This is a genomic window from Bacillus sp. Marseille-Q3570, assembly GCF_946151055.1.
GTDB lineage: Bacteria > Bacillota > Bacilli > Bacillales > Fictibacillaceae > Pseudalkalibacillus.
This window is the reverse complement of sequence record NZ_CAMGYZ010000012.1, coordinates 1-57,671: the sequence shown is the minus strand read 5'-3', so window position 1 is coordinate 57,671 and position 57,671 is coordinate 1. Positions and strand designations below refer to the sequence as shown.

Below are 57,671 nucleotides of genomic sequence, written 5' to 3'. Positions count from 1 at the left end.
CATTGCAGAATTTCAGGAAGAAAACCGCAAAAAATGACGGGGTCCTGTTACTTTATGCGAAACTCACGAAAGGGACGATCTACCAGCACATCATTTTACATCCGAACAATACAGGGATTTATCTACCGTTCAGATTTGAAAATCCATTCTATATTCCGATCGGTGATAAGAAAATATGGATCGGTTCATCGGTTCGGCTTTTGGAAGAACTCGGCTGGCTGGAACTTTCGATGATGGAAGAGGCAGATGAATCCATCGTAAATTACTGGAACAACCTGAAGGAAGCATGCGAACTTTCGGTTGATAACACGACACCGATCATGTTGCAATCTTCATAAACATACCCAAGAAGCTGTCACTTGACGTGATGGCTTTTTCAATTCTGTATAAGTGCGAAGTCGGAAGAACCCCTGGTCTGTATGATATAATGGGTACTATTGGTATGTAGCAGGTGGTGAATGAATATGAATGCGAACCGAAATGAAATGGATGATATAAAAAATCAAATACATGAGATTCAGACTGGTAAAACGTTTTCTCCGAACGCTGAAATCGATCTGTTGAAGAAACTGCAAACCGTTGAAAAGCGTCATGCGGAATCTGACACAGAGGATACGGCTCAGATGATCGGTCAATTGAATGCATTGATCGTAAAAGTGAGGCTGGAGCGGACAGGCGTAATAGATGAAGCAATGAAACAACGGATTGAACAAGCAGAAGCACACGCTGACGAAGACCCGCTCGTCCATGAAATGATCTATAAAACAGCGTCAATCGAGCTTAAGGAATGGATTGAAGCGATCCATTTTCCACGTATCCGAGAGACGGACAATGTGCCGGCAAAGCGAAAAGCGGCCGATGATGCAATCGAGATGGTGAAAAGCGTTCAGAAAAAAGAGGAACGGATCAATAACCTGATCGAAAAAAACATCCTTTCTGCCACCGTTCTAGGGGACAGGGAAAAATTAAATTCTGCGAAGCAAAGACAAACTGAAGTTAAGGATCTATTTGAGGCATATGATCGTCTGATCCTCGTTTCAGAGGAGTATCGTTCCTCTTTATCAGGGTCATTCCATCCTTCTGCTCTTCAAAATGAGATGAAGCAGCTCATAAACGAAATCCAAGCGATTCAAGAAAAATGGCTCGAATCGAGTACATCTGAGAATGATTACAGCACGGCTCTTATGCAGCTGAATGAAATGATCGGAATGGAAGAAGTGAAGGAGAGGGTGTATAAGCTTTATCGTTTTTTACAATTTCAAAAGAACCGCCAGCAGCAAGGCTTTCATATGAAGGATGAACTCAGCTTGAACATGGTGCTCACTGGACAGCCTGGTACAGGAAAAACGACAATCGCCCGTTTACTTGCAAAACTTTATTATGACCTTGGTATGCTACCGAAGAGTGAAGTGGTCGAGGTAGACAGGTCGCAGCTAGTTGGAGCCTATGTCGGGCAAACGGAAGAGAATACGATGAAAGTCATCCAACGCGCCCTGGGTGGCGTCCTGTTCATTGATGAAGCCTACAGCCTCAAACGTGAGGGAGCATCTGGCAACGACTACGGGCAAACAGCAATTGATACACTCGTATCTGCAATGACGAGTGGTGAATATGCTGGAAAGTTTGCGGTCATCTTAGCAGGATATCCAGAAGAAATGAGGCAGTTCCTTCATTCAAACCCTGGCCTACAAAGCCGTTTTCCCGACAGCAACCATATTTACTTGCCAGATTACAGCAACGAGGAATTGTTGAAAATCGCTGAAAAAGTCGCTTTTGAGAACGATTATACATTTACCCATGAGGCACTTATCCGCATGGAGGAAAAGATTGAGCATGCGCGCGTCGACGATTCGTTCGGAAATGCAAGGACGGTAAGGGATCTGGTGCTAGATGTGATTTTTCAAAAAGGTGCAAGTATTTCTTCTGACTCAGAGGCAACAGTAGAGGATTTCACACGGATTCAGAAAAAAGATGTCACGATCGATATCCCGTCCTTTAATGAAGATCCGGATGAACAGCTATCACAGCTCATCGGTCTTGATGAGATCAAACAGGAAATGAAAATATTAAGTTCCTTCATCGAAGTGCAGCAGAAACGAAGAGATTTGGAGCTGCCAGGTGTACCGATCCAGCTTCATTCAGTGTTCGTCGGAAATCCCGGCACAGGGAAGACGACTGTAGCGTCGATCTATGCGAACCTATTAAAGAAAAAAGGCTTTTTGAAGAGGGGACACCTTGTGGTTGCAGGCCGTTCAGATCTTGTTGCAGGCTACACCGGACAAACAGCGATCAAGACAAAAAAGAAAGTACGTGAGGCGTTAGGTGGCGTCCTATTCATCGATGAAGCCTATTCCTTGTTCAGTGGTCAGGGGATGGATTTCGGTAAAGAAGCGATCAACACACTAGTCGAAGAGATGACGAAGCATAATGAAAATCTGGTGGTCGTATTAGCTGGATATCCAAAAGAAACCGAAAAATTACTCAATAGTAATCCCGGTCTGTCTTCACGATTCAAAAAGTTCTTCCATTTCAAGGATTACAGCATTGAAGAATTGATTGAAATCATGAGGAGCCACTCTGAGAAATACGGTTATACGTGGGAGGATCGAGCTGAACCATTTTTACTTGAGCAATTGCCGCAACTGAAGATCGATGGGAATGGAAGATTTGCAACGGATTTCATAGATAACACGATCCAGCTGCATGCAGATCGGATCATGAACACAGAACAAGAAACAGATGAAACGATATTAACAGTTTTGGCGAAAGAAGATTTCGAAGCAGCGATTACAGAATATAAATAGGGGGAACGACGTTGGTACAATCTAAGACGGAAATCGAAGTAAGATATGCAGAAACCGACCAGATGGGTGTCGTTCATCATGCCACGTATCTCGTGTGGTTCGAGGTCGGCAGAACACAATTTATCAAGGACCTCGGTTTCAGTTACGCACAGATGGAAGTAGACGGATTTCTGGCACCTGTCACGGATATCACGATTTCGTATAAGAGACCTTTCAAATATGGTGAAAAAGCTGATATCCGGACGTGGCTCAAGCATTATAATGGGATCAGATCCATTTATGCTTATGAAATTTATAACGAGTCTGGTAAGTTGTGTATTTCTGGAACATCGACCCATGTCCTGGTAAATAAGGAAACATTCAAACCGATCAGGATGGAAAAAGCGCTGCCTGATTGGCATGAAGCTTATCAAAAAGTATCTGGAACATCGAGGAAAGAGTAATGGAAAGATATGAGGAGATGGAATTCAGTCATGGCTTTTGGAATCGACCGTAAAGAACTGCAAGCTTGGAAAGAAAATGCGAAGAAAGAGGAAATTGCCTTTCTGACGCATTATTGGATTGATGATCGGTTCCCTGACTGTGATACGGTGACGAAGGTTGCATGCTGCAATGTAGAAAAGCTTATCGCATGGGGAAGACGATACGGATTACAACCAGAGTGGATCGATCATCGCGCAGACTTTCCCCATTACGATCTTTTTGGAGACAGACAATTAAGGATATTGAAAGCAGAAAATCAACTCGATCAGATCAAGCGATTTAAGCTGTGGGATCACAATTGATTCAGGAAACTGTCATTCTTGCTCGGTATAGTCATAAGAGATTTCATCGTATTTCCTGCTGTATTTGATTTTAAGATCATGATCCTTGAAGTACCAAAGATCTTTATTTTCAATGAAGAAGGTGATGCCGTCAGATTCGAAAGTTTCACCAGCTTCTACCGGATCCTCTTTGGAAATTCCGAGCGAGTATCCGGATTGGACGGTGCTGCAACCTCCGACTCTGGCAAAGAAACGGACATTGTCACCTTCTGAAAGGTCAAGCTCTTTTATAAACCATTGGATTGCAGGTTGTGTTATGGTAAATTCCATCACGATTCCTCCTGTTAATAAGCGATTTCAATTGCAAATGATCGTTTTTCTACCTTATCAGCGGATTGACATGTTTGCAAACAGTTTGCAATTTTTGTCGATTTGTATAGTACCCTAGGTTATAAGGGTATATACCCCATATACTAGTAATGTAAAATAAAATGAACGGATGAATACGAAGGTATAACAATCTTGTTTCGATCCCATAAAGATGGAATTGATTTAACATGCTTACTTTAGATATAAAACTGTTTCGTATAGAGGGGATAACATGAAAAAACAACAATTGATATTGTTCATCCTCATACCACTGGTCATCGTGTTCGGTGTCATCTTATTTTTGAATAAGGATAATCCGACGACCACTCCAGTACTGAACCCTTCAATTGAGGAGGAGTTCCCGAAAGATGATGAACAGGTAACGGAGGATCCTCCTTCAGATGATGAGGAGAAAAAAGATGAGAAGGCTAAGGATGATGAAAAGGAAACGGATGAGCCAGTGGACGAAACAGTCATCGAAGACGTCCATATCGTCGGGCTTGGGGATTCATTGACAAAAGGATCCGGCGATAAGACGAAAGAAGGATACATCCAACCAGTCGCCAGATACATCCAGGAAAATTCTGATGATTTGGTCAGCCTGAAGAATTTTGGAATCCATGGCCTTCCGAGTGATAAGCTTGCAGCTAAAATGGACGAAGAAGAAGTCCAAAATCATATCAGAGAGGCCGACCATGTCTTCATTACAATCGGTGGGAACGATATCCTGAACATCGTCGAATATAATTTTTTCAGCCTTAATATGGATTTATTCGAATCAGGACAGCAAAGGTACAGGAAGAACCTATTCGTGATCGTTCAGACGATCCGTACCCTGAATCCTAACGCTAATATCTATTTAGTCAGCATGTTCAATCCATTCCACAACTTCTTCCAGGATATTAAAGAGGTTGACGGTGTAATCAATAAATGGAATTCAACGGCTAAAACTGTCGCAGAAATCAATGACAATACATTATATGTTCCGATCGATGACCTTTTTATAGAAGAAGGCAGTGAGAAACTTTTCGCCAACGATAAACTTCATCCGAATCAAGAAGGATATCTGAAGATGGCTGAAAGAATAGAAAATTACATCCAGCTTGAGGATGAATGATAATAAAGAATATTGTACATTAAAGGATAAATGTTATCCCAGTGTAACAGGCAGCGGAGATTGCAACAGCGATCAAGGCTGCCTTCAATTTAAAACGGGCATATTCCATCACTTGAAGACCGAGGATGCGGCTTAAGGTATTCACATCATCACTTAAAGGGGAAGCGAACGCTCCGAATGTTCCGCTAGCGAAAACAGCCCCAATGACAAGTGGCAAAGAAACACCTGAAATTGCAGCCATCGATATACCGAGCGGCATCAATATCCCCCACGTTCCCCAGGCAGAACCAATGAAATACGAAACAGCACTCCCAAATAGAAATAAAATCGGAGGGACAAGAATCGAAGGAATCCAGCCTGTGTGATCTGTGATGAAGGTCGAAAATCCTAAATCTTCGGTAACGGAAGCCAATCCCCAGATGACAGATAATAACAAGATGACCGACATCAAATTATTTCCGCCGAAAACGAAGCTTTCAATAAGCATTTTCAGTTCGAATTTTTGGAAGAGGAAGAAAAAGATCGTCAGGAACGTTGTGATGAGGAGGGCGATGACCATCGCGTCCAACACGTTCGCTTTGATGAATGCTTTGAAGAATCCAAATCCTTTCTGATGGCCGTCCCACCATGTTAAAATTAATGTCAAACCGATTACGACAATCAAAGGAAGTAACAAGTTCCATGGTTTCGATGGTAAATCGAGTGATACAGCAGGATCACAGTTGTGCCAATCGTCCTCTTCTGATCCATTTTCATTCGGTTTTTGTTGAGCACCGTCTGAAGAATGGTGAAAAAAGCTTAGATAAATCCCCACAAGGAAGATCGCGATGGCGAAGAAGTTGAAAGGTATACTTTGGATGAAAAGACTGTAAGGGTCTCCTTTCAAATTCTGGTTGTGAAGTCCTAGTTCAACGACAGAAACCATGTACCCGACAAAAGCTGTTGCAATCGGAATGAGTACGATGATTGGCGTAGTCGTCGTTTCGATGACAAACCCCAATTCTTTTTTTGTCATATCCACTCGTTTCAATAACGCACGCATGATCGGACCGATGGTGACGAAACGGAAACTGGGTGCACTGAATGTTCCGATCGTTGATACATATGTTAGGAGTATAGCTTCCTTTTTTGTATCAACTCGTTCAGAGGCAGCTTCGACAAACCCTTTGATTCCGCCAGCAACTTTGATCATACCGACAAGTCCGGAGAAGACATAAAGGAAGACGATGATTTTGATGTTATTTTTGTCTACCAATGCTGTCACCAGGTATTGGAGCATGGTTTCGATACCGCCGATCGGAGCAGGATTGGTAAGATAAGCGCCTGCGATCAATCCAATCAGGATGCCTGGAAGTACTTGTTTTGTCATCATAGCGATCGGGATTACCAATAAGAAAGGGATAATCGACAGCCAATTTCCATCCATGTGATCACCTTTATCTATAGTTTTAGCTTTACATCTTAATTATCACGAACTCATTTGTCACTTTGTATAGCTTGTGATTCGAAAAAAATATTATACTGTGGAAAGCGGAGGAGAACTTATGATATTAGTTCAGGACCAATTGAAGGATCAATCAGAAGTACGGATCGATATCGAGGATAGAGGATATCAATTTGGTGATGGCGTATATGAAGTTGTTCGGATTTACAATGGGCAGTATTTCGGCATGGATGAGCATTTGGAGCGCCTTGAACGTAGTGCCAGGGAAATCCAGATGACGCTACCATACCCGATCGAGCTGTTAAAAACACGTTTAGAAAAATTAGCAGAGGCTAATGATATAAATGACGGGCACGTTTATTTACAAATCACCAGAGGAGTGGCGGAACGGACACACCAATTTCCGGCAGAGCCAACACCTTTCCTTGTTGCTTATGCCAGGAAATCTCCCCGGCCGCTGAATAAGATGAGAGAAGGGATTACAGCAATCACGACTGAGGATATTCGTTGGCTGAGATGTGATATCAAAAGCTTGAACCTCCTTGGTAATGTTCTCGGCAAACAAAAAGCGATGGATGCGAAATGTGATGAATCCATATTCATACGCAGCAATGATGTCGTTACGGAAGGCAGTTCGACAAACGTATATATCGTCAAGAATGGTGAAATTTTCACGCACCAAGCTGACAATTTCATTTTGAATGGAATCACAAGAAAGGTTGTACTGGAACTTGCTGAAGAAGCGGATATTACAGTACATGAAAAAACATTCAATAAACAAGAATTGATGGATGCAGAAGAAGTCATCATTTCAAGTACGACGATGGAAGTGACGCCAGTCATCTCAATAGACGGTAAGCAAGTGGGCTCCGGTGTACCTGGAAAAGTGGCACGTACATTGCAAGAAAAATTCAATGAACGAATCGCTGAATTGCAAAGTGTGAAAAATTGATTCCTTGCAATTCGGATACGTCCGTGATAAATTTAATTCTGGATTAAAAAACCGGCAGCTCATATTTATTTTGTAAAGAGATGAGGCACTTCCGGCATTTCACGGGAGTGCTTTTATACGTTCGATAATGAATTTCTTAAACGAGTTCGGGCGTCATAGGAATATTCATGAAAAGGAAATGGCTTTCTTTACACGATTTGAAAGCAGGGCACTTTCAACCACAATATTAGCCGAAGGGATGGGGCTGTTCCAAAAAAGAAGTAGCAAACACAAATGGAACGATCCCGAGGACATCCTGCAAGGGCTGGTCAAAAAAATAACGGACCAAGCTCAAACTATTTTAAGGCACTGTTAGTTAAAACACCTTGATTAATACTTGAAAGTAATTTTAAAAAATTTCTGTTAAATGAAAACGTTGAATCGTTCAAGGACTTTTTTGAGCGGAATTAAACAATGAATCATTTAAGAGTATAACTCTTTGCCAATGAAGTATGATTTTGAGCAAGGAGCCGGAAATCAATATTCAATGCTAACGTTGCCTTCTATCTAAAAAGGAGTTAGATGAATTGACAACATTTAAAGATTTAGGAATTGAAACACGTACGTTAAAAGCGATCAACGACATGGGATTTGAAGAACCAACTTCCATCCAACGAGATGCGATTCCAGTAGCCCTCGAAGGAAAAGACTTGATCGGGCAGGCACAAACTGGCACGGGTAAGACAGCAGCATTTGGAATTCCGATGATTGAAAAGATCGAGAGGGAGCAAACAGGCGTTCAAGCGCTGATCGTGACACCGACCCGCGAACTTGCGATCCAGGTGGCTGAGGAATTGAACAAAATTGGTCAGCACAAGCGGATCCGCACACTTCCGATCTATGGAGGACAGCATATCGGCTTCCAGATCAAAGCATTGAAGAAACGACCGCAGATTCTTGTCGGAACACCAGGACGTCTACTGGATCACTTGAACCGTAAGACGATTCGTCTTGGCGAATTGAACACAGTGGTCCTTGATGAAGCGGACGAAATGCTGAACATGGGATTCATCGACGATATCAAAGAGATCCTCGGTCAAATTCCAGAAGAACATCAAACGATGCTCTTCTCCGCAACGATGCCGAAAGCGATCAAAACGCTGGCTGATCAGTTCATGAAGCAAGACCGTGTTATCGTTCAGGTGAAAGCAAGTGAAATGACAGTAACGAAAATCGATCAACGATATGTAAAAGTCCATGAAAAAGAAAAGTTCGATGTGCTTTGCCGTCTGTTGGACATTCAAGCCCCAGAACTTGCAATCATTTTCGGACGTACGAAAAAACGTGTTGATGAAGTGACGGATGCACTCATTAAGAGGGGTTACTCAGCTGACGGAATCCATGGTGATTTGTCGCAACAGAAACGTGACCGTGTCATGAAGAAATTCCGTTCGAACCGCATCGATATTCTTGTTGCTACAGACGTTGCAGCACGAGGAATCGACATCAGTGGTGTATCTCATGTATACAACTTCGATATTCCACAAGATCCGGAAAGCTATGTCCACCGAATCGGACGTACTGGGCGTGCTGGAAAAGAAGGAATGGCTATCACATTCATGACTTCCCGTGAATTCGACCACTTGAAAACAATCGAACAGATTACGAAGAAGCGTATGGAACAATTGTCGATTCCGACAACAGACGATGCAATGGAAGGTCAGCAACGATTCGCAGCTGAGCAATTGACCAATGCAATCAATAATGAAGAACTCTCTTCTTATTATGCAATCGCTGATGAATTGCTTGAAAAGTATGATGCACGTGAACTTGTAGCTTCTGCATTGAAGGCTTCTACAAAAGAACCAGACAAAACACCAGTAGACATTACGCCAATCAAGCCGTTGGACACGAAGAAGAAATCATCCAATCGCCGTCCATATCAACAAGGCAAAGGTAAAGGCGGACGTCCATATAATCGTGGTGGTAATCGTTCTGGCGGTGGAAATCGTCACGGCGGTGGAGGCGGACGATCAAACAGTAACCGTCAAAATCGTTCCCATCGTTCACAACGTCAACGAATAAATAAATAAGTTATTAAAGACAGGAAGTGATTGTCCGATGAAAATCCTCCTGATCAGTGATACTCATTTAAAAACTTCTGGGAAGAGCTTTCCAGAAGTTTTTCTTTCTGAATTGGAGAAAGCGGATCTCATAATTCATGCTGGGGATTTCATCCATGAAAGCATTTATGAAGAGTTGCTACAGTATGCGCCGCTCAAAGCAGTGTATGGGAATGTCGATTCTGGAAGACTCTGTAAGCGACTCCCGGATAAGGATATCTTTACGATCGGCGATGTCACGATCGGAGTCACACATGGTCATCTCGGAAAAGGGAAAAGTACTCCGGAACGGGCGTTAAGGACTTTTGATAAAGAACAAACAGACATTATCATATTCGGGCACTCCCATATCCCTTATCATGAGGTGGTTGACGAAATGGTACTCTACAATCCTGGGTCAGTGACAGCCAAACGGTTCCAGAAACAGTATTCTTATGGATGGCTAACGATTAATGAGACATTCAAGATTGAGACACACTATTTTTAACGAAATAATTAGGAGGAAATCGGTGTGTCACTCAAACATGAGTCCCATATTTTCAGCTTTCAAGCTAAAAACGGTGCAGAAGTCGTAATCAGACCTGCATTGAAACAAGATGCCGAACAAATCATCAAAGCTGCTGAATCGATTGTGCAAAGCCGAGAATATATACAGAAGGAGAAAACCCGCAGTTTGTCAGAAGAAATAGCCTTTATTGAAAAAGTTGAGAACGAAGGACATTTGTATGCGGTAGTTGAAGTGGATGGAGTGATTTATGGCATCGCCCGTGTACTGCGTGGAGATCTTAGGATGAAACGGCACTGCGGAGTTTTCAGAACGTGGATTTCAGAAGATGTCCAGGGGAATGGGATCGGGAAGAAAATCATGAAGTATACCCTTGATTGGTGTGAAAGAGAAGGTCTCTATAAGCTGTGGTTGACGGTTTTTTCAAGTAATCCAATCGCACATCAATTATATGAACGTTACGGATTTGTCATTGAGGGAACACAAAAAGATCAGATTTGTATTAACGGAGAATATGAAGATGAGATCTATATGGCGTATTTTTTTAGATAGAATCGGTTCGTTTTTGTTGCCCTTAAAGAAAGTATAAGCGGAACTAAGAGGTCAGCCTGTGCCAGGAAGTTTGAAGTCATCCAACTGGTCGCTGATCTAGACATAACTTGCCGCATTCCGGAGGCTCATCTGGCAAGCTGTTCCCGCAGGAGTGTTGTGAATTTCGTGGAATAAGGGTTGTAGCTTGGATTTTTGGTTTTAACGGACAGGAGAGCCGTTATCTGTGACAAAAACGCTAATTTCGAGATGCTAACGGACACCAGAGACGCTATTTGTTGAAAAGTAGATTGTTTTGATGATTTTAGAGCGAATAAGGTCTCCTGTGTCCGTTAGTTTTATGAATGATCCATCTTCTTCAAAAGGAGACTTAAAGTGAATAAGTTCATATAAAGAATGGAAGCTGGGACAAATGAAACTTTGTTCAATAGAAAACCCGAACAATTTGTCCGGGTTTTCTTCAGTGGTAATAAATGAAGGTTCCGCTTCGTCAACATCCTTCGCTTTCCGCGGGCACGGCCTCAGCCTCCTCAGAAAGCACAAATCGCTTTCTTGCGGGGTCTTCGACTCGTGCTGTTCCCGCAGGAGTCTACGGATGTTGTCTACGCTTTTCGTCTTTCATTTTCTCCAATCTATTTTATTGTTCGTCTTTTCTGTTGGCAGTTATAGTTTTGTCCCAGCCTCTTTTCGATGTGAATCATTTTGTGAATCATTAAACGAATACTTTATTTCTCTTCCTTTTCTTCATGGTGCAATGCGACTCGTTCACCCATCTCTTCACGTTCCAGCAGGTCACGGACGAAGCGTTTTTCTTCCTTAGTGACTTCATCAGAGATGATATGACGATTTTCCAGGATTTCGAGAGCTTCATGTTCAGCATATAAGGCTTCACGGATGGCGCGGGCTGTAGATTCCTGCCTAAGCTCAGGTTCCCGTTCATATAGTTTTTCAAGGTCATCATTCAATTCTTTCAACTGATCATCATATTGGTTCGATAGACGAGCGAATACGATCGGTGACAATGTCCCTTCCTCAGCCATCGCTTCTAATCGCTTACGGCCGGAATGATATCGGTAAATCCTGCTCTGTATCCGATCATACTCCAACTGTTCATCTTTGATCATTTTTTCACCTAACAATCCGACAAGCGGTTTTATCGTCAATCCTTGGACAACAAGGGAGAAGAAGACGACACCGAAGGCGAGCATCAAGATTTCTTCGCGGTAAGGAAAATCGATCGGCAGGCTGAGGGCAAGTGCTAATGAGAGTGATCCCTTCAATCCGCCCCAATTGAAAATATGCTTCCAACGTTTTGGCAGAGAACGGACGAAACTGACTGTCGAATAGACAGCTATACTCCTGGCAATCAACACGATGCCGATTGCGATCAACACTTGCAGCCAATTGACTGTGTCAATGATCCTCGTGATTTCAAGTCCGACAAGTAAGAATACGAGTGAGTTCGCTACTAATGAAGCAACATCCCAGAATGTACGGATGCTCAAGCTTGTTGTAGGGCTCATTCCCACACGCTTTCCGAAGTTTCCGTAGATGATCCCACCGATGACAACGGCGATCACACCGGAAACATGGAATGCTTCTGCGACGAAAAATGATCCATAGAACAATAACATCGAAAAGATGATTTCCAGTGGGTAATCATCATAGAGAGAACCGAGTCGGGAGAAAAAATAGCCGAACGCCCCACCAACGAGCAGTCCTCCGATCACAACTTTGAAAAATGAGCCAAGTGCCAGCGTGATGCCAGCTGCCCCAGCTTCGAGAATCATGTCATATTGATAGGCTGCGATCGTGAACAAGACGACTGCAAGGCCGTCATTTACGAGGCTTTCACCTTCCATGACGGTAGATAATCGGTGATTGACACCCATCGACTTGAAAATAGACAGGACACTTATTGGGTCTGTCGGTGCCATCAGCGCAGCAAAAACAAGTGCTGCCTGAATCGATAAGCCCAGGAAGAATGCTGTCATCCAGCCTGCAGTCACAAAAGTGATCAATGTACCGGCAACTGCGAGAACGAGAATCGGCATTTTATTTTCCCGTAAATGAGCAAAAGGCAGATTCAATGTCGCTTCCCCTAAAAGTGTCGGGAGGAAGATCGAAATGATCGCGAATCTGAATATCTCATCCTCAGCAAAAAAATGCTTCAATTCCTCGAGTCCTTCATAAGGTAAAACCCCGATGATCGCACCGATGATGACGAGCGCGATCGGATAGGGCTGGTTAAGTTTTTTCGCAATCGCAGTGATCCCTGCTGCAATCGCCAACAGTAATAGAATAAGTTCAAAATGTGTTTCCATATGTACTCCTTTCTGTAAAATTCCAGTCTGGTGATATGAGCATGTCTTATGTAGTATTCCTTCGACCTCATCTTCTATTATATCGAAAAAAGGAACACAAACCTTAAGAGACGCACAGATGTTTCAAAATGTGATAAAGTAGAGATAAAACAACGTGAATCAGGTGTAAAGATGACTATGAATATACAAAATGGAAAAACCCATTGGGTCGATCGATTCTACCGGCTCAATACGTATCTTGAACAAAATGAAGCAGAGCCTTCACTTTTACATAAAGTGAAGGAGCTGACGTATAAATCATCACAAAACGAATTGACCATCGCATTTTGCGGGCATTTTTCAGCAGGTAAATCAAGCATGATCAATCGATTGATGGGGGAGGATCTCCTTCCTTCTTCTCCGATACCAACCAGTGCGAATATCGTGGCAATCAAGGATGGGGAGCCTCGTGTCCTCTTAACGGATCTAGAGGGGAAGAAGGTTTCCTATCCTGGTGAGCTCGATATCGATCAGGTCAAGAAAGCTTCGAAAAACGGCGAGGAAGTCAAGACGATAGAAATTTTCAAGCATCATCCTTTTTTAGAGGATGAAACCGTCGTAATGGACACACCAGGGATTGATTCTGTCGATGATGCTCACAGGGTATCGACGGAATCTATGCTGCACCTGGCGGATGTCATCGTATATGTGATGGATTACAATCATGTGCAATCAGAACTCAACTTCAATTTTACAAAAGAGATGCAGGAGTTGGGCAAAGAAGTCTATCTTGTCATCAATCAGATCGATAAACATAGTGAAGAGGAACTCTCATTCGATGACTATCGTGAACAGACGATTGACGCATTCAAACAGTGGGGCGTCCAGGCAAGCGGGATTTATTTTACGACGCTTAAAAAAGAGGACCATGCAAACAATCAGTTGGCTGAGTTGCAGGATGAATTGAAGGAAATCAAAATCAACAAGCAGAAATTCATCCATCAAACGTTGGATCATATGTCGGCTAAATTGACTGTGGATTATTTGGAAAAGAAATATCCAGATCTCTCTGATCAGGATTCAGCCCTTGAAGGTCTTCAGGAAGAAATGTCCGCATTGACAGAGAGAAAAGAACAGCTTGAAAAGCAAGAGGGTCACGTAGAAAAAGAGTTTGCTGATCAATTGAAAAAACTGATCGATAATGCAAGGATTGCCCCTTATGAAGTCCGCGAGCTTGGTCGTGAGGTTTTGGAAGCGATGAAAGAAGATTTCAAGACAGGCTTCTTGTTCGCCCGGAGAAAGACGGAAGAAGAACGTGCATCACGAATAGAACAATATGTCGAAGCGGTCAATGAAAAAGTCACTGCTGAATTGGAGTGGCATATAAAAGAAGAACTCCAAAAACAAATCGACCAGTTGAACGTGAATGATCCTGTTTTGGAAAACGAAATACACGAAATGGAACATCGATTTACTGCTGATGACGTCGAGCGACTGCAGCAAAAAGGCGCAACGTTCAATGAAACCTATGTGCTCCAATACAATCGCGATGTTGAAGATGACTTGAAAAAACAATACAGACGAACTGCGATTCAAATTTTCAAGGCGATTAAATCTGCGTATGCAAACAAACACATCAAACCCGAGATGAAAGAGATTGAAGCAAAACGAGCTGATTTGACGGAACAACACGCGCAAGCGGAAAAAGCCTATGAACATAAGCAAAGCTTTAAGCAAGAGCATAAGGAATTGAACGAAATGCTACACACAGATGAACACATGCCTGAAGCTGCACAATGGTCTGAACAAGTGAAGCAGTCTTTCAACGTCCAGGGAGATATAGGCACCTGGACGAAAGTCGAAGAACAGGAGGCACAAAGTAAAGAACCGACAGAAAATCGGTTTGAAGAGAATACTGTGCAATATTCAAAATCACAAGTCCAGGAATCGGCGAGTCAATTAGACAAGACAGTTGAACTGTTATCTCGTTGGAACTCGTTACGAGATTTGAAAAGCCGAATGAAGGATCGTTCCGAAAAAATCAAAAACCAGCAGTATACAGTAGCCTTGTTCGGAGCATTCAGCGCAGGTAAATCGTCCTTCGCCAACGCCTGGCTGAAGGATCATGTCCTGCCTGTTTCACCGAACCCGACGACAGCGACGATCAATAAAATTTTACCGGTGACAGAAGAATACCCGCATGGCACAGTCAAAATCGAAATGAAATCGCCTGAGGTACTGGTTGAAGAGCTGAAGCATTCCTTGCATCGTTTTGACGAAAGTTGTGAATCAATAGATGAGGCGCTGGAAGCCATCAATAGGATTTCCACTGAAAAGCCTGATCCCCATTATAATTTTTTGAAAGCGGTAGAAAAGGGTTATTCGGTGATGAAAGAGTATCTTGGAACAGATCAGATCATCGCGCATGAAAATTTTTCATCGTTCGTCGCTCAAGAGGAAAAGGCTTGTTTTACAGAGTCCGTCGAACTTTACTATGACTGTGAACTGACTCGGCAAGGAATTACACTCGTTGATACGCCAGGAGCTGATTCCATCAATGCCCGCCACACATCAGTCGCTTTCGATTACATCAAAAATGCCGATGCGATCATATTCGTCACTTATTATAACCATGCTTTTTCAAAAGCTGACCGTGATTTCCTCATCCAATTGGGCCGGGTGAAGGACACGTTCTCCATGGATAAAATGTACTTTGTCATCAACGCTGCGGATTTGGCGAAAGACGAGGAAGAACGTGAAGCAGTCGTCGGTTATGTGACAGAACAACTCATCGAATACGGAATCCGGTTTCCGCGCATGTATGCCTTATCCAGTAAACTAGCATTATTGGAGCGTAAAGAAGGCGGTGAAGGTGAACACTCGAACTTTGCCTGCTTTGAAAACGAGTTCGAAACAGCAACGATCAGGGAACGGAATGAAGTATCCGTCAATCAAGCGAATGAACTGATGAAATCAGGTTTAAACCGGTTGACCAAGTGGATCGAGCATGCCCAATCTGATGAAGAACATCAAGAACGGGAAAAGGTACGGCTGGAAAGTGAAAAGACAGAGATCATCGATCATATCAACGCGTATGCTCTTTCTCCGTATAAAAAATCAGTGGTCCAAGAGACGAACGAACTATTGCATTATGTCGTTCAACGGATGATGCTGACATTCAATGATGAATACAAGGTTGCTTTCAATCCGTCAGTTCTGACAAAAGATATGAAGCCGAACCAGCTGGAAAAATGTCTTGATGAATTGTTGGAATCGATGCTGTTCCAGCTCTCTCAAGAACTGAGAGCAACAACATTGCGTATTGAAAAACATTTCAACCACCAGCGCGATCGTTTCCATGAAATGATTGAGAACCATGTAGCAGAACGAAGCTCATGTCAGTTGCTGAAGTCAGAGGAATTGACGATCGACACGCCGTCGATTGAACCGGAATGGCCAAGAGAAACGTTTGCAGAGCTGAAGACTTCATTGAAAAAGTTCAAAAACCCTAAGCAATTTTTCGAAGGGAACGGAAGAGAGGTTCTGCGCCAGGAACTCTCTGAAAAAATCCAACCACAGTTGCAAGCAGTCGTCGAAACCTTTACATCCCAATTCAGTACATTTTATAGTGAAGGCCTTGAAAAAGAAATCAATCACTTGAAGCAGCAATTCATCGAAGAAGTCGATCAATATTATGCAGGTATCCTTGAAGCATTCGCCTCAAAGGAGCAGCTTGGTGGGTTGATCGAAACGCGTCGTGAATTAACATCTATCATGAACAATGGCATTGAGGCAAAACATGAAGGATAGCAGGTTCCATTGCTGCGCGACCTGTATCCATTTCGAGGTCCAAAAAGGTGATGACGGGGTCCGACACTTCTGCAGCAGGCTAGGATATGAAACGAAACCCGACTACCGCTTCAACTGTTGGAAACCGAAAGAGAACGTCCAAAAGCTGATTGAAAAAGAAAAGAAGAAACAGTAGGAGGAATCGCATTGTCAGTCCACCACGATATTTCAAAACATAGTAATGATCAACATGAAAGAGTCCGGATCTTTTCGGAGCTTGATCAAAAACGCGAACAATTGATCGAACAAGCGCTTTTGAAATGTAAAGAGGAAAAAACATTCGAACAAGAATTGATTGAAATCAACAAACTGACAGATGAAATCAACGATCTTGCGCGAAAAGGCATCGTCCCGCAGCGGAAGAACGTAACGAAAGAAATGGTCGAGGAGTATTGCAAGCGTTGAGTTTACGGCGAATTCAGTTATAACAGCAAGATCCAGATTTATCGAAACCAATTCGCAAATTTTCTGGACAAGCTTTCTGAATGATCCGGACAAAGTGTAAAAAGTAGGACAACAACATATCAAGGTTATATGAAAAAGGCTTTCCGACATCAAAAAGGATGTTCAGGGAAGCCTATTTCTATATAGGCGTGAAAAGGAAAATCGCAATCTATAAAGAAGTAAGGATAAATGACAATCGAAGCTGAAAAGGAGCGTCTCTTTAATGAAAGATCTTCATTCGATAGAAGAGGTCGATAACTTTATAGAAGTGAACCGACTAAGCTTCATCTACATTTCCCGGACGAACTGCGGTGTCTGCCATGCATTGCTTCCTAAAGTTCAAGAAATGTTGACCCAGTTTCCCGAAATCCGACTGGCTCATGTAAATGTTGATGATGTTGAGGCAATTGCTGGCCATCTATCAATCTTCACTGTGCCTGTCCTCCTTTTATATGTTGACGGAAAAGAAATGATCCGGGAGGCAAGATTCGTTCAAATGGAACAATTGCAAGACAAAATCAGCAGGATCTATGAATTCAACACTTAGACCTGAGGAGGGAAAAAGTCATGTACACTGGCATAATGCTTTATCCAAGGTTCAGTGAATATGAATTATCCGTACTGTTATCGATTTTAAAACAGGGTAAGAAACCGATTGTTTTTATTGGGTTGGATAAACAGGAGGTGAAGGGGGAAGCAGGGCTAAGGTGTTTCCCGGATGTTCGAATTGATGAAGTAGATGTCAGTGCCCTCGACAGTATTGCTTTCCCTGGAGCCGATGATTTCAGACACCTTGTCGACCACCCTGAACTTATCGCTTTTCTTCGGAAGTTACACAAGAAAAGGATGTGGATCGGTGCTATATCAAGTGCTCCTTATTTGTTATCAATGAGCGGATTGCTCGATGGGAAAAAGTATACGACTGGATTGACTGAAGAACAACGTCATTTCCTCGGTACGTTCAGCAAAGCGGATTTCATTGACAAACCAGTAGTCGTTGATGACAATCTGATCACCGCAAGAGGATCACATTTTATAGCGTTTGCGATTGAATATGGGAAGTCATTAGGACTGGATTTCGATGAAGGCTGGTATAAGCATTAAACAATAGATCTGCCAATAGGTATAAAATGTTGATTTAAACTCAATCCTGTAATAAGGAGTGAGTTATGATGTGGATGAACATAATATTCGGCTTGATCATACCGTGGATTCCTGGAATCTACCTGATCAAAAAAGATTTGAAGATATTTCTGTTGATAGCACCATTCGCATCAGTCGTCGCATTTACTTTTGACGTCCTCGGGTTTCACATGGAGTTCTGGAGGATCAGTCCGGAGCGGGAGATTGAGACGGTTGCGGCACTTCCGATGTATTTAGGTGTCTATCCGATTTTAGCAGCTTATCTGTTTTTTTTCATCAAACGATCTCACCTTAACCGATGGATTTTGATCTTTGCCGTCACCTTGATTACGACGATTATCGAGTTCATAGGCGTTTCAATAGACATGGTCCATTACTTCAATGGATGGAACATATTTTGGACATTTGTATCTTATCTATTGGCTTATCTCGTTAGTTATGGGTATTTTCTTATCTTAAAAAAGCACGTAGATGTATAAAAGAGCGGGTGACCTATATTGGGCAACCCGCTCTCTTAAATATCAACCTATTCATGATTTAAGTTTGCTGACAAACCGCTCTAATCGATCGAGCCCTTCTTTCAACTGGTCTTTATGGTAAGCATAAGAAATCCGGATGTATTCGTCCCCGTAATCTGAAAAGGCGACGCCTGGCACGACCGCAAGCTTTTCCTTTTCCAACAATTTCGTCGCAAACTCCCAGGACTTCATGCCGAATTGTTCGATAGAAGGGAACAAATAGAACGCTCCGGTAGGTTCATATGTTTCCAGTCCCATTTTCAACAGTCGATCATAGCAATAGTCCAACCGTTCTTTGTAAATTTCACGCATCGGACCAGCATCATCTTTACCTTCCGTCAATGCTTGTACAGCTGCAGCCTGTGTGATCGATGAAACACAGGTCACGTTGTATTGATGGACTTTAAGAATATGCTGTGTAATCGCAGCATCTCCAAGGATATACCCGATTCGCCAACCCGTCATCGAATGCGATTTAGACAAGCCGTTGATGACGATCGTTTTTTCTTTCATACCTTCAAGACCAGCGATGGATCGGTGTGGTTCACCATATGTCAACTCGCTATAAATCTCATCAGATAGGACGAATATATTTTTATCTTTTAAAAGTTCAGCGATTTCTTCGATTTCATCACCTGTCAAAGAAACACCGGTAGGATTGGAAGGGTAAGGTAGTATGACGCATTTCGTACGGTCTGTCAGATGCTCTTCAATCAAAGATGCCGTCAGCTTGAAACCTGTATCCCTCGTATCAACATGGACCGGTTCCGCCCCGCATAAATGGATGACAGGCTCATACCCAGGGTATACAGGTCCTGGCAAAATCACCTCATCCCCCTCGACAAGCAGCGTCCGCAAAGAAATATCAATCGCTTCACTTGCACCGCTTGTGGCAATCACTTCATCCTCAGCACGATAATCCAGCGCATATTTTTCTTGGACGAACTGGGCGATCGCCGTTCTCAAATCAATCGAACCCGCATTATGCGTGTAGGTCGTTCTATTCTCATCGATCGCCGTTTTGCCAGCGTCCTTCACATGTTCAGGTGTAGGGAAATCGGGCAGTCCGAGGGTCAGGGAAATCGCTTCTGGAAACTCTGAAACACGGTTGAAAAACTGGCGTATCCCTGAAATCTGTATTTCTTTGACTCTTGGATTTATAAATTGTTCCATTATGGGTCCCACTCCTTATCGGAATCACTACTGTTGGTATGTAATCTATTTGAAGTTTAGCGTGTTAGCTTGGCAGCGTCAACGGAAGCGGTCGATCATTTGTGTTTTTTCAATTGATTTCGATACAATGATAGAAAATCCTGATAAAGTAGGTGTAATCTATGAAAAATATCGTTTCAGCGGATTGGTTGCATTCAAGACTGGATGACTCAAATGTCGTACCAGTCGATTGCCGTTTCTATCTACAGGAAAAAGAACGTGGAATGGAAGAGTACCAGGATGCACATATTCCAGGAGCAAGTTATGCCGATCTTGAAAAGAATCTTTCCGGACAAGTTCAAGGTCATGGAGGTCGTCATCCATTGCCGAAACTTGATGAATTTCTCCAATTCCTGGGTGCGATCGGCATTGATGACTCGAAAACGGTGGTTGCTTATGATGCACAGAATACAGCGATGGCTGCTAGATTATGGTGGATGCTCAAGTATCTCGGCCACGAGGAAGCGTATGTCCTTGATGGTGGAATCCATGAATGGGAGAAGAAAGGGTATCCACTCACCGAAAAATTACCGGATGTAGTGAAGACGACTTATCGACCGAATATAAAGGAGGACATGGTCGCTGATCTGGCAGAAGTCAAGCTCGCCTCACAACTTGATGATATGATCCTGGTCGATGCAAGGGATGGCGAACGTTTTGCTGGAAAATCAGAACCCATCGATCCGAAAGCAGGGCATATCCCAACAGCGCAAAATAAATTTTTTGGAGATAATCTGGAACAAGGGAAATGGAAATCGAAAGATCAATTGAAAGATCGTTTCCAGGACCAGTTACACAAACCTATCATCAATTATTGCGGCTCAGGTGTCACAGCATGTGTGAACGTCCTCGCCCTTGATGAAATCGACAAGAAAAGCAAGCTCTATGTAGGCAGCTGGAGCGACTGGAGCTCCTACAATGAGAATCCAGTGGAAACAGATCAATTGTAGAACGGAAACGCCATTTAAATTTCACGTACCGTACTGATCAGAGATTTTTAGAATAGAAAAATTGTAGGTACAAATGGATGATCAAGATAGTGGAAATACAATAATCAAGTAGAAAAAATTCAGCGGACATCACAGCGCTTATTTAAGTCGAAGTGAGGTTCATTCCTTGGTTTCATCATAAATAAGATCTCTGGTGTCCGCTTGATTTTTTAATGCATTTAAATTGAGGCAAATAACGTCCCTTTTGTCCGTTGCACAATTTTGAAACGTGAACTCTTTAAGTAAAAAGGGGCACAGACCGTTAAAAGGATAAAAACTGAATATGATTGCCATTTCCGCTGAAACATTGTACACTCGATTTTGGTTTAAAAATATATGGGAATAATAGAAAAAATAGATTCAGTGTAAAAGGGGAGAGTGCAATTGACATGGGACGTCCTCAATGTAATTGGCACATTGGCATTTGCAATCAGTGGCGCGATTGTCGCCATGGAAGAAGATTATGATTTACTAGGTGTGATGATCCTCGGTCTGGCTACTGCTTTTGGAGGCGGGATCATTCGAAATATATTGATAGAAGTTCCAATGGCGACGCTTTGGCAGCAAGAAATACTCATCAAAGTCACGGTACTTCTTATTTTCATCGTGTTCATCATCCCGGATACGTGGATTCATTTTACAAGAGCATGGTTGAACTTTTTTGATGCAATCGGGCTGGCGACATTTGCAGTACAAGGGGCGATGTACGCATCAGTTGCAGGGCATTCCTTATCCGCTGTCATCATGGCTGCGGTCATGACTGGAACGGGCGGAGGTATTGTCCGCGACCTGCTCGCAGGAAGGAAACCGACCGTCCTGCGATACGATATCTACGCAGCATGGGCGATCATTGCTGGTGTATTCATCGGACTTGAAATAACAAATGATCCATGGGAACTGTATTTATTGTGTGCAGTCCTCATCTTCTTGCGGATGTGTTCGGCCAAATACCGCTGGAAGCTCCCACACCGTTATTTACAAACCTTTTAGCATATGAAAGATCACAGAACGTATGAGAAACTGTGATCTTTTTTTATGACGTCCAATCTGTTCACTTTTTCGATTATTTGTTCAATCAGTGGTTAGGTAGTATCATTACCCAAACATTAGGTGTTTGGGGTCATCTTCAACTATAGATTCAGTTTGAAGCTTTTCTATCATAAGCATATTAAAGGAAAAAGCCATATACATATGGAATTTAACAACTATAAAAGTAATCACTACTTCTTGAAAGGGGTTTTGGCAGGATGAGAGAGGTCAACGTCATGAAAGAGGATCGGGTAGTAAGCTCTAATGATTATACGATGGATGTTAGTTTGGATTTTTTTAATGAACGTTTGAAAGTGGAAGATTATCGCGGGAATGTGGCTTCGATCCATAAACAAATAATGCGTCTATTGGATGAACATCCGTTTACAAAAGTCATAGTCAAATCGAGACAACAAGATTGGAAGACTTTCTTAGAGCTGGGTTATCAATTTGAAGCTCTTTATACCGGTTACTTTAATGGTAGTGATGCTTATTCGATGGCTCTGTTTTCGGAAAACAGCCGCCGGACGAGTGACTATTGGATCTTTGAAGATGAAACCCTGCAACAGGTAAAAGAAATCAACTGTACCCTTGATGTTCCAAGTGCATCCGGCTATACGATCAGAAAAGCAGAAGAAGAAGATGCAAAAGAGCTTTCGAACCTCTATCAAGCCGTTTTCGAGATCTATCCGACCCCAATGAACGATCCGGATTACATCTCGAAATTGATGAAGCATGATTCGATTTTCTATGTTGCGGAATCGGAAGGGAAAATCGTAAGTGCGGCCTCTGCGGATATCAATCGGAAATATCATAATGCAGAATTGACCGATTGTGCCACACTGCCTGAGCATCGGAAGAACGGACTGATGAAGATCCTTATCGCAAACCTTGAAAATGAATTGAAAGAACAGAAAATCTTTTGTTCATACTCGATCGCAAGGGCTCTATCCTTCGGGATGAACGCGGTTTTCCATCAACGGAAATACGCATACAAGGGTCGGTTCACGAAAAACTGCAACATCTTCAATAAATTAGAAGACATGAACTTATGGGTCTGTGATCTATCACGCAGATAAGAGGTGTGCCGAAAATCCGGCATCTGAATGATGATTTTTTGGCACCTTGTTTTACATTTAAATAAAAATACTTTTATCCATAAAAGGGCAACAAAGGCTCAGCCGCGCTAAGGTTTGGCAAAGCCCGAGTTTTCTTTAGGGGGTAATCCTATGCTTCTGGATGTAACCAATACGAAGGAAATGCTGCAAGCGATCTTAAGCTCTATTGATGAAGGTATCCACGTCATCAACAGCGAAGGGATCACTGTTTTTTATAACGAGATCGCCTCTTCACATGATGGTGTAGCGGTTGAAGATGTATTAGGACAACATCTCTTAGACGTATTCCCGTCCTTTTCTAAAGAGACGAGTACATTATTGAAAGTCCTTGAAACCGGCGAGCCGATTTTTAATCAGCATCAACGTTATCCGAATGTGAAAGGACAGTTGATCGTCACAGTGAACACGACGTTACCGATCAATGTGGATGGAAAAATCGTCGGTGCTGTTGAGATTGCGAAGGATTTCACGAAAATCCAACAGTTATCCTGGAAACTCCTGGATCTGGAGGCTCGTGTCAAAGGGAATAAGGGTGATGATAAACCGAAGGAATACGAAAACGGTACAAACTTTAAAATGACAGACATTCTGACGCAGGATGAAGCCTTCATGAAGGTGAAAAAGATGGCGCTCCTCGCTGCGGATTCGTCATCGCCTGTCCTCGTTTATGGTGAGACAGGTACAGGAAAAGAGCTGTTGGTCCAATCGATCCATAATGCTTCCGATCGTTGTAACCATTCGTTCATTGCTCAAAACTGTGCTGCAATTCCTTCATCCCTTCTCGAAAGCATTCTCTTCGGGACTGCAAAGGGTAGTTATACAGGGGCAGTCGATCGCCCTGGACTATTCGAATTAGCGGATGGGGGGACATTATTTTTAGATGAACTGAACTCGATGCCGCTTGAAACCCAGGCGAAACTGCTACGCGTCTTACAAAACGGAAAGATCCGCAGAGTCGGCAGCACTTCTGAAAAAAGTGTGAATGTCCGAGTCATCGTGGCCATGAATGAAGATCCGAAAATTTGTATTGAAAAAGAAACACTTCGGAAAGATCTGTACTATCGGTTGAACGTCATTTTCTTGAAGATACCGCCGTTACGAGCAAGACGAGGCGATATCCCATTATTGACGGACCATTTCATCCAGCGGTATAATTTCAAGTTCGGAAAACTCGTCACAAAGGTTTCGGCTGAAGTGAAACAACTCTTTCATGAATATGACTGGCCAGGTAACGTCCGTGAACTTGAGCATGCGATCGAATCTGCATTGAACATGATCACAGATGATACCTTGACTCTTGAACACATCCCCATCCATTTGATTGAAGCATCAGATATGCGCGGTGAAAATGAAATGAAGCGGATTCCTTCACTCCGGGAAGCGATTTCTGAGACCGAGGAAATGTGGATCAGAAAGGCGATGTCGGAGACGGATGGGAATATCCAACAAGCGGCGAAACTATTGAAAATACCGCGCCAGACCTTACAATATAAACTTTCAAAACTTCAGGAAAAAAGCACTGCCGAAAATTAGGCGGTGTTTTTTATGATCAATCCCGCTGAGAGGAAATTTCGTTGCAAACGTGACCAGTAAGAACTCTGAAAATAGTCATTCACCCCTTATAGTCACTCGCTCATATGATACAATGACCCATCAATATTCAGAATAATAAAAATTGGCACAAAACTTGCAATATAGATAGATGAGTAGACTTTAACTGGGGGGAATCACATGAGAGAGTTCGTTTACAAACCAGATCGTCATTGGAAGGACATTGAACTGTGGAAAGACGTCACTGACGAGCAATGGAATGATTGGCTATGGCAACTGACCAACACGATCCGAAATGTCGATCAGCTAAAGAAAGTGGTGAATCTGACACCTGAGGAAGAAGAAGGGGTACGTATATCAACCAGGACCATCCCGTTGAACATTACACCTTATTACGCTTCACTCATGAATCCGGATGATCATCGCTGTCCGGTCCGGATGCAGTCGGTACCGATCTCAGCGGAAATCAATAAGACAAAATACGATCTTGAAGATCCGTTACATGAAGATGAAGATTCACCTGTACCTGGTCTGACCCATCGCTATCCAGACCGTGTGCTGTTCCTGGTGACGAACCAATGCTCGATGTATTGTCGTTATTGCACAAGGCGCCGTTTCTCAGGACAGATCGGGATGGGTGTCCCGAAAAAGCAATTGGATGCGGCGATCAATTATATTGCAAATACGCCTGAAGTACGTGACGTCCTCATCTCGGGTGGAGACGGTCTTTTGATCAATGATAATATCCTTGAATACGTGTTGAAAAATTTACGTGCGATCCCACATGTAGAAATCATCCGTATCGGTACACGGGCACCTGTCGTTTTCCCGCAGCGTATTACGGAGAACCTTTGCAACATCTTGAAGAAATACCATCCGGTGTGGCTGAATACACATTTTAATACATCCATTGAAATCACCGAAGACTCGAAGCGAGCCTGTGAGATGCTTGCAGACGCCGGTGTACCGGTTGGAAATCAAGCCGTCATTCTGGCAGGGATCAATGACAGTCCTTACATCATGAAAAAGTTGATGCATGATCTCGTTAAGATTCGTGTCCGTCCTTACTACATCTATCAGTGTGACCTGTCGGAAGGCATCGGACATTTCCGTGCACCTGTTTCCAAAGGACTCGAAATCATCGAGTCGTTGCGGGGACACACATCCGGATACGCTGTCCCGACGTTCGTTGTCGATGCACCAGGGGGCGGTGGAAAGATCTCCGTCCAGCCGAATTATATCATCTCGCAAAGTGCGGATAAAGTCGTCCTTCGTAACTTTGAAGGTGTGATCACAACTTATCCTGAGCCGGAAAATTACGTTCCAGGCCGTGCAGAATCCTATTTCGACGAGGTTTATCAAATTGCCGAAAAACCGAAGACAGTCGGCATTGCCAGTCTGATGCGCGATGAAGCGTTCAACCTCGTGCCGGAAGGCTTGCAGCGTTTGAACCGTCGTAAAAATTATGAAACAGATCCTGAACACTCTTCCTTGAAAGACCGTCGTTCGAAGCGCGATGAAATGATCGAACGGAAATGGCAAGCCGAACAGCAGAAAACAGTTGGCGAGTAAGGAGGTATTCGATGCATTGCATGTGGTGTGAATCAAATCAGGCAGAAGAAGCGACCAAAACGGGTTATTGGGAACTTCCCGATGGCTCGCGAGCGATTGAAATAAAAGAAATTCCATCTGTATCCTGCCCGGATTGCGGTATGGAATATCAAGAAGAGAGCCTTATCGAGGAAATTGAAGATCAGATGATGCTGATCGATACGAAACCGCTGCCGAATTCAGTCACATTCAAAGAATTGATGGCAGTCCCGCGGTTTTTAAAGAAGAACTACTTCAAGTTGTAGGGGCAGATGTTGCATTTTTGGTCACTAGAATGAATTCAAGACCAGAAGTGTAACACTGTTCAGCATCGGAAAGTCGGTTCTGATGATAGGAAGCACCAGAACCGTCCCCAGTAGAAAAGAGGTGTTAATAGCCATGGCCAAAGAATCACATCTGATCAAACCATTACTTGGAGCATCTTATCCGGAAGTTGCATACGGCAAAGGAATCTATTTATATGATACGGAAGGGAACCGATATTTGGACGGCGCATCTGGTGCAGTCACAGCCAATATTGGGCATGGTGTTGTCGAAATCATTGAAGCGATGAAGGAACAAGCCGAGAAGATTTCATTCGTCTATCGGTCACAATTCACCAACCGTCCGGCTGAAGAGCTTGCCGATAAGCTCTCGCAAATGGCGCCCGGGAATCTCGATTACACGTTTTTTGTGAACAGCGGATCGGAAGCGACAGAGACCGCATTGAAAATTGCGGTCCAGTACTGGCAGGAAAAAGGACGGAAAGAAAAGGATCGTGTCATTTCCAGGTGGACCAGTTATCACGGGATAACGCTCGGTGCTCTCTCAATGTCCGGGCATGTCATGCGACGGAACCGTTTTGCCTCTTTACTTGCAGACTATCCTGTCGTTTCGCCGCCATATTGTTATCAGTGTCCTTTTTACGAAACGTTCCCGACATGCGGGATGAAGTGTGCGAACGAATTGGAAATCGCTATCCAACGAATCGGACCTGATAAAGTCGCAGCATTCATCTTCGAACCGATCATAGGAGCTGCAGGTGGAGCGATCGTTCCACCGGAGCCTTATTTCGATCGGATAAAAGAAATTTGCGACCACTATGAAGTTCTATTGATTGCCGATGAAGTCATGACCGGCTTCGGACGGACAGGGAAGAATTTTGCGATGGAGCATTGGGGTGTCGTGCCAGATATCATGGCGCTCGGCAAAGGATTAAGCGGAGGCTACACGCCGATTGGTGCAACGATGGCCTCCAAACAAATCATCAAGACGATCGAAAGCGGTTCAAGAGTGATCATGAGTGGTCACACCCTCAGCGGTAATCCACAATCTGCGGCTGTCGCTCTTGCTGTCCTCGATTATATTGAACGCCATCAGATCACTGAGCATGTGGCAGAACTTGAACCTTATGTTGAAAAAGAATTGCTCCAGCTATCACATCGCTATCCGGTCATCGGGGACGTGAGAGGAAAAGGGATGATGTGGGGTCTTGAATTCATCAGTAACCCCGACACGAAAGAATGCTTCCCGATCCACACTTTCGTCACGGAACGGGTCATCAAGAAATGTTTTGAAAAAGGGCTGATCGTCTATCCAGCAGTGGGAGGCATCAATGGAACGGCCGGTGATGCGATCATCGTTGCCCCACCGCTCACGATCAGCAAGGAAGAATTGAAATTTTTATTATCGACTCTAGAAGAAGCGATCGCTGAAATCAGCCAGGAGCTTGACCAGGATGGACTTTTGCAGCATCGCTCGATCAGTTAGGGGGAGGACTGGATGAATCCGAACATTCCTTCGAAAGTGACGAAATTGGAGGATTTGGCTGATCATTTTAAAGATGGCATGACCTTGATGTGCGGCGGGTTCGGGGGAGTAGGTGCTCCTCCTGGTCTCGTCAATTTCATCTTGGAGTTAGGGATCAAAGACATCGAGTTGATTTCAAATGACGTAGGCTTCCCATGGATCGGACCAGGAAAATTGATTACTGAAAAACGGGTACGCCGTATCGTCGTCTCCCACATCGGCTCGAATCCTGAAGCAGGAAAGCAGATGCATGACGGGGAGCTTGACGTTCAATTTTATCCGCAGGGAACACTGGCTGAAAAAATCCGCGCCGGCGGTATGGGACTCGGTGGGATCCTTGTCGATGTCGGACTCGGCACTCTTGTGGAAAAAGGAAAGCAGAAGGTGACGGTAGATGACCGGGAATACATGATCGAACCAGCTCTAACTGCTGATGTTTCGATCGTATTTGCGAAAGAAGCAGACGTCTATGGAAATCTCACCTATGATAAAAGTGCCCGGAATACAAACCCGCATGTCGCGACTGCCGGAAACATCACGATCGTCGAGGCTGAGCGGATTGTCGAAGCAGGAGAGCTTGACCCGGAATGCGTCGTGACACCGGGTGCATTCGTGGATTACGTCGTACCAAGTAAAGGGGTGGATTGGCAATGGGTTTGGGAGCTGAAACGCGCAGACGGATCGCAAAACGTGCCGCACAAGAAATAACCGAGGGGATGATCGTGAACCTGGGCATCGGCATCCCTACCCTTGTAGCTGATTACCTGAAACCAGAGCTCGGTGTGATGCTGCACACGGAAAACGGAATTTTAGGGATGGGGCCCTCACCTGATGAAGGGACAGAAGATGGTCATCTTTCCAATGCTGGAGGCTACCCGGTCACCTTGATTCCCGGTGCCTCCTACTTTGATAGTGCCACAGCATTCGGGATCATCCGGAAGGGTTATCTCGATATGACGATTCTTGGTGCGCTCGAAGTAAGTGAAGAAGGGGATATCGCAAATTGGATCGTCCCTGGGAAACGAGTGCCAGGAATGGGAGGAGCGATCGATCTTGCCCAAAAAGCAAAAAAAGTGATCGTGCTGATGAACCATACGAATAAGGATGGCGGTTCGAAAATCGTGCACCAGTGCCGCCTGCCTCTTACTGTTCAAAAAGGGGCGCACATGATCATCACTGAAATGGCGGTTTTTCAGGTGAATGAAGACGGTTTGGAATTGATCGAAATCATGCACCCGTATTCACTCGATGAAATTGAAAAAGCGACCGAAGCAACGTTCAACGTAAGCAGGACATTGACGATCAATTCTTGAAAACTACATAGGAGAAAGGGGGCGTTTGAGGTGCAGGAAAAAGTGAAACAATGGCTCGACCGGAACAGGGAGGACGCAATCGATTTGTTACAAAAGCTTGTGCAGGAAGGCAGCGTGCAAGAAAACGAAGAAGGCGTCCAGAACCTTGTCCGTGATCATCTTGAAAAGCTCGGTCTCGAAGTCGATTATTGGATCCCTTCTGGAGACGAATTTTTGAAACATCCTTATTTTTGCGCAACACGGACGGATTTTTCCAGGAGCCCGAATGTCGTTGGAAGATGGAAAGGGACGGGTGGCGGTAAATCGATCGTGTTGAATGGCCATATTGATGTCGTTCCGGCAGGTGACCTCAACCAGTGGGACCATGACCCATACAGCGGTCATATCGGGGACGGCAAAATGTACGGTCGGGGTGTCACGGACATGAAAGGCGGCAATCTTTCTCTTTTACTAGCGATCCAATGTTTAAAAGAGTCAGGGGTCAAGCTGAAAGGTGATGTCCTTTTTCATAGTGTCATAGAGGAGGAAAGCGGCGGGGCAGGGACACTTGCGGCTGTGTTGCGAGGGTATACGGCTGATGCGGCCCTGGTCCCAGAGCCGACCAACATGAAAATCTTCCCGAAACAGCAAGGTTCGAAGTGGTTCAGGTTGAAGGTGCTCGGTCGTTCTGCACATGGCGGCACCCGTTATGAAGGCGTCAGTGCCATTGAAAAAGCGATGCCGGTCATCGAGGCGATCCAAAAGCTTGAAAAAGACCGGAATGCCCGCGTAGACGATCCTCTTTATGCCAAAACGCCGATTCCACTGCCGATCAACATCGGGAAAATGGAAGGGGGAAACTGGCCGTCTTCTGTACCGGATGAGATTTTGATTGAAGGGCGTGTCGGCATCGGTCCACAAGAAACATTGGAAGATGTGAAGGCAGAGTTTGAGGAAGCGATGCGTCGGATTGATGACGAGTGGTTCAGAGAGCACCCTGTCGAGGTCGAGTGGTTCGGTGCGCAATGGCTGCCAGGATCGATTGACCTCGAGCATGAACTGATGGGGATTTTACAGGAAAGGTACCAGGAAGTGCTGGGGGTCGCCCCTGAAATCGAAGCTTCGCCCTGGGGGACAGACGGCGGTCTCCTGACCCAGGTCGGAAACACGCCTTCGATCGTTTTCGGACCTGGCGTAACTGCTTTTGCCCACTATCCGAACGAATTCATCGAGCTTGAAAAAGTATTCCAGGCAGCCGAAATTTTTGCGCTTGTGATCTATGACTGGTGCGGCGGCGAATGATACAAGTTCGAAAGACTTCATCTCTTGCAGGTGGAGTCTTTTTCTGCTTTTGTAGATAATCATGAATTTTTGTAGTTAATTTTTGATTTTTGCAGATTACTCCCCTATTTTTGTAGATAATTACAAATTTTTGTAACTACACCTCCAATTTTTGTAGATAATTTTGGTTTCATCTTCATCCCTCGTTTATTTCAATCCGTTCATATAGCTTTTTTAATGAAATTCATTTAAAAACGATCGATTAATCGAGTTTTTCTCATCTAAAGTTGAAAAATTCCCTATCAACCTCCTAAATACTAGAACTTATGGTAGGATGAAGGATAAGGGGGTAGAAGAATATCAATAGAAGCATCCTACTGAAAAAAGTTATACCGATCCTACTTGTTTTGACTGCATTCCTTTTCATAAGCGAACACCTTCAAAAACAAGAGGTTGGTAACATAGAAGAAAATGATGAAGAAAAAGATTTCACAGTCGTCGATACATATGAAGAGGTTAAATTTTATAACAAAGCCGAATCTGGATATTTGTTGAATGAAATCCAGAAAGCTGAACAATATGGTTTGATTGATACTTTTGAAGAAAAAATTGTTCCTGTAATGGGGATCAAGCGAAACGTACAGATTCATGAAGCATGGAGCAACAATCAAGACATCTATCTTCTTTACAGTGTCACTTTGTTGCTGCCGGATAAAAGTCCAGAAGATGTACCCTATCTGGAAGTCGAACAACTTACTTTACATAATCATGAAGAATCACCTGTCGAGTTGAATGCGGAATTTTACAGTACGAACGGGTTCGAGAATCGTACAAGATATGCGAATGATGGGTTTGTCTTTCAGGATAGATTTTATCGTAGCATATGGATCCAACCTGAAGTATATGATGCTTATGAAGAAGTGCTTGGATGGAGCGGATCAGAAGCCGCGAATGAACACGAGACTTTCGATCACAATTTGAAGCGTGTAGAAAATATTTCCCTTTCCATGTTGCATCTGGTGGATGGGGAAAAAACGCATCCGATCGAAAAGATTCCACTCGAAATGAAATTCATGCATGAGGAAAAGGCACTTGAAACGATTGAAATTGATGAAACCATTCCGCTCAAAGAAGACTCTGAAGCTCACGTAAAACGGCTGGAAGTCCACCTGGGGGAAAACCGGTTATATCTTGATGTTAAACCTGATCTAGAGCGGTATTATGCCTTTGCGTTCAAGTTCAATGGCGGGGAACATGAGTCTGGGCTCCAATTTGATGAAAATGGTGAAACATTCCTCCGGGTTGGAGAGATGAATGATCATGACGAAATACGGCTGGAATTTGTAGGTGGAATGATTCCGTCTGATGAAGAGTTCGAATATGAAATCACTCAACAAGTTATTTCTGATTTCAAGCACCAACAGACGACTGACTCATCTTTTCTGGATATGCATAAAGAACTTGGAAAATTGTCTACGGGGCGTTCTTTCAAGCTGATCGGCATCGATTTTGAAGATGCTAGGGAAAAGTACTTGAAAATCTTCGTGGAGATGGAAACCCCATGGGAGAATTATGGTCCTTCATGGTTCCGTGATTATGCCGATGTTCTTGTTGAAAAAGATAATGACCGGCAACCGCACGAAGTTGATTCACATACTTACATGGAGGTAACCAATTCGAAAGGGGATCTCATCCAATTGTCAGGGATTGCAGGGCACGCAAACCTTAATGAAAGTTCAATGGATATTGCGATGGAAACAGAAGATTTCATGAATTCTGATGGATTGAAGTTCAGGCTCTTCCATTTTTCGAAACCGATAGAATTCAATTCAGAGGAAATCACAATCTCGATTCCTGATTAGGGTCAGAACCGAATTGGGGGCAAAAATGAAAAAGAAAAAGCTGATAAAAATCATTCCCGTTGTTCTGATCATGGTAGCTTTTTTCCTCATCAGTGAAAAATTCCAGGAGCGAGAACGAACGGCAATTTCTGTAGATGATGAAAAGTTCAGGGTCACAGAATCAAAATCTGATCTTCGAAAGCAGTTGAGATTTGAAGTGGATATGCCCGATTATGGCTTTCAGCAACGGGTTGACGAATACAGTCTGGACACAGAAATTGATGATGTCAATGTATCGATTATGGAGAAACGACGTGATTTTCGAATCCACTCGGTAGTCAACCAGCATTTAGGATTGCTTATAACATACAGCTTCAACCTGTTGCCAGACGATGAGGAACCGAATGATATCCCTTACTTGCTTCTGGACCGACTCACCTATTTTACAGAGGACAAGAAACCGTTGGAAATCGACGTGCAGTATCCAACTGAACAAAACGCCTTTAACTGGCCGAATGATGGGATCGTGTATGAAAACCGCCTCTACAGAAGAGTTTTCATCGAAGCTGACTTTCCTACTTTGGAAAATGATTGGACGGCACGGGAAGGTGCAATCGAAAAGATCCATAAAGTCGAACTTAAAGATGTCCATTTCATCAAGAAAGACAAACCGGAAGACCAGCCAATTTACATAGAGGATATTACGCTGAAAAGTAATTTTATAGGTGAAAACACTATACTTGAAACAAAAGATCTTGAAGAAACACTTCAACTGAATGAAACCGTTTCGATCCATTTTAAAAGATTGGAGACGTTGTTGTACTCCCAAAGATTGTACCTAGATATAGGATCAGAGGATGAAAAAACGACGTTGAGGACGCTGATCTACGAACGTAATGGGCGTCCCGACAGAGCGATCATCGAAAAAGATGAAGATGGAAATCAATTTCTAACGTTACCGATCTTCGAAGAAAACATGACGGACCGTTTCGAATTTAAGATCTTGGCCGCTGAGATCCCTTCAGAAGAAGAATTGACTTTTAAAGTCACAAAGGAAGAACTCACTGCTTATCGAAAAAGAGGTGTTGATTCTATTCATAATATCAACCGTACCCTGGGAGTGGTAAACGGAACTGAGTTTACTCTGCATACCATCAGGCCAAGTGGTAGTGGATCTGACAGCGCGACGATCGGTTTCGAATTGAAAAAGACAAACACGGAGAATTATCGCAGTTCATACATTACCGACTATACAAGTATAGAGGAAGAAATGGAGAGTTACCCAGAAGAAGAGAGGGATCGCCTCGAAGGACATCCTTTCATACAGATGTCTGATCAAGATGGTGAGGTCATCAGAGTTCTGGATTTATACGGACATGGTGTGGAAGACAATGTACATATCCAATACTTCGGCATAGAAAAAGAAAAATTCAAACAAGTAGAAGAACTCAATGTACGAATATGGAACATCTCGAACCACCTTAATACTGATGAAAAAGAACTCAATATAAAGTTGAATCAAGGGGGAAACGATGAAAGGGAAAAATAAATTCATAAAGATTGTACCAGTCGTTCTGATTGTCCTGGCATTCCTGTTCATAACCGACATCTTCAAGGAAAAAGAACAGACCTCGTTTGCGGTTGATGAAGAAGTGTTCAATGTGGCAAAAACAAAAAGCGAACTGAATGAAAAGTTGAACCAATCCGTTAGAAACCATGATCCACAGCAACTTCAATTGATTGAAGAATATGATCTTATGACAGAAATCAAGGATATAGAGGTTGATATCATAGAGGAAAGACGTACTTTCAAAATCCACTCGGTTTGGAACGAAGACATGCGCCTATTGGTCACCTACAGCCTCGACTTATCTCCTTTTGATGATAAACCTGAAGAAATTCCATGTTTGTCACTTGATCGGCTGACATATCATGCTGAAGGACAAGAACCGTTTGAAGTTGCGGTTGGAAACAGAAATCACCCTGGAGGGGTATATTTACCTAATGACGGTGTTGTCTATAAAAACAGGATCTATCGACGTTTATGGATTGAACCTGAATTCAATGAAAAGATGTTCCAGGATTTTTCTGAATGGCTGGATGCAGAACAAAAGCATACCTTCAATACAGAAGCAGTTGAAAAAATAAATAAAATCGGATTAGGCGATATCGAATTGATCCAAAAGAGGGAAAATGATTCTGAAACTTCGATCGCACTGGACGATTTGTCTTTTGATTATCCTTTCAAAAGCTGGAATCCCATTTTAGAGAAGAAGCCGATCAATCAAAAAGTAAAGTTAGCTGATGATATGGAAATCACTTTTACAGATCTTGAAATGCGCTTGAATTTCAGTCAGCTGAATGTTGTGATTGATTCCCCATACGAGTTCAACAGATTGAATTATAACTATAACGGACACCAGGACTTCGCGCCGATCCAAACAAAACCCGATGGACAACAATTCTTAGGTCTTCCGCATTATCAGGGTCTTACCTTTGTAAATGAAGAAGTGCTTAAGCTGAAAGTTCTCGGCGCCACCTACAGTACCGATGAAGAAGTATCACATACAATCACGAGTGGAGATTTACAGCGATTCCTTGAGAGAGATAAAGAAGGAAACAAAAGCGAACAAATCAATCGAAAAATAGGTACAGTCAATGGGATAGAGTTCAACCTTGCCAAAATGGAAAAAGACCAAATCGGACCTGGAGCGAATGATTTCAATTATGGCTTCGTGTTATCGATAAAAGCGGATAAAGAATTGCAAGGCCTCCATTTCACAAACTATACCGAATATCAAAAACGTATAAAAGAAATGCCTGATTTAGCTCAATATCGGTTCGGTGAAGCGTTTTACGAATTGACAGATCAGGATGGCAAACCGATTCTATCGCAACAGGGGTACTCACAAGGGGTACATTCTGATGGTGAAATTTACGAACAGCAACAATTTTTCGGTATGAAAAAAGAAGATTTTGAACGGCTTGAAGAGATGAAGATACGATTATTACAGATCCCAAAGTATATCGAATTTGATGACAATGAACTGAATTTTGAATTGAACGAATAAAAGCACCTTGACGGGTGCTTTTTCTTACGAAAGAAATGGGTTTTGTGACGAGCTGGCGCGTGCTTTGAATGTTTCTTCATTTTCGATCAACCCGCATGCAGCACATTGTACACGATATTGCGACCCTTTATAAGGCATATGGAACATCTCAAGGTCATCGTTCGAATACTCCTCGACGACATCCCCAGATTGCGGGTCCAGCTTAACGCCTTTAGGAATCTGTTCAATCACATTGAAGCGGGTTCGATTGGTTTTACAGCCCGGACATAAATAAGGTCCACTCATAACGAACACCTCCTATACCTTAGATTGACCAAAAATAGAAGAATTATGAATGACAAATCGTCCATACTAATAAAAACAGATGTCAGGAGGTTCGAATGATGGGCAAACAGAAAAAAGGCAACGCCAACGCACAACGCAACAACAACGCAAAAGAAATGGAACAACGCTCAAAAGCAGCCAAAATGCCAAGCTACGCAGAAAACGAAGTGAAGAAGATGGAAAGTGAATGATGTCAACGACCAAATTACGCTGAAATATATGCCAATAAGCTAAATAAACAAATTTCGCATCCTGATGAGAGATCATCAGGATTTTTTTTGTAAGATTGTTCTATTAAAAGAACAGCAACAACCCTTAATTGGACATGAATTAGGTTACTATTATAATTGTTCTTTAAAAAGAAATTTAAAAAACTTAAAAAAGTACGAAAAATGAAGTTAATTAGAGTGAATAGGCAGAAACGTTCCCTTAAACGAACAATATGACCATTTTCACATGTTTATTCGTTCGTTATATAGGTATATACTCCGAATATAAGATGTTCTTAAAAAAGAACATACATAGGATGTTCAGGAATATTTCAAAATGTCACATCAAGAAAGGGTGAGTCCCATAAGAAAAGGGCGATTGACAATGAAAAGAAAAAGACAAATTAAAATGATTACTGGCTTTAAAGGGGTTTTGTCGGTTTATCTTCTATTGTTAATGATCGTTTACCTATCCTCACCTACAATAGCAAGTTTTAACGACATAGAAAGAATAAAAAATCACCTAGGCGCAGCAGATGTATTTCCTATTGAATGGGATAAAAGTTCTTTAGAAATTATAGGCAAAAAGATAGAAAAAAATTGTAGTGATGGAAAAATTACTGTCCCTATTAAAAACGGCGGTGAAGATATGAAAGGTACTGCAAAATATGAAGTATACAAAGCTTTAGGTGAGAATAAAAGCGATCAAAAAGAACTTGTTTATACAGGTGAATTAGAACCATTAGGTAAAAACGTAACTGGTGAACTTAGTTATAAACCAGAGGAAAACGGTAGGTATTTCTTTAAGGCATATCAACGTCCTGGGCACAAAAGTGAAAATGGAGAACAGTCATTCAATACTATGACAAGTGAAATAATTCTATTTGATTGTATAATCGATCCTGCAACTGAAGAAGAAGGCGATACTCAGGATAATCCTGCTGATACACAGGAAGATCAGAATGAGCCCTCGGAGTCAGAAAATAAAAAAGAACAGGCACCTGAATCAATAGATGCTATAACTCCAAAAACGGAAGAAGAAGCTTCACCACAGGGAGAGAAAGAATCTGAGCAAAATGTAGAAACAAATGCAGCAAAAAGTGACTCAAAAGAGTCTGCTAATAAAGATATCACTGAACCAGTCACAAAGTCAGAAGAGGAAAAGAGTAACAAAGAAACTGATAACAAAACGCAAAGTGATGGTGATTGAAGAATGAAAGTAAAGGTTTTGAAAGTGCTTAGTAATCTTACAACTACAATCTTATTTATAACGTTTATCCTTATGGCATTTGTAGTAATATCCTCCAAAGCGTCAGGGGGAGAGCCTAACTTTTTAGGATATCAGTTAAAAACAGTTCTATCTGGATCCATGGAACCAACTTTTAAAACGGGATCGATTATCGCTATTGAACCTGTTGAAGGGAAAGTGAGTTTTAGTAAAGGTGATGTTATTACTTACATGAAAGATCAAACAAATCTTGTAACCCACAGAATACATGAGGTGATTGGATCAGGAGAAACCTTACAGTACCTTACAAAAGGTGACAGCAACAAAGATCCAGATAATGAACCTGTCCTAGCAGCAAACGTTATAGGGGAGTATACAGGTTTTACTATACCGTATCTTGGATATCTGATGAATTTTGCAAATTCTAAAATGGGTGGAGCTCTACTTCTTATTATTCCGGGATTACTGTTACTTGGATATTCAATTATCACAATAACAAGTGCAATTAGAGAATTAGAACCATCTAAGAAAGAAGAAACATCAGTTAGTAGTTAGGCCAAGATTGATTCGTTTGATACTTCACATAGAAACTTAAATTTCTTTGTGAGTTCAAAATAAATTATACATACCCAAATGGGTGGAAAGAGGAGGAGTTTTGTTAATGAGTATTAAAAAGAAGTTGGGCATGGGAGTTGCAACAGCGGCATTAGGTTTATCATTAGTTGGGGGAGGAACTTGGGCAGCATTTAATGATACTGCAACAATTAACAACCATTTTGCAGCGGGTACTTTGGATTTAGAGGTTGGTCATGTAAATCAAGGTGCAAACTTTGATTTAACTAACATGAAACCAGGGGATTCAATTAAACGTGTATTTAATTTGAATAATGCAGGTAGTTTAGCAATTAAGGAAGTACTATTAAATACAACAGCTGATGATTTTACCCAAGGTGATGGTACAAACAGTGATTTAAATGAATTCTTAAAACAGTTTGAGATTGATGCATTAAAAGTGGATTCCGAGAATACTGATGGAAAATTTGAACCAAGGGAAAGTATTGTAGTCTCAGGGCAAACATTAACTCTTTATGATTTAGTGAATGCATCTTATTCTGGAAAAATTAAATCTGATTACATTGCATCTGATGGTACTGGAAGAATAAACCTTGCACCATTAGTTGTACCATCAGGTGAAACTGCATTAAGAGGAATTCCTGTCGTCCCAGAAGATATGGACAGTGTAATGTTTGTTATTACTTTCAAGGATGATCAAACAAGAACTGGTGGGGCTTATAGTGAATTTGTACAAAATAAATTCCAAGGGAATAGTGCTAATTTCTGGTTCAATTTAGAAGCTACACAATGGGATGGCATGAACCTAGACTCTTCACATGGTAGTGGTGCAATTAACAACGGGGTTCAGGGCTCTTCTGATGCTGATAATTCAACAGAACCTAGCCAACTTGTAAAACCTGGTTCAACTGTTAGTGAACCTGTTACAGACTAAACTCGAATATAAAATAAACTAATAAAAAGGTGGGGTATCCCACCTTTTTATTAAACTATTATCTCTACAGAGTGAATGAGAGGTTTTTAAAATGAAAATCAGCCGTAAATTAGTAATTATATATAGTTTACTAGTTTTAACACTCGTACTATTTTCACCTATAGGAACAACAGGAGCAGATGAGAGTTCTTCAGTTATAGATATAGCTACTTCTCCAACAAACATATTGTTTGATTTTAGTAACATTAAACCTGGAGACGTTATAGAGCGGAAGATATCTATTCAGAATAATGGTAATAATGATTTTACGTATAATACGAAGGCTGAATTTAAGTCTGGTTCGGAGCTTTTATACAATCAACTTAACCTTCAAGTTAACGACTCTAAAGGCTCTTTGTATAAAGGTAAACTCAGTGAATTTAAAGGCTTTGATCCTCGTAACCTTGCTCAGAAATCACAGGAAGATATAACTTTTTCTGTAGAGTTTCCTTGGGAGTCTGGTAACGAATTTCAGGGACTTGAGACCGAATTTATAATAGAATTTTACGCAGAAGGTAACACTTCACCGCCAAGTAACGGTGGTACACCGGATAAAGAAATTCCAACTAATAGTGGAGGTATGCCACAAACAGGTGAATCTAACCCATTATGGTATTACTTATCAGGTATTATGTTAGCAGGCCTTGGTGTAGGTATTATGCGAAAGCGTTTGACGAGTGATCGTCCTCGTTTTCGAACAAGAAGGTGAATTATTCATGAGGTTTCTACTTGGGTTATTCATCTTCTTAATCGGTCTGGGGACGGCTTTCATTCCTTATTTAAAATCCCAATATAGCATCCATCAACAACAACAACTTCTTTCAGAGTGGAATCAAACAGACCCTGATACAGCTGAAGAAAGTTTTACTTCATTGTCAAAGGTTTATGCTTCAGATGATGAAAGTACTGAAGCTCCTTCATCTGGTGAATTGGTTGGTACTGTGGAAATCCCTAGTATCGATGCTAGACTGCCAGTCCTTGAAGGAGCTACTTTATCCAATCTAAAAAAGGGTGCAGGACATCTATCAGGGACTTCATCACTGGGCCAGTTCGGAAATTCTGCCATTGCTGCACATCGAAGTTACACGTACGGTAAAGATTTTAATCGTTTAAACGAGGTAGTGCATGGAGATGAGATCATAATAAAAACAAAAGATGAAACATACACTTATACCGTATATCACACCACAAGAGTCCTTCCAGATGATACTTCCGTTCTAGCATCAGATCTTTCTAAAACCATTGTAACCCTCATTACCTGTGATCCGATGAAAGATCCTACCCATCGTTTGATTGTTCAAGCAAAGCTTAAAAATCCATAAGAAAAGGGGACTACACATGATTCGCAGGCTGAATGGTGATTATATCTCTTATATTAATAACAGAAAGATTTGTCTTACTTATAACCATGAAGATATAGGTGAAATTTCGATCAATAATCAATTTATAGGAAAGTGTCCCTATTCCTACACGAAATCTGCAATCGAGTCATTAGAACAGAAACATATACACTCAAAAATTTTCATTCAAGATGATGAAATCCTATTTGGAGAATTGAAAGTAGGAACATTGATTGATATGAAAACTTAAAAGATGAACCGTAAGAAGGTGGGATCGAAATCATGTTATGGAGCAAAATAAAAGAAGCTAGATTAGAGCAGCATATTTCAGTTATTGACCTTGCACAACGTGTACAAGTTACTGAAGCTTACATATTGAATTTAGAGAATGGAAAGATTCAAAACCCTTCATTTTTCAACATGATCAGGATAGTTAAAGAACTTGATTTGAATCTCTTTGAAATGGAGGAGTTTTTGATCGATCCGGAATGGGTTAAGCTGATGAAAGAAGCGAGGGCGTTAGGATTATCAAGCAGTGAAGTCCGGAACTTCATCTACCAACAGAAATATATGAATCTAGGAGCAAAATAAAAAGCACTGCAAAACAGTAAGATGTTTGCGGTGCTTAATTATTGTCCTGTTGTTTTTTCCATTTGTTGAACTCTAGAAAACTTCTGAATTCTTCTTTCGATACCCCTGACTCCATGGCTTCCTGGACAAGTTTCATCCAGCCCTGGTCCAGATCGTCAGTCTCAACATCAACAGAATCATGCAATAGATTGTCGAGTGGAATATTCAATACATTTGAGACTTTTTCTAGGAATTGAATAGAAGGATTAGTTTGTAGATTCCGTTCGATAGAGCTTAAGTAGGATTTAGCGACTCCAGCTCTATCAGCTAATTCGGATAATGACATTCCTTTTTGGTTTCTGTAATGTTTAAGACGATCCCCAATCATTTTTGAACTCCTTCAGGTCGATTTCTTTGGTATATTTAATTCAATTATACCATAAACCATCTGAAAAAATAGATTATGTATGGCGGTTTATGCCTTGTTTTCTAAGGGTTTTATTGGAAAATTACGAATAAAATCCCTTATTTCATTCTTCGTTAAACCAGCCTGTTTTGCGACCTTCATGAGTTCAATCCATTCAACATCCAATTTTTCACGATCTTTAAGCTTCCCCACTCATACATTCCCCCTAAAAAGTATACTGCCTCTCGGTAGCCCAGCCGTCGTAGTAACAAATACCTTAGATCTGTGACTTTGCGTCCCCGTCTTTCGATGGGTTTGCCTTTTTACAGGAGGGGTATAGGCCCAATTAATACTTCTATCATAGTCGTTGTGTAATACAAAGGTTGTAAGATTACGCTGAAAAAAAGTTCTATTTTTGTCAAAATATTAGAAAAATACGACAAAGTACCTGATTAGATGGATGGAAAATGGAAATCACTATGATAAAAGTTTTATTCTCCTTGTTTCTTTAACTCAGCTGTAAGGATATAACGTTCCGGGGCATTTCCGATGAAGTTGAATGGGTAGCAAGTGATTAATGTCAGAATAGGCTGATCAGAAGGGGCGAGAACAGATACCTCGTCAGGACTTACAATCTTTGAATCGGAAATTCGATAGGTGAATGTTCCATTAATTGTTTTAACGATGATTTCATCTTTAGGAACTAATTCATCTAAATTGCGAAATACAGTATCCCTGTGGCCGGCCAGAACGGTGTTGTTTTGTTCACCGGGCATGCTGCTGTTGATATAATGCCCCACACCCTTTGACAATTGCGCGTCGGAAGTCCCTTGGACAATTGGTAATTCACGATTCAATTTGGGAATGATCATTTTTCCAATCAGGTCATTAGGTAACGGGATGGAAAAAGCTTGTGGGTTGTCAGTATTAACATTAGTATCACTCGTGTGGGGCGTGCTTGCTTTGTCTGGTGAGTTGTTATCCAGTTGAATGATGGGCATTTCTTGTGTGCCTCTGATTGTTTCCTGGTAATCCCAATCCCGAAGTGCTTCTTCGATACGATTGTTACTTTGTTGTAGCTGAATCAAAGCATAAAAAATGAAGAAAAGCGAGAGGAGGAAAACTCCCCCCGCAATGATCATTTGTAATTTAAACTTATCCTCTCTATAGAGTCCCATGATCTCACCAAACCTTTTTCAGTCTTAGTAAATAGCCTCCTGAACCAAGAGCGAGAATAGAAGCAATCAAAAGTATGTTGTACCAAGGTGTGGCCGTGTTAGGAAGTTTATCGTTCGACCCTGGAATAGGTGAGGCAGGATCATCAGTGTCCTTATCTTGTTCTTTGTCATCATTTTTATCTTCGTCTTTGTCCTCTTCGTCGATCGGTTCATCATTCTTACATTGTGAGGTATCAGCTTTCAGTTCCACTGTTTCCATGTCAGCACCTGAAAGTTTAAGGATATTTTCGGCGTCGATGATCATGGTATGGATAGTTTCACTACTATTTGCATCGAGTTCCACAGTCCCTGTCTGTTCAGAATTCAATATTTCCCACAAGATTGTTATTTTGGTTTCGTTAGGATTTGTAATTTTCCAAATGTACTTGTTTGAATCTTCCTCATGACATTGTCCAAGGATGACTGGGGGTTCCAATTCGGTTTCTTCAGGTGGTTCCTCATTGTCTTCACATTTTTCATCAGAGCTTTCAAAGCTGTTTTGCAATGTACCATCAACCCAGATTTCTAGCTTATTATTTCCATCCGTGGTTTTTGTACCTAAAGTGATGGTCTCCATACCCTCCAAGTTGATCGTATCTGTAAGATCTGAGTCCGCTATCTTCCAGGTGAATTCGAGGGCTTCATCATTCGGGTTCGTAATTTTCCATACTCGAAGATCACCTGGATCATCCGAACATACAGGTATCACTTCAAGTGGTTTCAGCTCTGCCGGCGGAGGCTCTTCTCCACATTTTTCACCAGAGCTTTCAAGTGATACTGCCTCTTGACCTTCTACAAATACATGAAGAGTGTTATCTCCTTCTGTATCTGTCGCAAGCATTTCCGTTTCGTTGGCCGAAAGTGTAAGTTGACCTGATTGTGACCCCATTTCCCACGTGAGAATGACTTCTTCATTGTTCGGGTTTGTAATTTTCCACTTTCTCGTTTCTTCAGGATTATCTGTACAAACGGATTGAAGAACGAGAGGATCCAGGACAGGTTCCGGTGGCTCTTGAGCACATTCTTCACCATTACTCTTAAGTTCCACTTTCTTCCCATCGCCATAAAGGACTACCAGTATGTTATCTCCGGATATAGTGTCTGTTTCTAAAGTTAAAGTTGAGGATGCAGCGATCGTTGCCTCACCTGATTGTTGGGAATTCTTGATTTTCCAGTGGAATGAAACAGCTTCATCATTTGGATTATGGATTTCCCATTTACGTTTTGAATCCGGATCATCCGTACAAACTTCAGAGATGGATAGAGGTTTCAATTCAGGTTCTGGGGGTGGCTCCTGTTCACAATTTTCTACCTTAATTTCTTCACTCCATAAAACTCCTGTTCCAGGATGACCGTCTTCTTGATAGGCTTTGAACATATAGTTTCCAGGATTTTCAGGATTGAAAGTTATGGTTTGAGGTTCACCAGTATCCAATGGTCCGATCGTGCCAGTTGCAACAACGGTTCCATTTTTCGGATTACCGTTCTCTATGTAGTACAATTCGTACGCGACTGTACCACTCATTTTCCCAGAATCATTCCCATTTTTCACCACAGCATAAATCTGTTCACAATCACCTCCAGCATCGATGAACTTAAGTGAACTTTTGCTCCAATCATTTGTCGCAAAGGCATTTTGAAATGGTGTCATAATGTTGGCCGTCAAACTGAAAACAAGCAGAAGAGTCGATAATAGTGCAATCTTTTTCAATTTACATTCTCCTTTATCGTTCAATATAAAGAACATATACCCGGTTTAAATTCTTTTAAACGAACAATATATGTACTTTATAAAGAATTTATTCATGGAGGAAGAGAAAAAGAATAGGTGGGGTTGCTCACTTTACAAAAAAACCATTCCTCGATATAATTAAGTTCCTGCATTGTTGGTGACACGTTTATGTCTTAAACCGATGCCATGACAAAGGGAACCTTAAATCTCGATCTAGACGTCAAGCCGCAACTTCGGAAGCGGAAGACGAACGGATTGATGCGGGTACCCACCTGCTAATGTGGGTTTATGAGTCATGAAGTGTCACGGCAAGTGCGGGATTACATAACTGAAAAAAGCTGGCTCCAAGAGTTCATCATACTCAAGGGGTCAGCTTTCTTATTTTGTGCTACAATGGTAGAAGGATTTTTTACGGGAAAAGGGGATAAAACAATGGATAACCGCTTCATTATCATTGATGGTTTCAATTTGTTGAGCCGGTGTTATTTTGCTACAAGTTACGGTCGAGAAGATCATGAACTGACCAAAAACAGCGAAGGGCTTTATACGAACGCTCTCCGTGTAAAAGTGCAGAAGCTTTTGAACCTGATTGAAATGTACAACCCTTCACACCTGGCGATTGCATGGGATGTGAAGCGTGAGGAAACGCTTCGCCGTCAACGTTTTCCAGATTATAAGGATACACGTAATGAGCTGCCTGAGCCTTTAATCCAGCAGTACACGACGATTACCGAGCTGTTCGATATCGTCGGCGTTACGCAGTTGACGATCAGTCCGTATGAAGCGGATGACATCATCGGTACGTTATCACGTCGTTGGTCCGACGAAATGGACGGAGAATGCTTCATCTACAGCAATGATCGTGATCTGCTTCAATTGTTGACCAATAAAGTGTCACAAATCATTGCGAAGAAAAAAGAAGAGAACGCCTACACACTCAAACATTTTTCCGATGAATACGGGATCACGCCTGCTCAATGGATTGATGTAAAGGCGTTGCTAGGGGATAAAAGCGACAACATTCCAGGTGTCCACGGCGTCGGAGAAAAGGCGGCTTTGCCGATGATCCAGCAATATGGAACGGTAGAAGCGATCTATGAAGAGGAAGAACTCGATCCGATCTTCAAGCGCTATTTGAAAAAGATTGCCGCTGGCCGTGAGATGGCATTCTTAAGCAAGGAACTGGTCACCATCGATACGGAAATTCCGATTTTAAAAGAAACGCCGTGGGATGGTTTCTCATTGAGGCTCAATCGGGAAAAGCTGCGGGAAGAAGTTGAACGATTGGAACTGCGTGTCAGGATGTAGATATATGAAGAGCTGCCTTTAACATCAATCGATGTTGAGGGCAGCTCTTTTTTCGAACGCTTTCGCTATCAATACATAAATTGATTAAAGGATACTGATGTTGCTGTCCAATTTCGGAAAAGTTTGGTGGCTTTTAAAATGATATTTTGTACGTCCGTTTGTTCCAATCACCTTGCACGAGCAAAAGCTTTAGCGATGTCTCTTAAAAAACACATTCCAGACAGTAGAATGATTGTGTGTCTTGTCGAAAAAGATCTCCCGCCCCAAATTGAGAACGAACCTTTTTTTGACGAAGTTGTGTTAGCAAAGGACATGGGATTTGACGTTGAAAAAGTGATCTCGAGGTACAATCAATTCGAAGCGACCTGTGCAGTAAAAGCGCAGTTACTTAAATATTCACTCCAGCAATACGCCGATAAAGAATGTATCATTTACTTGGATTCTGATGTGAAGCTCTTTTCGTCATTTCCTGAATTAGAAGAGGCTTTTCGGAACAATTTGATCATTTTCACGCCGCATTTCATTACTCCTCCCGAAATCACGCATACAATTTTCGGAGAGAATGCAGAAGTCGAAGCCTTGAAAGTCGGCGTCATCAGCGGTGGATTCATAGGCTTGAAACGGTCATCGGTTACTGATCGTTTCCTTGACTGGTGGAACGAACGTCTGAAACATTACGCATTCGTTGATTATAAATCCGGATTCCATACAGATCAAAGATGGTTGACGGCAGCGGTAAGTTTATTTGATGAAATCAAGATCCTTAAACATCCCGGTTATAATGTTGCTTTCTGGAATTTACAACAACGGCAGATCACTTCGGAAGGTGTCTCATATTTCGCTAATGGTGAACCTTTTCGTTTCTTTCATTTTTCACAAGTGGATAGGCTTTCTGAGCATATCGATGAAACGAGTGCCATTTATCCGATCCTTGAAGAATATCTTCTGGAACTTCAGGAGTACAGCGAGATATACCCGCAAAACTGTCAATGGAGCTACAGTAAGAACAGTACAAAAGTAAGAAACAAAAGAAAAGGGCGTTGAACATGTTGTTTTTTACAATTGTTTGTGCCAATCATCTAGCATTAGCGTCCATACTAAGGGACTCGATCAAACGGCATATGCCTGAACATAAATTCATTGTCTGTGTCCTTGAGAAAGAGATGCCCCATAATATCGAGTCTTTCAGAAGTTTTGATGATACTATTCTTGCAAAAGACATAGGGTTTAAGGATTTCAATCAGATGATTTTCAAATATAACCAATATGAAGCTTCTGGAGCTTGTAAAGGGCAATTGTTCCGTCATTTGCTTCAGGCCCATCCATCCGAAAACAACTTTGTACTTTTAGACGCAGATACGCAAGTTTTCAGTCCGTTCACCGAGGTGCAGGATGCATTGAAAACCCATTCTATTGTCATTACACCTCATATCCTCCATCCTCCAGAAGATTTGGCATCAAGGGGCTGCGAACAGTCATTCCTTCAAGCTGGAATATTCAATACAGGCTTTGTAGCGATAAAAAGAACAAGAACGGCAAATGCATTTGTGGATTGGTGGGCAGAACGGCTTGAACATTTCAGTTATACTGACCCACCACGCGGTCTTTATAATGAACAAAGATGGATTGATCATGTGCCGGTCTATTTTGATCACGTCCTGCAATTGAAACATCCAGGATATAACATTGCGAAATGGAACTTTTTTGAACGGGCGCTAAAAATACAAAACGGAAAATATTTTGTCAATGGACTTCCTCTCCGGTTTTTCCATTTCTCGGGTTTCATCAATACAACCACACATTCAAAGAGCCATGAAATTATCAGGAATTATAAAACGATTCTGAAGGATAAGGGACATGGTATGCAATGCAGGGAAAAATGGAGCTATGACTATTTTGATGATCAAAGACCTATCAAAGATCGTATGCGGACAATTTATAAAAACAATCCTTTAGCACGCGCAGAGATCATTGATCCGTTCAAGGAAAGCAAACGGACTTTTAACAGATATAAATAATCATCCATATGGACATTGGTAATCTCTTCTAAAGGAAATTCGGAATGATTGAAGAACTCCTTTTATAATGGGGGTTTTATTTTTTGTAAGGATGGAGGTAATTATGGATATAAAAGAAGCGACAATCGGATTTGTGGGAACTGGTGTGATGGGGCAAAGCATGGCGAAAAACTTGATGGATGATGGGTATTCCGTCCTTCTTCACACGCGGACAAAGTCAAAGGCAGAAACTCTTCTTGACTCAGGTGCAGTTTGGAAAGAGACCGTGGCTGAACTTGCTTCGGAATCGAACATCATCATTACGATGGTCGGGTATCCACATGATGTTGAAGAAGTCTATTTCGGTGAAAAAGGAATACTTGAAAATGCCAGGACTCATACCTATGTCATTGATATGACGACTTCGAGCCCTGCGCTTGCGAAAGAAATTTATGAAGAAGCTTTGACGAGGAAAATTTTTGCATTGGATGCCCCGGTTTCAGGTGGGGACATCGGTGCGAGGAACGGTAAGCTGGCCATCATGGTAGGCGGTGATCCAGAAGTTTTTGAGGCTGTCAAACCGATTTTTGATGTGATGGGGGAGAACATCATCCTCCAGGGAAAAGCCGGCGCAGGTCAGCATACGAAAATGTGCAACCAGATTGCGATTGCGACGAACATGATCGGTGTTTGTGAAGCAATTGTATATGCGGAAAAAGCGGGGCTCGATCCGTCGAAAGTACTTGATAGCATCACCACAGGTGCAGCAGGAAGCTGGTCGTTAAGCAACCTGGCACCTCGGATGATTGCTGAAGACGATCAACCCGGATTTTATATCAAACATTTCATCAAAGACATGAGTATTGCCTTAGAGTCGGCGACAGAGATGGGAATGACAACCCCTGGACTGGAGTTATCGCTTTCCCTTTATAAATCATTAGCTGAAAAAGGGGAGGAAAACTGCGGGACCCAGGCGTTGATCAAGTGGTTCCAATCCCAATAGGAAAGTTTGTGGTGAGGTAGTCAACTCCTTTTTTTAGTAAAATCGTACCAAGTTGTACGATTAAGGAGCAAAGTTGCTCAATCCGAACTACATTGGTTCATTCAACTGAATCGCAGCACGTGCGAGCTTGTCTGCATTTTTGTTTTGGGAGCTTGGAATCCATTTGATGAAGAAGAGGTCCAAGTCATCTTTCAAATGAAGAATCTGTTGCAACAGCGGTTGATACAGATTCTTTTTTACGTATTCCTTATCGACAGCCTGCTCGACTAGCTGGGAATCCGTCCGAAAAGATACGATTTTATATTGTTTTCCGATACAGATTTTCAACGCGTGGATGACCGCATGGTATTCAGCTTCATGGTTTGTCATCGTTCCGAGTGGAATCGAATAGGATTCTGGACCTTCCGGCAATCCTTTAATGAATATACCCGCACCAGATGGGCCTGGATTCCCTGAACTTGCGCCATCTACATAAACATCTATCATAGAAATCCCCTTTTAACTTTTAATACTAACGTTTATATTATCACAAAAATCGGGTAATGGTACTACCATACCTGCATGGATTACGGCCTTCAAGAAAGGTCGAACAACGAATGTTGTAAAAAAAGGAGGTTCACATGATGAGACTGTCGAATAAGCGTATATTGGCTTTTGTAGAAGATGACTTCGAAGACCTTGAACTGTGGTATCCGGTGATGAGGCTTCGGGAAGAAGGCGCGACGGTACACATCGTCGGTAAAGAAGAAAACAAAGCGTACAAAGGGAAATATGGAGTTCCGGCAGTTGCGGATTACAGCTATGATGACGTGAACTTTTATGAATACGATGGCGTTCTCGTCCCTGGCGGTTGGGCGCCTGATAAATTACGACGTGATGAAAAGGTTTTGGAAATCGTGCAGTTCATGGAAAACCAAAAGCGGGTGATCGGCCAGATCTGCCATGCTGGATGGGTCCTGATATCTGCAGGTATATTGAATGATAAAGTGGTGACAAGTACCCCTGGAATCAAGGATGATATGAAGAATGCAGGTGCTGAGTGGCGTGATGAGTCCGTTACGGTTGATGGCCATCTCGTTTCAAGTCGAAGGCCGCCTGATCTTCCGGATTACTTGCGGGAACTGATATCAGTCTTAGAAAAAGGAAGCAGCCAAGACTAACCACTCCCTCGCGGGTGGTTTTCTTTTGGCATAGAAAAAGCAGTGGTATCAATAAAATAAAACAAGAAACGGTATACTTATAGTGAGGATTCTATTGGAGATATCAGTGAAACCACCAGAAATAACGGTGCAAACTCGATAATTATCGGTGCAATCTCCAGAAATAACGGTGCAAACTTGATATTTATCGGTGTAACTTTCAGAAATAACGGTGCAAGCCAGAAATTCATCATTAAAATGCAGGAGTGAGACGAGTGGAACGAAGGGTTGTGACAGAGGAAATCGAATGGACATTGAACACATTCTGCCGGGATTGTTTTGTGCGTGATGCGTTCAAGAAAGATTATGGGAAAAACTATGCCCAAAGCTTTTGCAATCGGGACTGCAGTGTCGGCCAGCGGCTTCAAGCCCTTGGAGAATCATTGATGTCGAAAAGTGTAGAAAAATAACGAAATTCTGATAACTTTGGTTCCGCTCCTCTTTTTTTATGTTAATATAAAAATACCAATTTTTAAAAAAGGGGTAGGGCTTAAGGTATATGCATATTGATTCGACTGGTAATTATATCGAGTTTTTAAGCAGCAAAGGCATCCATTTGACCGAAAATCATATTGCATTCATTTATTTTGGGAAAAAGTATACGGATTCGGAAGAGGAAGTTGTCAATGTAGCGATTGAAACGACCTTGAAGGTTCAGGTCAAGTTTGAAGGAAGTTATTACATCGCTTTATTGGAGGCTATGAAACAAGCCGGGGTTGAGAACTATTTCGAGGCGAAACGATTTGTCCAAAAGAATCGGATCGTTCCGAAAACATTACATAGAGAAAAACAGCCACAAAACAGCATCTGACGGAATGCTGTTTTTTCCATGCATTGAAGAGGCTCAACTAGCGCCTAAGGATTGGCTGAGTCAGGTTTCTTTAAGGAGAGAATGATTAATGGAACAAATTCGAGCGAATATCGAACAACTGGTAAAAGAAAAATTGAAGGATGATCATACGGGTCATGACTGGGACCATATCGAAAGAGTCCGATCGTTAGCTTTACGTATCGGTAAAAATGAAGGTGCTGACTTGATGGTCTGTGAACTTGCTGTGCTGCTCCATGATCTGATTGACGACAAGCTGGTTGAAGATGAAGACGAAGCTTTACAGGAAGTAACTCGTGTTTTAGAAAATGAAGATTTACAGCAAGAAGTAATCAAGCACATTGTAGAAATCATAACAACGATGTCGTTCAGCAAGAGTTCGGAAAAGGGAATGCGGACACTGGAGGGGAAAGTTGTCCAGGACGCGGATCGTCTGGATGCACTCGGTGCAATCGGGATAGCCCGGACGTTCATGTTTGCTGGGGCGAAAGGGGAAGCGATGCATCAAGCCCATTTGCCGCCGAGAACAGAACCGATGACTAAGGAAGAATACAGACACGGTGAAAGCACCGCAATCAATCATTTTTATGAAAAATTGTTCAAGTTGAAAAGCTTGATGAACACGGAAACAGGAGTAAAACTCGCGGAGGAACGCCATCGCTACATGGAAGGCTTTATAGAACAGTTTTTAGCCGATTGGGAAGGGATTAAGTGATTGCATAGAAAATCATGATCGCGACAAGATTAAAAGAAGTTACAACATCATTCTAAGAAATCACGACAAAACCGAAAATAATCACGACAAAACCGAAAATAATCACGACAAAACCGAAAATAATCACGACTATTGCATTGAAAAAGGACTCCACCATCGAAGTCCTTTCACTGCATCCTTTTATTCGGCTGGTCTTGGTCCAGCGTCCATGTCGGCGTTTTCTTCGGTCATGATCGGGCGCACGGTTGCGTCATCGTTCACACGTACCTGGCAAGATAACCGGAATCCTTCCTGTAGTCCTTTTCGGCTGAAGGCTTCTTTTTCAATGTCTGTCAATTCACCGAAATCACCGGCTTCCACTTCTACTCGGCAAGTCGTACATTTCGCTTTACCGCCACAACGGTGGAGGATGTTGATTCCGTTGTCTTCAAGTGCTAATACGAGTTTTTTCCCTTCTTCTACATCAAATGTTCCATGGTCTGGCACTGTAATCTTTGGCATGATCTTCCTCCTTAGAGATGAATTACCTAATAGTATACTATACTGTTGCCTTTTACATGTAATTTTAAACTGGAATCGATTTTGAAGGAGTGATCCCTGTCTTATGCAGAAAACCCTTGACCACATTGGTATAGCTGTCCGAGATATAGATGAAGCACTCAACTTTTATGTGAAAATACTCGGGGGCAAGGTGGAGCATCGTTATACAAGTGAAGCACCTGGTGTGGAGGTTCATGTTGCGGCTGTCAGAGTTGATGGAGAACTGATCGAGCTGCTTCAACCCACTTCAAATACGTCGCCTGTTGCTCGGTTTATAAGGCAAAAAGGAAAGGGAGTCCACCACGTGGCTTATCGTGTTGATGATCTGGACCAGGCAATTGAAGAAGCTGAACAGCAAGGAATCCGATTCCTCAAAGATACATACCGGACGAACCAATTTGGCCGTCGGTTGATATATCTGAACCCGATTTCCACCGAGGGGACAATCGTGGAATTTTGTGATTATCCAGATCAATCATTCTGATATAATGGGAAAGAATAATGACAAAGATCGAAAAGGAAGTTGTTAATAATGAATTCATTAGAAGCTGGAAATATCGTCAACCTGATTGTCGATCGTAAAACGGAATTAGGGTATGTGCTGACGAATGCGAAGAGGGAAGAGGTCTTTTTGCACCGATCAGAAACGGAAAATGATTTGGAAAATGATGAACGGGTGAAGGTATTCCTTTACCACGATCATAAAGGACGTCTTGCAGCAACGACAACGATGCCTTTCATCGATATGAACAGTATTGCATGGTTGGAAGTCGTCGGGTTCAAGCATAGTTTAGGTGTTTTCATGAATATCGGCATCAAAAAGGATGTTTTGCTATCAAAGGATGACTTGCCGACGGAGCGCTCATTATGGCCACAAGAAGGAGATAAATTATATTGCGGACTGCGTACGGATAAAAAGGGGCGGTTATTCGCAGACCTGGCAACGAATGAAGAAATCGAAACGCTATCACAAACCGCTCCGGAAACACTTCGTAACCAATATTTGACGGGACATATCTATCGATTCAATGAACAAGGAGCGATGATTTTTACGGATGACCGCTACATTGCTTTCCTCCATCAAGATGAAGCGGATACGAAGCTTCGGCTCGGTCAGCGCTTGCAAGTAAGGGTGACATTCATACGTGAAGACGGCAGGATGAATGCGTCTCTCAAAGCACCGAAGGAAATCGCTTATGAAGAAGACTCCCAGCGTTTGATCGATTATTTGGAGAAGAACGGTGGGTTCATGCCGTATCATGACAAATCAGCTCCAGAGGACCTCAAACAGGCATTCGGACTGTCAAAAGCGGCTTTCAAAAGGGCGATGGGGAAGCTGCTGAAGGAAGGAAAAGTGAAGCAATCATCCGAAGGGACAGAACTTATACAGAAATAGTAAAAAATCCCTTCAATTTGTATGAAAGTGCTTTCATTTTTCAAGGAGTATTGTTATCGTATTATATGGGCGGCGTAATTAAGGTACGTTGCAAACAAATATAAGAGTCAAGTGTAATTAGATGATGGAGGGATTGGCACGTGGTCGAAAACACGAAGGTTAAAACAGATATTGAAATTGCCCAGGAGGCAAAGCTTTTACCTATAAAAGAAATTGCTGAACAATTGAACCTATCAGAAGAAGAGTGGGAACCTTACGGACGTTACAAAGCAAAAATTTCTTTGGATGTAATGGATCGCTTGAAGGAAACGGCTGAAGGGAAGGTCGTCCTTGTTACATCAATCAATCCGACGCCTGCAGGTGAAGGGAAATCGACGGTTACGGTTGGACTTGGACAGGCGCTCAATAAAATCGGAAAAAAAGCGTTGATCGCGTTACGTGAACCATCTTTAGGACCGAGCATGGGGATCAAAGGCGGTGCAGCTGGCGGCGGTTATTCACAAGTCATGCCGATGGAAGAGATCAATCTCCATTTCACTGGCGATTTGCACGCGATCACAACAGCAAATAACGCATTATCAGCATTGATCGATAATCATATCCATCAGGGAAATGAGCTGAACATCGATACACGCAGGATCGTTTGGAAGCGTGTGGTCGATATGAACGACCGTTCACTTCGAAATGTTGTCGTTGGTCTTGGCGGCCCGGTTCAAGGTGTTCCGCGGGAAGATGGATTTGATATCACTGTTGCTTCTGAAATCATGGCGATTTTCTGTTTATCCCAGAACGTCAAGGATCTTAAGAAACGTCTATCTAAAATGGTCGTCGCGTATGATACGAACAAACAGCCTGTCACTGTAAAGGATCTCGGTGTTGAAGGTGCACTTGCGCTTCTTTTGAAAGATGCAATCAAGCCGAACCTTGTACAGACGTTGGAAAATACGCCTGCCTTGATCCATGGCGGACCTTTTGCAAACATCGCGCACGGTTGTAATAGTGTCATCGCAACAAAAATGGCATCGAAACTAGGTGACTATGTCGTGACAGAGTCTGGATTCGGAGCAGATCTTGGAGCCGAGAAGTTCCTTGATATCAAAGCGCGGTATGGCGAAATCGATCCGAATCTCGTCGTCGTTGTAGCGACAGTCCGTGCCTTGAAGATGCATGGGGGAGTTCCGAAAGATCAACTTGGTGAAGAAAACCTTGATGCCCTTGCTAAGGGAATGGTGAACTTAGAAAAGCACCTTGAAACTGTCAAAGCGTTCGGTTTACCGTTCGTTGTGGCGCTTAACCATTTTGTGAAAGATACGGATCGAGAAGTCGAATACGTAAAAGAATGGTGTGCGAAAAACGGCGTAGAGGTAGCAGTAGCTAAAGTATGGGCTGACGGCGGCCAGGGTGGAGAAGAGCTTGCTCAAAAAGTCGTCGATATGATCGAATCAGCCGAAAATAATTATAAACCGCTCTACACGTTAGAACTTCCTATTGAGGAAAAAATCGAAACGATCGCCCGTATTGTATATGGAGCGGATGGAGTAGATTTTTCACCAAAAGCGAAGAAACAGCTGAAAGAATTCACGGAAAATGGTTGGGATAACCTTCCTGTATGCATGGCGAAGACCCAGTATTCATTGTCTGATGATCCAACTCTGCTTGGACGTCCGAAAGGATTCAGAATCCAGATCCGGGAATTACGCGCTTCAATCGGTGCAGGGTTTGTCGTTGCATTGACTGGAAACGTGATGACGATGCCAGGACTTCCGAAGAAACCTGCTGCACTTAACATGGATGTTAATGAGGATGGGCAAGCTGTCGGTCTTTTCTAAGTCGGTAAATGATAAACTGCGAATTTCCGACGCACAGGACGTGTTAGTACTGCCGTTGTCACAGGACGTGAAGGTTTTAGCCGGTATCCTTTCCGAGTCCTCAAAACCTTCGTGCCTTGAACTTTCGACGTACAGGACGTACTAGTACCGGCGTTGTCATAGGACGTGACGGTTTTAGCCGGTGTTGTTTCTAATTCACCGACCATTGGAAAATGATAAACTGCAAAATGACCAAAAAGCACTCAATACTGGGTGCTTTTTTCCGTTATAATGGAGGTAGAAATGTGATAGGGGGAATGTATCGTGAAAGCTTTGGTTGTCATTGATTATACGAATGATTTTGTCGCAGACGATGGCCGTTTGACTTGTGGAGAATCTGGTCAATCGATCGAAAGGCGAATCACTGAATTGACCCAGTCTTTCGTCGAAGCTGGTGAATATGTCGTTTTTGCTGTGGATGTCCATGACGAAAATGACCCGCATCATCCTGAGAGTACGTTGTTCCCAGCCCATAATATCCGTGGTACATCTGGCCGTTTCCAGTATGGTGAGCTTGGTGAATATTATGAGAAGGTCAAGGACCGGGTCTATTGGATGGATAAGACCAGATACAGCGCGTTTGCAGGGACTGATCTGGAGTTGAAACTGCGCGAGCGGGGGATCCATGAACTCCATCTTGTCGGTGTTTGCACAGACATCTGTGTATTGCATACAGCAATTGACGCTTATAACGAAGGTTTCAAAATCGTCGTCCATGAGGACGCAGTACAAACATTCAATCCGGCAGGCCACGAGTGGGCACTCGACCATTTTAAAAATACCCTTGGTGCTGAGGTAGTGAAAGCAGCTGAACGTTCAAATGTCACAAAATGATTTTTCTCTCGTAAAAGAGAAGCTTGATGCTGCACTTGAAGACTGGGAGGAAATGCAGAAGACAAGAGGTGATGAAGGGGCTGAGTGGGCTGAACGATTTGAACGTCATTTTTACGATATGATCGGTGCAGTGAAATACTGGTACCACTCCCTTGAAACGAAACCTGGAAGTTACGAAGAATTGGAGTCCATGTCTGAAATGGAGGAAATTCAAGAACAGCTTCCAGGTCCTCTCCAACTGAATTTTCTTGCCGAATTAGAAGACATCTATGACGGACTCGAAAAGAAATCGTATGATTGATCATCAATCAGGCTGTACCTTTAGGTGGTGCAGTCTTTCTTTGATCAAAAATGCAGCTTCCTACGTCAGTTCCGCCCAGCCATAAGCAATTTCAGTGTGAAACTGTCCTTCGATTTGCAATTGATCTCGTCCTGCTTCTTTTCCGCCTAGTTTTTCATAGAAATGCTTCGAATCGTTCTCTTCCAACGCCCAGATCAGCATCGATTCCCAATTGCGAGATTTGAATTCGGTGACTGCCGCATTGACGAGCGCTTTGCCGATCCCTTTTCGCTGATATTCTTTCAATATGTATATCGCATAAATCTCAGCTTCAAATGGAAGATGATCACTTCTGTTATTTCCAGCGCTGACAAACCCGACTACCTTTCCATCTTCAACAGCTACGAGTAAGATCGGATCAGCCTGTTCTAAATTTCGCGTCCATTGTGAAACTTTCTGTTCAGATGTTAATGAATCGAGGAATGTATCCGACACAATCCCCCGGTAAGTCGTTTTCCAACTTGCAACGTGTACTTCGGCGATCTGGCAGATGTCTTTCCTTTCGGCTCTCCGTATCATTCTTCATCACCCTTTCTATAAAATCGTGTACCAAAATATAGGGAATTGAATAACATATACCATCATGATAATCGCCCATGCCCGAATTGAAAAGAGGGAAAAGGATGTTTGATCCGATCAAGCCGGTGAAAATAATCACCATTAAAAATGAAAAAGGTCCTACCAAAGTGAGTTACCCGAAAATTGTCGGGATGAAGAATATGAAAGTCGAAGCTCAGATCAATAAAGCAATACGCAAAGTCGTGAATCAATTGAAAGAAGAAGCTGAAGAACCCGATACAAGTGTCACCATCACGTATTCAATCAAAGCGAACCGCAACGGTGTGTTAAGCATCATCATCCTCTTAGACTTTTACAAGGAACACGCCGCCCATCCCATGCAAGTCCGGAGAGCCTTGACGTTTTCTACTTTATCAGGTCATCATTTCACATTTTCAGAACTCTTCAATCCGAACAGCTACTATAAGACGCGATTGACTCGTTATGTAAGTGATTATATTAAAGCTGAAAATATCCCGGTTTTCGATCAGCCTCCGAAAGTGTCAGATAAACAAGAATATTATTTGACAGATGAGGCACTCGTATTGTATTACCAGTTATACGAGTATACACCCTATGCTTATGGGTTCCTCGAAATTCCAGTTCCATTCGAAACCGTCATACCGATGCTTTCACGACAAAGTCCGATCCGTCAGTTGACATCTAGATAATATAGGCTTAAGACTCATCATAGCTCAGTGATTCTCACATACTATGAAACTGGTATGGTGAAGGCTAGATGAACTGTATCCCGAATAATGGACACTTATAAAAAAGTCCACTATTCGGGATTTTTTGTGTTAATTCAATCAGAAAACCCGTTATAATCAAAACAAATGGAGAGAACGGGGAATTAATTATGAATA

At 42.4% G+C, this 57,671-nt stretch carries 62 protein-coding genes, 1 other RNA gene and 1 riboswitch (1 of these 64 running past the window's edge); of the genes, 51 read left to right on the top strand and 12 right to left on the bottom strand.

All coding sequences use genetic code 11. The annotated features are described in order from the left end of the window. From N8M93_RS16565 to N8M93_RS16550, 4 genes are all read left to right on the top strand, one after another. Positions 1–338, top strand: partial view of a hypothetical protein gene (locus N8M93_RS16565; RefSeq protein WP_261133721.1) — the 3' portion only. Its footprint begins 175 nt before the window's first position; the window shows 338 of its 513 coding nt (coding positions 176–513); the start codon falls outside the window, past its left edge; the stop codon is at positions 336–338. A 126-nt stretch (positions 339–464) separates the two neighbouring features. Then, positions 465–2,804 carry an AAA family ATPase gene (locus N8M93_RS16560; protein ID WP_261133720.1) on the top strand — a complete coding sequence of 780 codons (2,340 nt, stop codon included), beginning with the start codon at positions 465–467 and terminating at the stop codon, positions 2,802–2,804. An 11-nt stretch (positions 2,805–2,815) separates the two neighbouring features. Then, positions 2,816–3,247 carry a thioesterase family protein gene (locus N8M93_RS16555; protein ID WP_261133719.1) on the top strand — a complete coding sequence of 144 codons (432 nt, stop codon included), beginning with the start codon at positions 2,816–2,818 and terminating at the stop codon, positions 3,245–3,247. 30 nt (positions 3,248–3,277) lie between these two features. Beyond that, positions 3,278–3,589, top strand: a complete 312-nt coding sequence (locus tag N8M93_RS16550; protein WP_261133718.1) for a hypothetical protein — start codon at positions 3,278–3,280, stop codon at positions 3,587–3,589. Positions 3,590–3,601: 12 nt separating this feature from the next. Here the strand turns inward: N8M93_RS16550 and N8M93_RS16545 are convergent, their stop codons facing one another. Beyond that, positions 3,602–3,898, bottom strand: a complete 297-nt coding sequence (locus tag N8M93_RS16545; protein WP_261133717.1) for a HesB/YadR/YfhF family protein — start codon at positions 3,896–3,898, stop codon at positions 3,602–3,604. Positions 3,899–4,169: 271 nt separating this feature from the next. Between N8M93_RS16545 and N8M93_RS16540 the strand changes: the two genes are divergently transcribed. Then, positions 4,170–5,054 (top strand): GDSL-type esterase/lipase family protein, encoded by an 885-nt coding sequence (locus tag N8M93_RS16540; protein ID WP_261133716.1) that lies wholly within the window; start codon positions 4,170–4,172, stop codon positions 5,052–5,054. A 19-nt stretch (positions 5,055–5,073) separates the two neighbouring features. Here N8M93_RS16540 and N8M93_RS16535 read toward each other — a convergent pair whose 3' ends face one another. Further along, positions 5,074–6,480, bottom strand: a complete 1,407-nt coding sequence (locus N8M93_RS16535) for a Na+/H+ antiporter NhaC family protein (protein WP_261133715.1) — start codon at positions 6,478–6,480, stop codon at positions 5,074–5,076. Between the two features lie 118 nt (positions 6,481–6,598). On the opposite strand from N8M93_RS16535, the gene dat reads away from it, so the two are divergent. The 4 genes from dat to N8M93_RS16515 all read left to right on the top strand — a co-directional run bounded on the left by dat (position 6,599) and on the right by N8M93_RS16515 (position 10,609). Further along, complete coding sequence (gene dat, locus N8M93_RS16530; RefSeq protein WP_261133714.1) at positions 6,599–7,450, top strand: D-amino-acid transaminase; 852 nt, start codon at positions 6,599–6,601, stop codon at positions 7,448–7,450. Between the two features lie 566 nt (positions 7,451–8,016). Then, positions 8,017–9,522, top strand: a complete 1,506-nt coding sequence (locus N8M93_RS16525) for a DEAD/DEAH box helicase (RefSeq protein WP_261133713.1) — start codon at positions 8,017–8,019, stop codon at positions 9,520–9,522. 28 nt (positions 9,523–9,550) lie between these two features. After that, the gene (locus N8M93_RS16520; protein ID WP_261133712.1) at positions 9,551–10,039 is read left to right on the top strand and encodes a metallophosphoesterase family protein; all 489 of its coding nucleotides are present in this window, start codon (positions 9,551–9,553) and stop codon (positions 10,037–10,039) included. A 24-nt stretch (positions 10,040–10,063) separates the two neighbouring features. Then, positions 10,064–10,609 carry a GNAT family N-acetyltransferase gene (locus N8M93_RS16515; RefSeq protein ID WP_261133711.1) on the top strand — a complete coding sequence of 182 codons (546 nt, stop codon included), beginning with the start codon at positions 10,064–10,066 and terminating at the stop codon, positions 10,607–10,609. A gap of 722 nt (positions 10,610–11,331) precedes the next feature. Here the strand turns inward: N8M93_RS16515 and N8M93_RS16510 are convergent. Next, entirely contained in the window at positions 11,332–12,930 is a 1,599-nt protein-coding gene (locus N8M93_RS16510; protein WP_261133710.1) for a Na+/H+ antiporter, read from the bottom strand. Between the two features lie 177 nt (positions 12,931–13,107). On the opposite strand from N8M93_RS16510, the gene N8M93_RS16505 reads away from it, so the two are divergent. From N8M93_RS16505 to N8M93_RS16480, 6 genes are all read left to right on the top strand, one after another. Then, complete coding sequence (locus N8M93_RS16505) at positions 13,108–16,719, top strand: dynamin family protein (protein ID WP_261133709.1); 3,612 nt, start codon at positions 13,108–13,110, stop codon at positions 16,717–16,719. Then, positions 16,709–16,894 carry a hypothetical protein gene (locus N8M93_RS16500; RefSeq protein ID WP_261133708.1) on the top strand — a complete coding sequence of 62 codons (186 nt, stop codon included), beginning with the start codon at positions 16,709–16,711 and terminating at the stop codon, positions 16,892–16,894. Before N8M93_RS16505 ends, N8M93_RS16500 begins: the two co-directional genes overlap by 11 nt. 11 nt (positions 16,895–16,905) lie before the next feature. Continuing rightward, entirely contained in the window at positions 16,906–17,163 is a 258-nt protein-coding gene (locus N8M93_RS16495) for a YpbS family protein (RefSeq protein ID WP_261133707.1), read from the top strand. Positions 17,164–17,425: 262 nt separating this feature from the next. Further along, on the top strand, positions 17,426–17,749 hold the full coding sequence (locus N8M93_RS16490; RefSeq protein WP_261133706.1) for a thioredoxin family protein: 324 nt from the start codon (positions 17,426–17,428) through the stop codon (positions 17,747–17,749). Positions 17,750–17,769: 20 nt separating this feature from the next. After that, positions 17,770–18,306 (top strand): DJ-1/PfpI family protein, encoded by a 537-nt coding sequence (locus N8M93_RS16485; RefSeq protein ID WP_261133705.1) that lies wholly within the window; start codon positions 17,770–17,772, stop codon positions 18,304–18,306. Between the two features lie 68 nt (positions 18,307–18,374). After that, positions 18,375–18,824 (top strand): CBO0543 family protein, encoded by a 450-nt coding sequence (locus tag N8M93_RS16480; RefSeq protein ID WP_261133702.1) that lies wholly within the window; start codon positions 18,375–18,377, stop codon positions 18,822–18,824. Positions 18,825–18,875: 51 nt separating this feature from the next. Here the strand turns inward: N8M93_RS16480 and N8M93_RS16475 are convergent, their stop codons facing one another. Beyond that, positions 18,876–20,036: an aminotransferase A gene (locus N8M93_RS16475; protein ID WP_261133699.1), complete on the bottom strand. Its 1,161-nt coding sequence runs from the start codon at positions 20,034–20,036 to the stop codon at positions 18,876–18,878. Between the two features lie 161 nt (positions 20,037–20,197). Here N8M93_RS16475 and N8M93_RS16470 point away from each other — a divergent pair, with 161 nt between their 5' ends. The 13 genes from N8M93_RS16470 (at position 20,198) to N8M93_RS16410 (ending at position 35,646) form a co-directional block, all read left to right on the top strand. After that, the gene (locus N8M93_RS16470; protein ID WP_261133696.1) at positions 20,198–21,025 is read left to right on the top strand and encodes a sulfurtransferase; all 828 of its coding nucleotides are present in this window, start codon (positions 20,198–20,200) and stop codon (positions 21,023–21,025) included. Positions 21,026–21,448: 423 nt separating this feature from the next. Beyond that, complete coding sequence (locus N8M93_RS16465; protein ID WP_261133694.1) at positions 21,449–22,054, top strand: trimeric intracellular cation channel family protein; 606 nt, start codon at positions 21,449–21,451, stop codon at positions 22,052–22,054. Positions 22,055–22,311: 257 nt separating this feature from the next. Beyond that, positions 22,312–23,172: a putative beta-lysine N-acetyltransferase gene (ablB, locus tag N8M93_RS16460; protein ID WP_261133692.1), complete on the top strand. Its 861-nt coding sequence runs from the start codon at positions 22,312–22,314 to the stop codon at positions 23,170–23,172. 150 nt (positions 23,173–23,322) lie between these two features. Then, on the top strand, positions 23,323–24,744 hold the full coding sequence (locus N8M93_RS16455) for a sigma 54-interacting transcriptional regulator (protein ID WP_261133689.1): 1,422 nt from the start codon (positions 23,323–23,325) through the stop codon (positions 24,742–24,744). A 198-nt stretch (positions 24,745–24,942) separates the two neighbouring features. Continuing rightward, complete coding sequence (gene ablA / locus N8M93_RS16450) at positions 24,943–26,334, top strand: lysine 2,3-aminomutase (protein WP_261133687.1); 1,392 nt, start codon at positions 24,943–24,945, stop codon at positions 26,332–26,334. A gap of 11 nt (positions 26,335–26,345) precedes the next feature. Further along, positions 26,346–26,618 carry a YokU family protein gene (locus N8M93_RS16445; RefSeq protein WP_261133685.1) on the top strand — a complete coding sequence of 91 codons (273 nt, stop codon included), beginning with the start codon at positions 26,346–26,348 and terminating at the stop codon, positions 26,616–26,618. A gap of 133 nt (positions 26,619–26,751) precedes the next feature. Continuing rightward, positions 26,752–28,122, top strand: a complete 1,371-nt coding sequence (locus N8M93_RS16440; RefSeq protein ID WP_261133683.1) for an aspartate aminotransferase family protein — start codon at positions 26,752–26,754, stop codon at positions 28,120–28,122. Between the two features lie 12 nt (positions 28,123–28,134). Further along, entirely contained in the window at positions 28,135–28,869 is a 735-nt protein-coding gene (locus N8M93_RS16435; protein WP_261133681.1) for a CoA transferase subunit A, read from the top strand. Next, the gene (locus tag N8M93_RS16430) at positions 28,812–29,474 is read left to right on the top strand and encodes a 3-oxoacid CoA-transferase subunit B (RefSeq protein ID WP_261133679.1); all 663 of its coding nucleotides are present in this window, start codon (positions 28,812–28,814) and stop codon (positions 29,472–29,474) included. The genes N8M93_RS16435 and N8M93_RS16430 overlap by 58 nt, the downstream gene beginning before the upstream one ends. A 30-nt stretch (positions 29,475–29,504) precedes the next feature. Next, entirely contained in the window at positions 29,505–30,755 is a 1,251-nt protein-coding gene (locus tag N8M93_RS16425; protein WP_261133677.1) for a peptidase, read from the top strand. A 386-nt stretch (positions 30,756–31,141) separates the two neighbouring features. Then, a complete protein-coding gene (locus N8M93_RS16420; protein WP_261133675.1) occupies positions 31,142–32,596 on the top strand; it encodes a hypothetical protein in 1,455 nt (484 codons plus the stop codon). A gap of 25 nt (positions 32,597–32,621) precedes the next feature. After that, on the top strand, positions 32,622–34,124 hold the full coding sequence (locus N8M93_RS16415; protein WP_261133673.1) for a hypothetical protein: 1,503 nt from the start codon (positions 32,622–32,624) through the stop codon (positions 34,122–34,124). Continuing rightward, positions 34,108–35,646 (top strand): hypothetical protein, encoded by a 1,539-nt coding sequence (locus N8M93_RS16410; protein WP_261133671.1) that lies wholly within the window; start codon positions 34,108–34,110, stop codon positions 35,644–35,646. The genes N8M93_RS16415 and N8M93_RS16410 overlap by 17 nt, the downstream gene beginning before the upstream one ends. Positions 35,647–35,670: 24 nt before the next feature. On the opposite strand, the gene N8M93_RS16405 is transcribed toward N8M93_RS16410, so the two are convergent. Continuing rightward, positions 35,671–35,931, bottom strand: a complete 261-nt coding sequence (locus tag N8M93_RS16405; protein ID WP_261133669.1) for a DNA alkylation repair protein — start codon at positions 35,929–35,931, stop codon at positions 35,671–35,673. A 98-nt stretch (positions 35,932–36,029) separates the two neighbouring features. Here N8M93_RS16405 and N8M93_RS16400 point away from each other — a divergent pair, with 98 nt between their 5' ends. From N8M93_RS16400 to N8M93_RS16365, 8 genes are all read left to right on the top strand, one after another. Further along, positions 36,030–36,161 (top strand): hypothetical protein, encoded by a 132-nt coding sequence (locus N8M93_RS16400; RefSeq protein WP_261133667.1) that lies wholly within the window; start codon positions 36,030–36,032, stop codon positions 36,159–36,161. Between the two features lie 355 nt (positions 36,162–36,516). Next, entirely contained in the window at positions 36,517–37,389 is an 873-nt protein-coding gene (gene tapA / locus N8M93_RS16395; RefSeq protein WP_261133665.1) for an amyloid fiber anchoring/assembly protein TapA, read from the top strand. A gap of 3 nt (positions 37,390–37,392) precedes the next feature. Next, positions 37,393–37,962: a signal peptidase I SipW gene (gene sipW, locus N8M93_RS16390; protein WP_261133663.1), complete on the top strand. Its 570-nt coding sequence runs from the start codon at positions 37,393–37,395 to the stop codon at positions 37,960–37,962. Positions 37,963–38,068: 106 nt separating this feature from the next. Further along, entirely contained in the window at positions 38,069–38,914 is an 846-nt protein-coding gene (locus N8M93_RS16385) for a CalY family protein (protein ID WP_261133661.1), read from the top strand. A 91-nt stretch (positions 38,915–39,005) separates the two neighbouring features. Next, positions 39,006–39,662, top strand: a complete 657-nt coding sequence (locus N8M93_RS16380) for a TasA family protein (protein ID WP_261133659.1) — start codon at positions 39,006–39,008, stop codon at positions 39,660–39,662. Positions 39,663–39,669: 7 nt separating this feature from the next. Then, on the top strand, positions 39,670–40,275 hold the full coding sequence (locus N8M93_RS16375; RefSeq protein ID WP_261133657.1) for a class D sortase: 606 nt from the start codon (positions 39,670–39,672) through the stop codon (positions 40,273–40,275). 16 nt (positions 40,276–40,291) lie between these two features. Next, positions 40,292–40,543 (top strand): hypothetical protein, encoded by a 252-nt coding sequence (locus tag N8M93_RS16370; RefSeq protein ID WP_261133655.1) that lies wholly within the window; start codon positions 40,292–40,294, stop codon positions 40,541–40,543. A 32-nt stretch (positions 40,544–40,575) separates the two neighbouring features. Next, entirely contained in the window at positions 40,576–40,884 is a 309-nt protein-coding gene (locus tag N8M93_RS16365; RefSeq protein WP_261133653.1) for a helix-turn-helix domain-containing protein, read from the top strand. Positions 40,885–40,918: 34 nt separating this feature from the next. Here the strand turns inward: N8M93_RS16365 and N8M93_RS16360 are convergent, their stop codons facing one another. The 4 genes from N8M93_RS16360 to tapA (N8M93_RS16345) all read right to left on the bottom strand — a co-directional run bounded on the left by N8M93_RS16360 (position 40,919) and on the right by tapA (N8M93_RS16345) (position 44,197). Then, on the bottom strand, positions 40,919–41,251 hold the full coding sequence (locus tag N8M93_RS16360) for a helix-turn-helix domain-containing protein (RefSeq protein WP_261133651.1): 333 nt from the start codon (positions 41,249–41,251) through the stop codon (positions 40,919–40,921). 87 nt (positions 41,252–41,338) lie between these two features. Continuing rightward, a complete protein-coding gene (locus N8M93_RS16355; protein ID WP_261133649.1) occupies positions 41,339–41,482 on the bottom strand; it encodes an anti-repressor SinI family protein in 144 nt (47 codons plus the stop codon). A gap of 31 nt (positions 41,483–41,513) precedes the next feature. Next, a riboswitch (cyclic di-GMP riboswitch) is annotated at positions 41,514–41,599 on the bottom strand. A 161-nt stretch (positions 41,600–41,760) separates the two neighbouring features. Beyond that, positions 41,761–42,411: a class D sortase gene (locus N8M93_RS16350; RefSeq protein WP_261133647.1), complete on the bottom strand. Its 651-nt coding sequence runs from the start codon at positions 42,409–42,411 to the stop codon at positions 41,761–41,763. A gap of 40 nt (positions 42,412–42,451) precedes the next feature. Further along, positions 42,452–44,197, bottom strand: a complete 1,746-nt coding sequence (gene tapA, locus N8M93_RS16345; RefSeq protein ID WP_261133645.1) for an amyloid fiber anchoring/assembly protein TapA — start codon at positions 44,195–44,197, stop codon at positions 42,452–42,454. Between the two features lie 161 nt (positions 44,198–44,358). On the opposite strand from tapA (N8M93_RS16345), the gene ssrS reads away from it, so the two are divergent. From ssrS to N8M93_RS16320, 5 genes are all read left to right on the top strand, one after another. Further along, positions 44,359–44,543, top strand: a non-coding RNA gene (ssrS, locus tag N8M93_RS16340) — 6S RNA. Between the two features lie 107 nt (positions 44,544–44,650). Next, positions 44,651–45,526, top strand: a complete 876-nt coding sequence (locus tag N8M93_RS16335; RefSeq protein ID WP_261133643.1) for a 5'-3' exonuclease H3TH domain-containing protein — start codon at positions 44,651–44,653, stop codon at positions 45,524–45,526. Positions 45,527–45,664: 138 nt separating this feature from the next. Then, complete coding sequence (locus N8M93_RS16330; RefSeq protein ID WP_261133642.1) at positions 45,665–46,570, top strand: hypothetical protein; 906 nt, start codon at positions 45,665–45,667, stop codon at positions 46,568–46,570. A gap of 2 nt (positions 46,571–46,572) precedes the next feature. Further along, positions 46,573–47,544, top strand: a complete 972-nt coding sequence (locus N8M93_RS16325; RefSeq protein WP_261133640.1) for a hypothetical protein — start codon at positions 46,573–46,575, stop codon at positions 47,542–47,544. Between the two features lie 103 nt (positions 47,545–47,647). Continuing rightward, positions 47,648–48,526, top strand: a complete 879-nt coding sequence (locus N8M93_RS16320) for an NAD(P)-dependent oxidoreductase (RefSeq protein ID WP_261133637.1) — start codon at positions 47,648–47,650, stop codon at positions 48,524–48,526. Positions 48,527–48,613: 87 nt separating this feature from the next. Here N8M93_RS16320 and N8M93_RS16315 read toward each other — a convergent pair whose 3' ends face one another. Next, entirely contained in the window at positions 48,614–49,012 is a 399-nt protein-coding gene (locus N8M93_RS16315; protein ID WP_261133636.1) for a reverse transcriptase-like protein, read from the bottom strand. 137 nt (positions 49,013–49,149) lie between these two features. Between N8M93_RS16315 and N8M93_RS16310 the strand changes: the two genes are divergently transcribed. From N8M93_RS16310 to N8M93_RS16295, 4 genes are all read left to right on the top strand, one after another. After that, positions 49,150–49,686, top strand: a complete 537-nt coding sequence (locus N8M93_RS16310; protein ID WP_261133635.1) for a type 1 glutamine amidotransferase domain-containing protein — start codon at positions 49,150–49,152, stop codon at positions 49,684–49,686. Positions 49,687–49,940: 254 nt separating this feature from the next. Continuing rightward, positions 49,941–50,135, top strand: a complete 195-nt coding sequence (locus N8M93_RS16305; protein ID WP_261133634.1) for a zinc-finger domain-containing protein — start codon at positions 49,941–49,943, stop codon at positions 50,133–50,135. Positions 50,136–50,224: 89 nt separating this feature from the next. After that, on the top strand, positions 50,225–50,536 hold the full coding sequence (locus tag N8M93_RS16300; protein ID WP_261133632.1) for a DUF6123 family protein: 312 nt from the start codon (positions 50,225–50,227) through the stop codon (positions 50,534–50,536). A gap of 88 nt (positions 50,537–50,624) precedes the next feature. Next, entirely contained in the window at positions 50,625–51,269 is a 645-nt protein-coding gene (locus N8M93_RS16295; protein WP_261133631.1) for an HD domain-containing protein, read from the top strand. 180 nt (positions 51,270–51,449) lie between these two features. Here N8M93_RS16295 and N8M93_RS16290 read toward each other — a convergent pair whose 3' ends face one another. Next, positions 51,450–51,770 carry a (2Fe-2S)-binding protein gene (locus tag N8M93_RS16290; protein WP_261133629.1) on the bottom strand — a complete coding sequence of 107 codons (321 nt, stop codon included), beginning with the start codon at positions 51,768–51,770 and terminating at the stop codon, positions 51,450–51,452. Positions 51,771–51,873: 103 nt separating this feature from the next. Here N8M93_RS16290 and N8M93_RS16285 point away from each other — a divergent pair, with 103 nt between their 5' ends. From N8M93_RS16285 to N8M93_RS16265, 5 genes are all read left to right on the top strand, one after another. Beyond that, complete coding sequence (locus N8M93_RS16285; protein WP_261133628.1) at positions 51,874–52,293, top strand: VOC family protein; 420 nt, start codon at positions 51,874–51,876, stop codon at positions 52,291–52,293. A gap of 48 nt (positions 52,294–52,341) precedes the next feature. Next, the gene (locus tag N8M93_RS16280) at positions 52,342–53,205 is read left to right on the top strand and encodes a S1 RNA-binding domain-containing protein (protein WP_261133626.1); all 864 of its coding nucleotides are present in this window, start codon (positions 52,342–52,344) and stop codon (positions 53,203–53,205) included. 140 nt (positions 53,206–53,345) lie between these two features. After that, positions 53,346–55,034 (top strand): formate--tetrahydrofolate ligase, encoded by a 1,689-nt coding sequence (locus tag N8M93_RS16275; protein WP_261133624.1) that lies wholly within the window; start codon positions 53,346–53,348, stop codon positions 55,032–55,034. A gap of 300 nt (positions 55,035–55,334) precedes the next feature. Further along, entirely contained in the window at positions 55,335–55,907 is a 573-nt protein-coding gene (locus tag N8M93_RS16270; RefSeq protein ID WP_261133791.1) for a cysteine hydrolase family protein, read from the top strand. Beyond that, positions 55,894–56,208, top strand: coding sequence for a hypothetical protein (locus N8M93_RS16265; protein WP_261133622.1), 315 nt, complete (start codon positions 55,894–55,896; stop codon positions 56,206–56,208). The genes N8M93_RS16270 and N8M93_RS16265 overlap by 14 nt, the downstream gene beginning before the upstream one ends. 60 nt (positions 56,209–56,268) lie before the next feature. On the opposite strand, the gene N8M93_RS16260 is transcribed toward N8M93_RS16265, so the two are convergent. Further along, positions 56,269–56,766, bottom strand: coding sequence for a GNAT family N-acetyltransferase (locus tag N8M93_RS16260; RefSeq protein ID WP_261133620.1), 498 nt, complete (start codon positions 56,764–56,766; stop codon positions 56,269–56,271). 104 nt (positions 56,767–56,870) lie between these two features. Between N8M93_RS16260 and N8M93_RS16255 the strand changes: the two genes are divergently transcribed. Next, positions 56,871–57,476, top strand: a complete 606-nt coding sequence (locus tag N8M93_RS16255) for a DUF3298 and DUF4163 domain-containing protein (RefSeq protein WP_261133618.1) — start codon at positions 56,871–56,873, stop codon at positions 57,474–57,476. The last annotated feature ends 195 nt before the right edge of the window (positions 57,477–57,671 follow it).

Coding starts and splice junctions, on each gene's coding strand:
- N8M93_RS16560 (WP_261133720.1), top strand. CDS start 465: ATGAATGCGAACCGAAATGAAATGGATGATATAAAAAATCAAATACAT.
- N8M93_RS16550 (WP_261133718.1), top strand. CDS start 3,278: ATGGCTTTTGGAATCGACCGTAAAGAACTGCAAGCTTGGAAAGAAAAT.
- N8M93_RS16545 (WP_261133717.1), bottom strand. CDS start 3,898: ATGGAATTTACCATAACACAACCTGCAATCCAATGGTTTATAAAAGAG.
- N8M93_RS16540 (WP_261133716.1), top strand. CDS start 4,170: ATGAAAAAACAACAATTGATATTGTTCATCCTCATACCACTGGTCATC.
- N8M93_RS16535 (WP_261133715.1), bottom strand. CDS start 6,480: ATGGATGGAAATTGGCTGTCGATTATCCCTTTCTTATTGGTAATCCCG.
- dat (WP_261133714.1), top strand. CDS start 6,599: ATGATATTAGTTCAGGACCAATTGAAGGATCAATCAGAAGTACGGATC.
- N8M93_RS16520 (WP_261133712.1), top strand. CDS start 9,551: ATGAAAATCCTCCTGATCAGTGATACTCATTTAAAAACTTCTGGGAAG.
- N8M93_RS16510 (WP_261133710.1), bottom strand. CDS start 12,930: ATGGAAACACATTTTGAACTTATTCTATTACTGTTGGCGATTGCAGCA.
- N8M93_RS16505 (WP_261133709.1), top strand. CDS start 13,108: ATGAATATACAAAATGGAAAAACCCATTGGGTCGATCGATTCTACCGG.
- N8M93_RS16500 (WP_261133708.1), top strand. CDS start 16,709: ATGAAGGATAGCAGGTTCCATTGCTGCGCGACCTGTATCCATTTCGAG.
- N8M93_RS16490 (WP_261133706.1), top strand. CDS start 17,426: ATGAAAGATCTTCATTCGATAGAAGAGGTCGATAACTTTATAGAAGTG.
- N8M93_RS16485 (WP_261133705.1), top strand. CDS start 17,770: ATGTACACTGGCATAATGCTTTATCCAAGGTTCAGTGAATATGAATTA.
- N8M93_RS16480 (WP_261133702.1), top strand. CDS start 18,375: ATGTGGATGAACATAATATTCGGCTTGATCATACCGTGGATTCCTGGA.
- N8M93_RS16475 (WP_261133699.1), bottom strand. CDS start 20,036: ATGGAACAATTTATAAATCCAAGAGTCAAAGAAATACAGATTTCAGGG.
- N8M93_RS16470 (WP_261133696.1), top strand. CDS start 20,198: ATGAAAAATATCGTTTCAGCGGATTGGTTGCATTCAAGACTGGATGAC.
- ablB (WP_261133692.1), top strand. CDS start 22,312: ATGAGAGAGGTCAACGTCATGAAAGAGGATCGGGTAGTAAGCTCTAAT.
- N8M93_RS16455 (WP_261133689.1), top strand. CDS start 23,323: ATGCTTCTGGATGTAACCAATACGAAGGAAATGCTGCAAGCGATCTTA.
- ablA (WP_261133687.1), top strand. CDS start 24,943: ATGAGAGAGTTCGTTTACAAACCAGATCGTCATTGGAAGGACATTGAA.
- N8M93_RS16445 (WP_261133685.1), top strand. CDS start 26,346: ATGCATTGCATGTGGTGTGAATCAAATCAGGCAGAAGAAGCGACCAAA.
- N8M93_RS16440 (WP_261133683.1), top strand. CDS start 26,752: ATGGCCAAAGAATCACATCTGATCAAACCATTACTTGGAGCATCTTAT.
- N8M93_RS16435 (WP_261133681.1), top strand. CDS start 28,135: ATGAATCCGAACATTCCTTCGAAAGTGACGAAATTGGAGGATTTGGCT.
- N8M93_RS16430 (WP_261133679.1), top strand. CDS start 28,812: ATGGGTTTGGGAGCTGAAACGCGCAGACGGATCGCAAAACGTGCCGCA.
- N8M93_RS16415 (WP_261133673.1), top strand. CDS start 32,622: ATGAAAAAGAAAAAGCTGATAAAAATCATTCCCGTTGTTCTGATCATG.
- N8M93_RS16410 (WP_261133671.1), top strand. CDS start 34,108: ATGAAAGGGAAAAATAAATTCATAAAGATTGTACCAGTCGTTCTGATT.
- N8M93_RS16405 (WP_261133669.1), bottom strand. CDS start 35,931: ATGAGTGGACCTTATTTATGTCCGGGCTGTAAAACCAATCGAACCCGC.
- N8M93_RS16400 (WP_261133667.1), top strand. CDS start 36,030: ATGGGCAAACAGAAAAAAGGCAACGCCAACGCACAACGCAACAACAAC.
- tapA (WP_261133665.1), top strand. CDS start 36,517: ATGTCACATCAAGAAAGGGTGAGTCCCATAAGAAAAGGGCGATTGACA.
- sipW (WP_261133663.1), top strand. CDS start 37,393: ATGAAAGTAAAGGTTTTGAAAGTGCTTAGTAATCTTACAACTACAATC.
- N8M93_RS16385 (WP_261133661.1), top strand. CDS start 38,069: ATGAGTATTAAAAAGAAGTTGGGCATGGGAGTTGCAACAGCGGCATTA.
- N8M93_RS16380 (WP_261133659.1), top strand. CDS start 39,006: ATGAAAATCAGCCGTAAATTAGTAATTATATATAGTTTACTAGTTTTA.
- N8M93_RS16375 (WP_261133657.1), top strand. CDS start 39,670: ATGAGGTTTCTACTTGGGTTATTCATCTTCTTAATCGGTCTGGGGACG.
- N8M93_RS16370 (WP_261133655.1), top strand. CDS start 40,292: ATGATTCGCAGGCTGAATGGTGATTATATCTCTTATATTAATAACAGA.
- N8M93_RS16365 (WP_261133653.1), top strand. CDS start 40,576: ATGTTATGGAGCAAAATAAAAGAAGCTAGATTAGAGCAGCATATTTCA.
- N8M93_RS16360 (WP_261133651.1), bottom strand. CDS start 41,251: ATGATTGGGGATCGTCTTAAACATTACAGAAACCAAAAAGGAATGTCA.
- N8M93_RS16350 (WP_261133647.1), bottom strand. CDS start 42,411: ATGATCATTGCGGGGGGAGTTTTCCTCCTCTCGCTTTTCTTCATTTTT.
- N8M93_RS16335 (WP_261133643.1), top strand. CDS start 44,651: ATGGATAACCGCTTCATTATCATTGATGGTTTCAATTTGTTGAGCCGG.
- N8M93_RS16330 (WP_261133642.1), top strand. CDS start 45,665: ATGATATTTTGTACGTCCGTTTGTTCCAATCACCTTGCACGAGCAAAA.
- N8M93_RS16325 (WP_261133640.1), top strand. CDS start 46,573: ATGTTGTTTTTTACAATTGTTTGTGCCAATCATCTAGCATTAGCGTCC.
- N8M93_RS16320 (WP_261133637.1), top strand. CDS start 47,648: ATGGATATAAAAGAAGCGACAATCGGATTTGTGGGAACTGGTGTGATG.
- N8M93_RS16315 (WP_261133636.1), bottom strand. CDS start 49,012: ATGATAGATGTTTATGTAGATGGCGCAAGTTCAGGGAATCCAGGCCCA.
- N8M93_RS16310 (WP_261133635.1), top strand. CDS start 49,150: ATGAGACTGTCGAATAAGCGTATATTGGCTTTTGTAGAAGATGACTTC.
- N8M93_RS16300 (WP_261133632.1), top strand. CDS start 50,225: ATGCATATTGATTCGACTGGTAATTATATCGAGTTTTTAAGCAGCAAA.
- N8M93_RS16295 (WP_261133631.1), top strand. CDS start 50,625: ATGGAACAAATTCGAGCGAATATCGAACAACTGGTAAAAGAAAAATTG.
- N8M93_RS16290 (WP_261133629.1), bottom strand. CDS start 51,770: ATGCCAAAGATTACAGTGCCAGACCATGGAACATTTGATGTAGAAGAA.
- N8M93_RS16285 (WP_261133628.1), top strand. CDS start 51,874: ATGCAGAAAACCCTTGACCACATTGGTATAGCTGTCCGAGATATAGAT.
- N8M93_RS16280 (WP_261133626.1), top strand. CDS start 52,342: ATGAATTCATTAGAAGCTGGAAATATCGTCAACCTGATTGTCGATCGT.
- N8M93_RS16265 (WP_261133622.1), top strand. CDS start 55,894: ATGTCACAAAATGATTTTTCTCTCGTAAAAGAGAAGCTTGATGCTGCA.
- N8M93_RS16260 (WP_261133620.1), bottom strand. CDS start 56,766: ATGATACGGAGAGCCGAAAGGAAAGACATCTGCCAGATCGCCGAAGTA.
- N8M93_RS16255 (WP_261133618.1), top strand. CDS start 56,871: ATGTTTGATCCGATCAAGCCGGTGAAAATAATCACCATTAAAAATGAA.